Origin of the sequence: Vibrio sp. 10N.286.45.E10, from assembly GCF_002874195.2 — a bacterium.
Classification (GTDB): Bacteria; Pseudomonadota; Gammaproteobacteria; order Enterobacterales; family Vibrionaceae; genus Vibrio; species Vibrio crassostreae.
In genome coordinates this window covers 461183-518437 of the sequence record NZ_MCWD02000003.1, presented here as the reverse complement: position 1 = coordinate 518437, position 57255 = coordinate 461183, and the positions used below count along the sequence as shown (strand labels likewise).

Annotated in this window: 54 protein-coding genes, 1 pseudogene and 1 riboswitch; of the genes and pseudogenes, 17 read left to right on the top strand and 38 right to left on the bottom strand. The window is 44.8% G+C overall.

From position 1 onward, the window contains the following. Window positions 1-367 precede the first annotated feature (367 nt). Window positions 368-820 (top strand): RNA recognition motif domain-containing protein, encoded by a 453-nt coding sequence (locus BCU34_RS23640; protein WP_017061054.1) that lies wholly within the window; start codon window positions 368-370, stop codon window positions 818-820. Here the strand turns inward: BCU34_RS23640 and murI are convergent. From murI to btuB, 3 genes and pseudogenes are all read right to left on the bottom strand, one after another. Next, a complete protein-coding gene (gene murI / locus BCU34_RS23635) occupies window positions 783-1589 on the bottom strand; it encodes a glutamate racemase (protein WP_102478826.1) in 807 nt (268 codons plus the stop codon). The genes BCU34_RS23640 and murI overlap by 38 nt on opposite strands. 63 nt (window positions 1590-1652) lie before the next feature. Continuing rightward, window positions 1653-2315 (bottom strand): annotated as a pseudogene (locus BCU34_RS23630) (ATPase); the annotation flags it as partial. 48 nt (window positions 2316-2363) lie between these two features. Next, the gene (gene btuB, locus BCU34_RS23625) at window positions 2364-4199 is read right to left on the bottom strand and encodes a TonB-dependent vitamin B12 receptor (RefSeq protein WP_102478813.1); all 1836 of its coding nucleotides are present in this window, start codon (window positions 4197-4199) and stop codon (window positions 2364-2366) included. A 38-nt stretch (window positions 4200-4237) separates the two neighbouring features. After that, window positions 4238-4442, bottom strand: a riboswitch (cobalamin riboswitch). A 154-nt stretch (window positions 4443-4596) separates the two neighbouring features. Here btuB and trmA point away from each other — a divergent pair. Beyond that, the gene (trmA, locus tag BCU34_RS23620) at window positions 4597-5706 is read left to right on the top strand and encodes a tRNA (uridine(54)-C5)-methyltransferase TrmA (protein WP_102478814.1); all 1110 of its coding nucleotides are present in this window, start codon (window positions 4597-4599) and stop codon (window positions 5704-5706) included. 80 nt (window positions 5707-5786) lie between these two features. Here the strand turns inward: trmA and BCU34_RS23615 are convergent, their stop codons facing one another. Both BCU34_RS23615 and fabR read right to left on the bottom strand, forming a co-directional pair. Further along, window positions 5787-6158, bottom strand: a complete 372-nt coding sequence (locus BCU34_RS23615) for a YijD family membrane protein (RefSeq protein WP_004736696.1) — start codon at window positions 6156-6158, stop codon at window positions 5787-5789. Beyond that, window positions 6158-6799 (bottom strand): HTH-type transcriptional repressor FabR, encoded by a 642-nt coding sequence (gene fabR, locus BCU34_RS23610; RefSeq protein WP_010438693.1) that lies wholly within the window; start codon window positions 6797-6799, stop codon window positions 6158-6160. Before fabR ends, BCU34_RS23615 begins: the two co-directional genes overlap by 1 nt. 327 nt (window positions 6800-7126) lie before the next feature. Between fabR and sthA the strand changes: the two genes are divergently transcribed. Next, window positions 7127-8527, top strand: a complete 1401-nt coding sequence (sthA, locus tag BCU34_RS23605) for a Si-specific NAD(P)(+) transhydrogenase (RefSeq protein WP_102478815.1) — start codon at window positions 7127-7129, stop codon at window positions 8525-8527. 171 nt (window positions 8528-8698) lie between these two features. Here sthA and dinF read toward each other — a convergent pair whose 3' ends face one another. The 4 genes from dinF to BCU34_RS23585 form a co-directional block, all read right to left on the bottom strand. Next, entirely contained in the window at window positions 8699-10054 is a 1356-nt protein-coding gene (gene dinF, locus BCU34_RS23600) for an MATE family efflux transporter DinF (protein ID WP_170960873.1), read from the bottom strand. 117 nt (window positions 10055-10171) lie between these two features. Continuing rightward, a complete protein-coding gene (locus BCU34_RS23595) occupies window positions 10172-11050 on the bottom strand; it encodes a class I SAM-dependent methyltransferase (RefSeq protein WP_048658872.1) in 879 nt (292 codons plus the stop codon). A 97-nt stretch (window positions 11051-11147) separates the two neighbouring features. Then, window positions 11148-11768 carry a transcriptional repressor LexA gene (lexA, locus tag BCU34_RS23590; protein ID WP_019820514.1) on the bottom strand — a complete coding sequence of 207 codons (621 nt, stop codon included), beginning with the start codon at window positions 11766-11768 and terminating at the stop codon, window positions 11148-11150. A gap of 94 nt (window positions 11769-11862) precedes the next feature. Next, the gene (locus BCU34_RS23585) at window positions 11863-12225 is read right to left on the bottom strand and encodes a diacylglycerol kinase (RefSeq protein WP_102478816.1); all 363 of its coding nucleotides are present in this window, start codon (window positions 12223-12225) and stop codon (window positions 11863-11865) included. Between the two features lie 220 nt (window positions 12226-12445). Here BCU34_RS23585 and plsB point away from each other — a divergent pair, with 220 nt between their 5' ends. Next, the gene (plsB, locus tag BCU34_RS23580; protein WP_102478817.1) at window positions 12446-14869 is read left to right on the top strand and encodes a glycerol-3-phosphate 1-O-acyltransferase PlsB; all 2424 of its coding nucleotides are present in this window, start codon (window positions 12446-12448) and stop codon (window positions 14867-14869) included. A 103-nt stretch (window positions 14870-14972) separates the two neighbouring features. Here the strand turns inward: plsB and ubiA are convergent, their stop codons facing one another. Both ubiA and BCU34_RS23570 read right to left on the bottom strand, forming a co-directional pair. Beyond that, the gene (gene ubiA / locus BCU34_RS23575; protein WP_048658874.1) at window positions 14973-15827 is read right to left on the bottom strand and encodes a 4-hydroxybenzoate octaprenyltransferase; all 855 of its coding nucleotides are present in this window, start codon (window positions 15825-15827) and stop codon (window positions 14973-14975) included. Further along, window positions 15828-16370 carry a chorismate lyase gene (locus tag BCU34_RS23570; protein ID WP_170960874.1) on the bottom strand — a complete coding sequence of 181 codons (543 nt, stop codon included), beginning with the start codon at window positions 16368-16370 and terminating at the stop codon, window positions 15828-15830. It abuts the gene before it with no gap. 162 nt (window positions 16371-16532) lie between these two features. On the opposite strand from BCU34_RS23570, the gene BCU34_RS23565 reads away from it, so the two are divergent. Continuing rightward, window positions 16533-16940 (top strand): flagellar basal body-associated protein FliL, encoded by a 408-nt coding sequence (locus tag BCU34_RS23565; RefSeq protein WP_048662879.1) that lies wholly within the window; start codon window positions 16533-16535, stop codon window positions 16938-16940. 80 nt (window positions 16941-17020) lie between these two features. Here BCU34_RS23565 and glpG read toward each other — a convergent pair whose 3' ends face one another. The 6 genes from glpG to ftsY all read right to left on the bottom strand — a co-directional run bounded on the left by glpG (window position 17021) and on the right by ftsY (window position 22640). Next, on the bottom strand, window positions 17021-17863 hold the full coding sequence (gene glpG / locus BCU34_RS23560; RefSeq protein WP_102478818.1) for a rhomboid family intramembrane serine protease GlpG: 843 nt from the start codon (window positions 17861-17863) through the stop codon (window positions 17021-17023). 49 nt (window positions 17864-17912) lie between these two features. Then, complete coding sequence (gene glpE, locus BCU34_RS23555) at window positions 17913-18233, bottom strand: thiosulfate sulfurtransferase GlpE (protein ID WP_048658877.1); 321 nt, start codon at window positions 18231-18233, stop codon at window positions 17913-17915. A 428-nt stretch (window positions 18234-18661) separates the two neighbouring features. Continuing rightward, window positions 18662-19519: an RNA polymerase sigma factor RpoH gene (rpoH, locus tag BCU34_RS23550; RefSeq protein WP_017055518.1), complete on the bottom strand. Its 858-nt coding sequence runs from the start codon at window positions 19517-19519 to the stop codon at window positions 18662-18664. Window positions 19520-19696: 177 nt separating this feature from the next. Further along, window positions 19697-20665 carry a permease-like cell division protein FtsX gene (ftsX, locus tag BCU34_RS23545; protein WP_017061038.1) on the bottom strand — a complete coding sequence of 323 codons (969 nt, stop codon included), beginning with the start codon at window positions 20663-20665 and terminating at the stop codon, window positions 19697-19699. Continuing rightward, the gene (ftsE, locus tag BCU34_RS23540) at window positions 20652-21329 is read right to left on the bottom strand and encodes a cell division ATP-binding protein FtsE (RefSeq protein WP_004736585.1); all 678 of its coding nucleotides are present in this window, start codon (window positions 21327-21329) and stop codon (window positions 20652-20654) included. The genes ftsX and ftsE overlap by 14 nt, the downstream gene beginning before the upstream one ends. A gap of 78 nt (window positions 21330-21407) precedes the next feature. Beyond that, complete coding sequence (gene ftsY / locus BCU34_RS23535; RefSeq protein WP_102478819.1) at window positions 21408-22640, bottom strand: signal recognition particle-docking protein FtsY; 1233 nt, start codon at window positions 22638-22640, stop codon at window positions 21408-21410. Window positions 22641-22870: 230 nt separating this feature from the next. On the opposite strand from ftsY, the gene rsmD reads away from it, so the two are divergent. Together rsmD and BCU34_RS23525 are read left to right on the top strand one after the other, a co-directional pair. Then, a complete protein-coding gene (gene rsmD, locus BCU34_RS23530) occupies window positions 22871-23473 on the top strand; it encodes a 16S rRNA (guanine(966)-N(2))-methyltransferase RsmD (protein ID WP_048658879.1) in 603 nt (200 codons plus the stop codon). Window positions 23474-23483: 10 nt separating this feature from the next. Continuing rightward, a complete protein-coding gene (locus BCU34_RS23525; protein ID WP_016784000.1) occupies window positions 23484-23750 on the top strand; it encodes a DUF1145 domain-containing protein in 267 nt (88 codons plus the stop codon). 116 nt (window positions 23751-23866) lie between these two features. Here the strand turns inward: BCU34_RS23525 and BCU34_RS23520 are convergent, their stop codons facing one another. The 4 genes from BCU34_RS23520 to BCU34_RS23505 form a co-directional block, all read right to left on the bottom strand. After that, window positions 23867-24451 (bottom strand): YhgN family NAAT transporter, encoded by a 585-nt coding sequence (locus BCU34_RS23520; protein ID WP_048658880.1) that lies wholly within the window; start codon window positions 24449-24451, stop codon window positions 23867-23869. Window positions 24452-24682: 231 nt separating this feature from the next. Further along, window positions 24683-24919, bottom strand: a complete 237-nt coding sequence (locus BCU34_RS23515; protein WP_102432594.1) for a YecH family metal-binding protein — start codon at window positions 24917-24919, stop codon at window positions 24683-24685. A 90-nt stretch (window positions 24920-25009) separates the two neighbouring features. Next, window positions 25010-25630, bottom strand: a complete 621-nt coding sequence (locus BCU34_RS23510) for a lysoplasmalogenase (protein ID WP_048658881.1) — start codon at window positions 25628-25630, stop codon at window positions 25010-25012. Between the two features lie 927 nt (window positions 25631-26557). Then, window positions 26558-26932, bottom strand: coding sequence for a DUF4145 domain-containing protein (locus BCU34_RS23505; RefSeq protein ID WP_102478820.1), 375 nt, complete (start codon window positions 26930-26932; stop codon window positions 26558-26560). Between the two features lie 244 nt (window positions 26933-27176). Between BCU34_RS23505 and BCU34_RS23500 the strand changes: the two genes are divergently transcribed. Further along, window positions 27177-27506: a DUF2500 domain-containing protein gene (locus BCU34_RS23500; protein ID WP_017061032.1), complete on the top strand. Its 330-nt coding sequence runs from the start codon at window positions 27177-27179 to the stop codon at window positions 27504-27506. 72 nt (window positions 27507-27578) lie between these two features. Here BCU34_RS23500 and BCU34_RS23495 read toward each other — a convergent pair whose 3' ends face one another. The 7 genes from BCU34_RS23495 to rhtB all read right to left on the bottom strand — a co-directional run bounded on the left by BCU34_RS23495 (window position 27579) and on the right by rhtB (window position 33914). Continuing rightward, on the bottom strand, window positions 27579-28592 hold the full coding sequence (locus BCU34_RS23495) for an acyltransferase (RefSeq protein WP_102478821.1): 1014 nt from the start codon (window positions 28590-28592) through the stop codon (window positions 27579-27581). 124 nt (window positions 28593-28716) lie between these two features. Beyond that, on the bottom strand, window positions 28717-29937 hold the full coding sequence (arsJ, locus tag BCU34_RS23490; RefSeq protein ID WP_102478822.1) for an organoarsenical effux MFS transporter ArsJ: 1221 nt from the start codon (window positions 29935-29937) through the stop codon (window positions 28717-28719). Between the two features lie 96 nt (window positions 29938-30033). Then, window positions 30034-30525, bottom strand: coding sequence for a cyclin-dependent kinase inhibitor 3 family protein (locus BCU34_RS23485; protein WP_048658884.1), 492 nt, complete (start codon window positions 30523-30525; stop codon window positions 30034-30036). Between the two features lie 18 nt (window positions 30526-30543). After that, window positions 30544-31548 carry an ArsJ-associated glyceraldehyde-3-phosphate dehydrogenase gene (locus tag BCU34_RS23480; RefSeq protein ID WP_102478823.1) on the bottom strand — a complete coding sequence of 335 codons (1005 nt, stop codon included), beginning with the start codon at window positions 31546-31548 and terminating at the stop codon, window positions 30544-30546. A gap of 41 nt (window positions 31549-31589) precedes the next feature. After that, window positions 31590-31931: an ArsR/SmtB family transcription factor gene (locus BCU34_RS23475; RefSeq protein WP_048658886.1), complete on the bottom strand. Its 342-nt coding sequence runs from the start codon at window positions 31929-31931 to the stop codon at window positions 31590-31592. A gap of 99 nt (window positions 31932-32030) precedes the next feature. Further along, on the bottom strand, window positions 32031-33251 hold the full coding sequence (locus tag BCU34_RS23470) for an EAL and HDOD domain-containing protein (protein WP_055318280.1): 1221 nt from the start codon (window positions 33249-33251) through the stop codon (window positions 32031-32033). A 45-nt stretch (window positions 33252-33296) separates the two neighbouring features. Beyond that, window positions 33297-33914 carry a homoserine/homoserine lactone efflux protein gene (rhtB, locus tag BCU34_RS23465; protein WP_048662872.1) on the bottom strand — a complete coding sequence of 206 codons (618 nt, stop codon included), beginning with the start codon at window positions 33912-33914 and terminating at the stop codon, window positions 33297-33299. 81 nt (window positions 33915-33995) lie between these two features. Between rhtB and BCU34_RS23460 the strand changes: the two genes are divergently transcribed. Next, the gene (locus BCU34_RS23460; protein ID WP_048662871.1) at window positions 33996-34976 is read left to right on the top strand and encodes an alpha/beta fold hydrolase; all 981 of its coding nucleotides are present in this window, start codon (window positions 33996-33998) and stop codon (window positions 34974-34976) included. A 190-nt stretch (window positions 34977-35166) separates the two neighbouring features. Further along, window positions 35167-35994: a Cof-type HAD-IIB family hydrolase gene (locus BCU34_RS23455; RefSeq protein WP_102432589.1), complete on the top strand. Its 828-nt coding sequence runs from the start codon at window positions 35167-35169 to the stop codon at window positions 35992-35994. A 74-nt stretch (window positions 35995-36068) separates the two neighbouring features. On the opposite strand, the gene BCU34_RS23450 is transcribed toward BCU34_RS23455, so the two are convergent. Beyond that, entirely contained in the window at window positions 36069-36536 is a 468-nt protein-coding gene (locus tag BCU34_RS23450; RefSeq protein ID WP_017633148.1) for an EVE domain-containing protein, read from the bottom strand. Window positions 36537-36575: 39 nt separating this feature from the next. Here BCU34_RS23450 and BCU34_RS23445 point away from each other — a divergent pair, with 39 nt between their 5' ends. After that, entirely contained in the window at window positions 36576-38120 is a 1545-nt protein-coding gene (locus BCU34_RS23445) for a COG3650 family protein (protein WP_102432588.1), read from the top strand. Between the two features lie 2 nt (window positions 38121-38122). After that, window positions 38123-38719, top strand: a complete 597-nt coding sequence (locus tag BCU34_RS23440) for a tRNA-uridine aminocarboxypropyltransferase (RefSeq protein WP_102432587.1) — start codon at window positions 38123-38125, stop codon at window positions 38717-38719. A gap of 146 nt (window positions 38720-38865) precedes the next feature. Here the strand turns inward: BCU34_RS23440 and BCU34_RS23435 are convergent, their stop codons facing one another. The 8 genes from BCU34_RS23435 to lptM form a co-directional block, all read right to left on the bottom strand. Continuing rightward, entirely contained in the window at window positions 38866-41346 is a 2481-nt protein-coding gene (locus BCU34_RS23435) for an EAL domain-containing protein (protein ID WP_102478824.1), read from the bottom strand. Between the two features lie 193 nt (window positions 41347-41539). Then, the gene (locus BCU34_RS23430; RefSeq protein ID WP_102432585.1) at window positions 41540-44038 is read right to left on the bottom strand and encodes an EAL domain-containing protein; all 2499 of its coding nucleotides are present in this window, start codon (window positions 44036-44038) and stop codon (window positions 41540-41542) included. A gap of 168 nt (window positions 44039-44206) precedes the next feature. Beyond that, window positions 44207-44923 (bottom strand): 5-amino-6-(5-phospho-D-ribitylamino)uracil phosphatase YigB, encoded by a 717-nt coding sequence (yigB, locus tag BCU34_RS23425; RefSeq protein WP_102432584.1) that lies wholly within the window; start codon window positions 44921-44923, stop codon window positions 44207-44209. A 15-nt stretch (window positions 44924-44938) separates the two neighbouring features. Continuing rightward, entirely contained in the window at window positions 44939-45871 is a 933-nt protein-coding gene (gene xerC, locus BCU34_RS23420; RefSeq protein WP_017061015.1) for a tyrosine recombinase XerC, read from the bottom strand. Further along, window positions 45840-46538 carry a DUF484 family protein gene (locus BCU34_RS23415; protein WP_102478825.1) on the bottom strand — a complete coding sequence of 233 codons (699 nt, stop codon included), beginning with the start codon at window positions 46536-46538 and terminating at the stop codon, window positions 45840-45842. The genes xerC and BCU34_RS23415 overlap by 32 nt, the downstream gene beginning before the upstream one ends. Before the next feature lie 44 nt (window positions 46539-46582). Then, a complete protein-coding gene (gene dapF, locus BCU34_RS23410) occupies window positions 46583-47413 on the bottom strand; it encodes a diaminopimelate epimerase (RefSeq protein WP_017061013.1) in 831 nt (276 codons plus the stop codon). 11 nt (window positions 47414-47424) lie between these two features. Beyond that, window positions 47425-48678 (bottom strand): diaminopimelate decarboxylase, encoded by a 1254-nt coding sequence (lysA, locus tag BCU34_RS23405; RefSeq protein ID WP_102432583.1) that lies wholly within the window; start codon window positions 48676-48678, stop codon window positions 47425-47427. A gap of 41 nt (window positions 48679-48719) precedes the next feature. Further along, window positions 48720-48836, bottom strand: a complete 117-nt coding sequence (gene lptM, locus BCU34_RS23400) for an LPS translocon maturation chaperone LptM (protein ID WP_407829960.1) — start codon at window positions 48834-48836, stop codon at window positions 48720-48722. 75 nt (window positions 48837-48911) lie between these two features. Between lptM and cyaY the strand changes: the two genes are divergently transcribed. Then, window positions 48912-49226 (top strand): iron donor protein CyaY, encoded by a 315-nt coding sequence (gene cyaY / locus BCU34_RS23395; RefSeq protein ID WP_048658898.1) that lies wholly within the window; start codon window positions 48912-48914, stop codon window positions 49224-49226. A 71-nt stretch (window positions 49227-49297) separates the two neighbouring features. On the opposite strand, the gene BCU34_RS23390 is transcribed toward cyaY, so the two are convergent. Continuing rightward, window positions 49298-51826 (bottom strand): class I adenylate cyclase, encoded by a 2529-nt coding sequence (locus tag BCU34_RS23390; protein ID WP_048662861.1) that lies wholly within the window; start codon window positions 51824-51826, stop codon window positions 49298-49300. Between the two features lie 344 nt (window positions 51827-52170). Between BCU34_RS23390 and hemC the strand changes: the two genes are divergently transcribed. From hemC to BCU34_RS23370, 4 genes are read left to right on the top strand one after another with little or no spacing between them, the layout of a single operon-like run. Next, window positions 52171-53109: a hydroxymethylbilane synthase gene (gene hemC, locus BCU34_RS23385; protein ID WP_048658900.1), complete on the top strand. Its 939-nt coding sequence runs from the start codon at window positions 52171-52173 to the stop codon at window positions 53107-53109. Between the two features lie 2 nt (window positions 53110-53111). Next, entirely contained in the window at window positions 53112-53840 is a 729-nt protein-coding gene (locus tag BCU34_RS23380) for a uroporphyrinogen-III synthase (RefSeq protein WP_048658901.1), read from the top strand. 18 nt (window positions 53841-53858) lie between these two features. After that, on the top strand, window positions 53859-55085 hold the full coding sequence (locus tag BCU34_RS23375) for a uroporphyrinogen-III C-methyltransferase (RefSeq protein ID WP_048658902.1): 1227 nt from the start codon (window positions 53859-53861) through the stop codon (window positions 55083-55085). After that, window positions 55085-56266: a heme biosynthesis protein HemY gene (locus BCU34_RS23370; protein ID WP_102432581.1), complete on the top strand. Its 1182-nt coding sequence runs from the start codon at window positions 55085-55087 to the stop codon at window positions 56264-56266. Before BCU34_RS23375 ends, BCU34_RS23370 begins: the two co-directional genes overlap by 1 nt. Window positions 56267-57255 lie beyond the last annotated feature (989 nt).

Sequence of the window (57255 nt, the reverse complement as noted above, 5' to 3'; positions counted from 1 at the left end):
AGCGCTAGCGTTTTGTGATTCACATCTCAGTCGCTAGGGGTGCGTACTATACCTGCACCACTTTGAGAGTCAAGGGTTATTTTCAAACTCTTTTTCTCTACCGATTTCGCTGTGTGACTTTCGTCTCACTCCGTGTCGGTGAGGCGGCATTATAGAGAGATTGAAGGGGAGCACAAGGGCTTTTTGAAATAAAAGTTTTGTTCGCCTAAAAAGCCACCAGATCCGCATTTTTCGAATAAAAACTAAACATTTGAGACGTATCACAGCAATACATTGGAAAAATGGAAGCCATGAACGTAAGATTCATGTGTCTATTTTGTTAATGGTAGATGCGTCTATTTCGTTTATTAATATGTAGTATTCCGATATGAACTCAAAAAAATCGATGTTGTTAATTGTCGCACTGGCTGTATTAGGCGGCATTGTTTTCTCTCAGGTAGATATATCGCCTGCAATTACCTTTATCCTTGGTGTCTTGGCTTCCGCTTTTGTTGTTAACTTTTCAAGCACCGACTCAAAATCAGATTCAGAACCTAAGGCTTCAACAAAAACACTTTATGTGGGTAACCTTCCATACAAAGCGAACGAATCACATGTACGTGAATTATTCTCAGAGCATGGTGAAGTATTTGCAGTACGTTTAATGAAAGACAAACGTACTGGTAAAAGAAGAGGCTTTGGATTTGTTGTTATGGCAAGTAATGATGTGAATCATGCAATATCTGCACTTAACGATAAAGATTACATGCAACGAACTTTAAAAGTACGTGTTGCAAATGATCCTAAACATCCTGAAGCGGACGAATCTGAACTGAGCTAAATCCTAACTGCTTTAACATACTATTTAGTGCACTTTCTTTTTTAGGGAGTGCACTACAAAAAACCTCACGCACTCCACCTTCTTTATTAATGCTTTCCAAGCTCAACAAATCTTGAACCCGCTTAGCTATCGCTTTACCAGAATCTATCAGCACTACGCTTTCACCTAATACTTGTTGAATCTCTGATTTGATCAGTGGGAAGTGGGTACATCCTAAAACTGCCACATCAATCATGTTGATCATCGGTTGAAGAATTTGCTGCAACTCTTCAAGGCTAATCTCCTCGCCTCTAAGTTTATCTTCGGCCATATCCACCAGCCGAGTGGAACCTAATAGCTCCACTCTTTTATTACTCGAAAAATTTTTGATTAGATCGTGTGTGTATTCACGAGTAATCGTCGCTGGAGTTGCAATAAGGCCAACGGCTTTATTAGCCAATAATGAAGCTGGTTTGATTGCCGGGACAACACCGACAATAGGGATAAGATTATTAGCGCGAAGTGTAGGCAAGACTATCGTACTGGCCGTATTACAAGCTATCACTACAATATCAATATCGTGACTCACCACAAAACTGGCCACGATACTTTGGACTCGCTGAATGAGAACTTGCTGATCGAGCTCACCATATGGGTAAGCTTCGTTATCGAATACATAGATATAGTTGTGATTGGGTAGTAACTGGCTTATCTCTTTATATACAGACAGACCGCCAACTCCAGAATCAAAGACCAATATGTTTTTTTGTATGCTTTCCGACACAACCATTACCTGTAATAAGTTCCACAGCAATGATACCCCTTCACTTAGTTTTCGCCAATCATCACTCCACATAATGCAAGCTCGGTAGCGTTGATGCACAAAGCGCTCACCCTGCTCTGCATTTTCTAGCTCTATCTTAAGTTTTCCTTTAAAGCATGGCGCTGACGTTACTAAGGTATGAAACTCACCACCTTCACCACATGGGTCGACGTGACTTGGCAGACTGTCTATTAGTTCAGGTGTGTATTCTTTCCCGCAATAGCTCATGTCTAATGCATCGATATCAACTGTGACGAGAAAGGTTTCGATTCCTCTATCTATTATTTCTTGAGCCAGCGCTTGGCTACTCTGTCCCAGTAGAGGAAAAACACACTCCCAACCCGCAGGTTCTATATAACTTCTTCGGTAATCAGCAATACCATTGCAAAACATATCGCCGAATGCCACGGCATCGATAAATAAACCAGATCCTTTAAGTGCCGTAACAATAGTACTTTGATAGATCTCATTACTTGGAAAGACTTCCGGCAGCTCAATCGTTATTAATGGCAAACCAATCAATGTTGCCTGCATTCCGACAACCTCGATTGGCGTTACTTGGAAAGGAACCTCATTTCCCACATACGTAGTATAGAGAGCAACAACTTCATACTCAGTGCTTTCAAGTAGACGTTCTAGGATTAATGTAGAGTCTTTGCCTGATGACCAACTTATGACGACTTTCTTTTTCATTGATATACCCAATAAGAAAAAACCGCCCGAAGGCGGTTTAGGTGTTAATTAGAATTGGTAAGTAGCATTCATGTGATATGTACGCTCTGGTGATGGGTACCCACCAGCAGTCTCATACTCTTCGTCAGTTAAATTATCCACTCGACCATTTAAAGTTAGGTTTTCATTCGCATAGTAGTTCACTGAAACATCAAACAAACTATACGCTGCAAGATCTTCAGAGAAATCCGGTCTCTCACCTACATATTGGTAGCCTAGCGAAACATCAACCTCATCGAAACTAGCCACTGCATTATACTTGTAAATCTTCTTAGCTCTGCGTATCAATTGATCACCAGATTGATCTTCTGGGTCTTGAAAGTTAGCGCTCACTTGATGATTAATAAAGCTAGTATCAAATCCAACGACCATTTCCACACCACGTAGTTGGCTTTCGCCATCGGTATTGTAGTACTTGCTTGTCGCGTAGTTGTAATCAATTAAGTCTTCGACGTTCGTGTCATAGCCAGTAATCGACCAATCAACATCCTTGATTAAGCCACCAAAAGTCAGCTCGAATGAATCTGCCTTTTCAGCTTCTAACTGTGCATTACCGTAGTAGCTGTATAGTTGATATAAGTTAGGTGCCTTGAAGGATGTGCCATAAGCTGCTTTCACGACAAGCCACTCAGCATAACGATAGCCTAACCCTGTGTTGTAAGTGGTTTCGGTACCAAACTGTTCATTGTCATCCACACGGACGCTCAGCTCGCCAAACACTTTATCCGCATCTGCATTTAATGCAGCGAAGTACGCAACATTCGTTCTGTCGTATTCAGTATTCGAAGGCTTAACAATATAAGCCTCATCACGCCAATCTACACCGCCACTAAGAGTCAGTGCCGAAGTTAGTTTGTATGAATTAACCCATTGAACATTTAACTGTTCAAGCTCATCAGATGTTGCTGACGCCGAGTTCTTGCCTAAAGACTGTTCGTAGTTCCAGTTATCTTGATTCTGATAGTTAACTAGGAAATCAGACTTAAGTTCACTGCCACTATATTTAACACCAGTAGCAAAGGTAGAATTTTGAACTTCAGCTTCTTTGTAAGAATGGACTGGGTTACCGGTATTAAAATCAACATACGAACCATCATATTGAGAAATGGTTTCAAACATGCGGAAGTTCGCAAAGCCACTCCACTGTTGGTCGAAGTTATGTACGTACCCAATCAAAGCATTACGTGATTCAAACCCATGACGGTCGCCATCGTTTACTCCGGGCATGGGGTGAACGTTATAGCCTTCATCAGAATCGTAACCAACCGATACATTCAAATGACCATTTTCGCCAACTTTGGTACCACTAACAAAACTTAACTCTTCATAATCACGGCTGCCTAATCCCGCACTCACTACCGTTTCTTCATTGTCAGAACTGGCAACTGTAATGATATTAATCACACCACCAATAGCTTCTGAACCATACATAGCAGCACGAGCGCCTCGTACATACTCGACTCGGTCAACAAATGTGATTGGCAGCTGGCTGAAATCGACACCACCTTTTGCAGCGCGAGCAAAACGAATGCCGTCAATTAACACAAGAACCTGATCAGAGTTAGCACCTCGAACAAAGATCGAAGCTTGCTGGCCTCTACCACCATTCTGTGTAACTTGAATGCCCGTTAATCGTTTGAATACATCAGTTAGTGACTTAGCTTGAATACGAGCTATATCTTGACGTGTCACAACCTCAACTTGAGCGACAACACTTTCGGTGCTTTGCTCAAAACGGTTAGCCGTAACCACCATGGTTTCGTCGGCAGATGCTTGTTGGGCGTGTAAATTGGAGATAGGTGAAAGCAGCGATGCTACAGCAACCGCTAAAAGGGATTTGTTCATGTTGTGGTCCTAAATCGCGTAAAGTCCTACCAAACCACATTTATGGTTTGGCCGCTGGCAGGTATTCGGACTCAAGAGCACAACCTTATGGTTACCTTGTATTCGACTTCCCACAAAAAGCTATTTGCAGTGTCTTATGAATACTTGTTCTCTTTTACCGCTGCGCGTCAGTTCTGGATTCGCACCAGATTCCCTCTTCAGCCATCTATACATCCAAATGGCACCAGCTTGCCGAAGATAGTATTGACCTCTGAATCATTTGTCTAGTCTAAGATAGTTATAAGCTATAGTTTTCATGGCCTATTTACACTGATTGGCTCTCAACACTGGACAAGCGCCTGTGATTGAATAAAATCTGCGCTCTTGATTTAAAAGCACGACAGCAAAAGGCATAACAATGGCGAATTTAGATGTAAACCCGCAACGCTACCAAGAACAACTGGCAGAAAAGACTGAACGTCTTACTGAAATGTTCTCAGAATATAATGTGCCTGAGCTGGAAGTGTATGAATCTCCAGAACAACACTACCGCATGCGTGCTGAGTTCCGCGTGTGGCATGAAGGTGACGATATGTATTACGTCATGTTCAATCAAGAGACTAAAGAAAAATACCGCGTAGACCAGTTCCCTGCAGCTAGCCGTCTTATCAACGACCTAATGCCTCTATTAACAGATGCAATGAAGGACAACCACTCTCTACGCCATAAGCTATTCCAAGTAGATTTCCTTTCTACATTAAGCGGCGAGATTTTGGTGTCACTGCTTTACCATCGCCAATTAGGTGAACAGTGGATTCAAGATGCTAAAGCACTTAAGCAGCAATTAAACGATGAAGGTTTTAACCTAAACCTGATTGGTCGTGCGCGTAAGATGAAAATTGTACTGGATCGCGACTATGTAATTGAAAAGCTAGACGTGAATGGTGATAGCTACATCTACCAACAAGTAGAGAACAGCTTTACTCAACCAAACGGCAAAGTAGCAGAGAAAATGCTGGAATGGGCTGTCGACTGTACTCAGGACAGCAAAGGCGACTTGCTTGAGCTTTACTGTGGTAACGGTAACTTCTCATTAGCGCTAGCACAAAACTTCGAGCGTGTACTGGCAACTGAACTGGCGAAACCGTCAGTAGAATCTGCGCAATACAACATCGCGGCGAACAACATTGAAAATGTTCAGATCATCCGAATGTCTGCAGAAGATTTTACCGTAGCAATGGAAGGCAAGCGTGAATTCCGTCGTCTACAGCAAGCGAACATCGATCTTAAGAGCTACAACTGCAACACTATCTTTGTTGATCCACCACGCTCAGGCATGGATGTTGATACTTGTAAGATGGTTCAAGGCTACGAGCGTATCATGTACATCTCTTGTAACCCTGAAACGTTGAAAGAGAACCTAGAGATCTTAAGCGAAACACACGATATCACTCGTTTTGCTCTGTTTGACCAGTTCCCTTACACCCACCACATGGAAGCGGGTATGTTCTTAGAGCGTAAATCATAAACCTTGCTTTCTCGACCTAAGACAAACAGCAGATACAAAAAAACGAGCCAATTGGCTCGTTTTTTTATTTCTAAATCAGCTTAAGCCGTTTTGCCGATAAAGCCTAGTTTCTTACCTACCCATGCAAGAAGCAACATCGCGACAATAATCGCGAAGAAGTTTGAGCCAGCGTCTGGGTGTTGTGCTTTCACGAAAGCCGAGTGGCCAAATGCACCCACGAAGAAACAAGCTAAACCTACTAGTGGGATATCTTCAGATACTGGGTTAGTTAGGTATTCTTGGTAAAGCGCTTGTACAGCTAAAACTAAAGCGATAAGCGGAAAAATAGAGAAGCCCACTTCGCTCATTGTTACCCAAGATAACAATGCATCACCACACACACCGGCTACAACAGCAAGTACAAGTGTCTTTCTTTCAGAACCACGGTTTACAGTATTATTTTCATTCGACATTATTCAATCCCGCCTTTTAATCGGTTACGTTCACGTTCTTTACGATACCAAAAAGCTCCTTTGGCCATCATTCGCAATTGCATGATCAAGCGTTCAGCCAATTCATCTCGCTGACGTCGATCTAAATCTAATGCTTCTGCCCCTGAGTTGAAAACTAAGATGACCGAGGCTTCAGCTTGAGTAAAAGCTTCGTCCCTTGTCATGCCAGTCGTTATCAAATATTCGGTTAACTCAGCAGAGAAGTGCTGTATCTCACGAGCTACCGCTGCACGAAACTCAAATGAAGTTCCTGAGCGCTCTCGCAATAACAGTCTGAATACGTTAGGGCTGCTTTCAATGAATTCCATAAAGGTTTCAACCGATGTGCGAATCACACTGCCTTCTTTTACTATGCGTTGTCTAGCTTGACGCATTAACTGGCGCAACAGTAAGCCACCTTCATCAACCATGGTTAAGCCAAGCTCATCCATGTCTTTGAAGTGACGATAAAAGGAAGTCGGTGCTATTCCAGCCTCACGAGCGACTTCTCTCAAGCTTAGATTGGAAAAACTACGATCAGCGCTGAGTTGGCTAAATGCCGCATCGATTAAGCTGCGACGAGTTTTTTCTTTTTGCTGTGCGCGAATGCCCATTGGTTTCATACTTTATCAATTTCTTTTTTTACAGCCTAAACAGGCATGTCTAATACTCTGTTCAATATAACGCGAATCACTTATTTATATAAGGCACTCTGGTTATATAAGACACTAAACATACCTCTTTGTGCACGTACCGAAGTAAATACGTTCAAAGAAAAAATTTCAATATCCACACTGTCATTTGGAGACATACGACATACCAAATATTATTTTTTCGATAACACTGCGTGATCCCACCGACTCTCTGATGCCCTTTTCATGTACCAAAGAACAGAATCAGTTAAAATCTCGCTAAAGCAATGTTAATCAAATATAACAAGGAAGATATCTATGCCGCACTCCAACCACTTTGATGTAATCGTAATTGGTAGTGGCCCCGGAGGAGAAGGGGCAGCGATGGGATTAACCAAAGCCGGGTTGAACGTTGCAATCATTGAGAAAGAGAGCAGTGTTGGTGGTGGTTGTACTCACTGGGGAACCATTCCTTCCAAAGCACTGCGTCATGCCGTAAGCCGTATTATCGAATTCAACAACAATCCACTGTTTTGTCAGAACAACAAAAGCATTCACTCAACGTTTTCCAACATTTTGGGTCATGCTAAATCCGTAATCGACAAGCAGACTCGATTACGCCAAGGCTTCTACGACCGTAACCAATGCACACTAGTATTTGGTACGGCGCGCTTCATTGATACCAACACTGTCTCGGTAATGCAAAGCGATGGCACTGAAGAACATTACAGTGCAGACAAGTTTGTTATCGCGACAGGCTCTCGCCCTTACCAACCAGACAACGTGGACTTCTTACACGAGCGTGTTTACGACAGTGACTCAATTCTTTCTCTTAAACACGACCCTCAACACATCATCATTTATGGTGCTGGCGTTATCGGTTGTGAGTACGCGTCTATCTTCCGCGGCTTAGGTGTCAAAACCGATCTCATCAATACTCGAGACCGCCTACTGTCATTCCTAGACAATGAAACCTCTGATGCGCTTTCTTACCACTTCTGGAACAGCGGTGTAGTGATTCGTAACGACGAAACCTTTGAGAAAATCGAAGGCACGGACGATGGCGTGATCATTCACCTAGAATCCGGCAAGAAAATGCGTGCCGATTGCCTACTGTATGCCAATGGCCGAACCGGTAATACCGATAAGTTGAACCTTGGTGCGGTTGGTTTAGAGGCGGATTCTCGTGGACAAGTATCAGTCAACACCAATTACCAAACCAATGTTGACCATGTTTACGCGGTAGGCGATGTGATTGGCTACCCTAGCCTAGCGAGTGCGGCTTATGACCAAGGTCGATTTGTTGCTCAGGCAATTGTGAAAGGTGAAGCTGAACGCCACCTTATTGAAGACATCCCAACCGGTATCTACACCATCCCTGAGATCAGTTCTGTTGGTAAAACCGAGCAAGAACTAACGGCTGCGAAAGTACCGTACGAAGTGGGACGTTCTTCATTCAAACACTTAGCTCGAGCTCAAATCGCTGGTAAAGATATTGGTAGCTTGAAGATCCTGTTCCATCGCGAAACCAAAGAGATTTTGGGTATCCACGTGTTTGGTGAGCGTGCCGCTGAAATCATTCATATCGGCCAAGCGATTATGGAGCAGAAAGGTGAAGCAAATACCATCGAGTACTTTGTAAATACCACCTTTAACTATCCAACGATGGCAGAGGCTTATCGTGTTGCCGCTCTTAACGGCCTTAACCGTTTGTTCTAAATAAAGAACTAACAGGAGTATTTGACCACCCATAGGCTAAATACATAGACAGCAAGCCATGAGCTTGCTGTTTTCATTTAAAACATTGAAAAATATAGTAACTAAAGTAATTAGATCATGATGTTCTAAATGCCATTTAGTCTGTACATCTTCTATTTGTACCCGTTAGAACTAAGCGAGGAATTCGCCCTTCTTCCACTGAGAAACAAATAACACACCAAGACCAATACCACGCATTGCCATAAAGCTCAGCATCGCAAGCCACAGAGCATGATTTTCTAAACTGGACGCTAGGAAGAAAATAGCAAAGAAGCAGCAGGTCGCGACAAACATACTATTGCGCATGTCCTTGCCTTTAGTTGCTCCAACAAAAATACCATCGAGTAAGAAGCACCACATTGAAACCAGTGGCATTGCGATCAACCAAGGCAGGTACACCTCAGCTTGGCTTTTTACATCTGGGATTGTGGTGATCATATTAATTAAGCTAGAGCCAGCGATTGCGAACACTATGGTCAACACCAAACAAATATTAAAGCTCCAGAAGAAAGTACCAATCAATGACTGGTTCAGTTCATCTTTGTCTTTCGCGCCTATCGCTTTACCGACCATCGCTTCCATTGCGTAGGCAAAACCATCCATCCCATAAGAGATGATCATCAAGAAACTCATCAACACTGCATTGGCCGCCACGACATCATCGCCAAAGCTTGCTCCTTGGAAGGTCATGAAAGTGAAAGTCGCTTGTAGACACAATGAACGAAGAAAGATATCGCGATTCAGTTTTACGAAACGACTCAAACCATGGCTGGTTTTCTTAAGCAGATCCCATGGCGATGGTAACTGCTTCTTCGCCCAGATTCGGTAAACACAAATCAAGCCAAATGTTAGACCGGCATAATCAGCCATTACAGATGCAAATGCTGCACCTTCCACTTGCCATCCTAAGCCGATAACAAAAACGATATCCAAAACGATATTGGTGATATTGGTGATGATCACCATCCACATTGGCGCTTTGGCATTTTGAGTCCCGAGCAGCCAACCTAGAATTACAAAGTTAGTTAGCGCAGCAGGTGCACTCCAGGCGCGGATTGAGAAATATTGCTGACCATAGTGCTTAACTTGATCACTGGCGCTACTCAATGAGAAAACTAAATCGGCGACTAGACTGTGTAAAAGCAAAAAGACACCAGCAAACCCTAAGGCCATGGTCACACCTTGCACGAAGACCAAACCAAGTTGCTTGCCATCATTCGCACCATAAGATTGTGCGGCTAGCCCTGTTGTCGACATACGCAGAAAACCAAGCAACCAAAAGGTCACGCTGATCATTGTGCCGCCCAGCGCCACACCACCTAAATACCAAGAGTGCTCTAGGTGACCGATAACCGCCGCATCGACTAAGCCCAGCAGTGGAACAGTAATATTAGAGAGAACCATCGGGATCGCGAGCAACAGCACTTTTTTGTGCATCGCCTGATTGGATAGCGTTTGAAAAATAGTTTGGGGATTAAATAGCTTCACGATCACCTCTTAGATTAGAGGCGATAGTTTAACCTAGTGGGTGGGCTTTCACTATGTTGTGGAATTTTACTTATACCGGCTATGTACTCAGTTACTCGAAATACAGAACCGCTAGGGTTACCACTTAACGAGCACTAACTGTGGCGTTAAACGCTTTTTGACCTGAGAGATCTTACACAATAATCGCTGCCACAATTTCCAACGATTGCATTGCTGGTCTAGGGGAGAAAACGCTTTTACCCATTGTGCCCATGGCAGCCAATTGAGAACACTGTTTATTGGAGAAGACAGGCCATGCGCATACTTTCCAGAACCGAGCTTTTGCCCAAGAGCACTAGAGCTTTTATCTCCAGCTAACACTAAACACGCGTGTGCATGAGTAAAGTAGCGGCTCAAAGACTGAATAAAGTTCGCGGTCTGTTGTTCATTGCAATCGAGCAGAGCATGTTCACACACCACCATCACCGAGGCTTGTTCTGGAATATTAAGTTCATCCAGCCAAGTTAGGTCATCGACAGAACCACACTCCAAACGATAGCGTTCATTTTTGTGGAACAGGCGTTGGCGCCACACTAGGTTTTCCGTGACATCCAACTCAACCCAATGGCAGCGTCCATTATCCAAACGGTAGAAACGGGTGTCGAGCCCTGCCCCAACATTGATGATCCAAGCATCTGGGTTGTGAGATAGAAATTGCTGAACTTGAGAGTCACAAAGTTGAGTCAGTGTTGCGTAGAGAAGTTGTTGCTGGTCTAGCTCGCCAGTAAGACATTCAGGTGCGAGTTGGCAGCGCTTGCAAGCTTGAGCTGCGATAGGGTCATAAACGAGACCGTCATCGGCTAGGCTTTCACGACTACGAAACCAAAGGTGTTGAACAAGGTTGGTCGGAACTTGTAATTCTTGATGTGCAGACCCTTGTTCAGAAGAAGCCTTTTGCACAGAGGAGCGCGGCTTACGAGTAAGCGGCTTCATTTGAGGTTTGGTTGGGTTTGACATCATCATCTTCCTTGTATCTCGACAAAGAAGATGATAATGAATATCAATTACAATAACAAGTTATTGAGAATAAATATCAATAAGCTGTTTGTACTGACTACATCCAGTCGGTGTTGCGAATAATACCAACCGCAAGCCCTTCAATAGACAAGTGTTGAGATTCTAGATCGACATGAATTGGAGAAAACTCTTCATTTTCAGCATGTAACAGAACCGTTGAACCTTTACGTTCTAGGCGTTTTACCGTTACATCATCATCGACACGAGCCACTACAACCTGACCATCGCGGACATCTTGTGTTTTATGAACAGCTAATAAATCACCATCCATAATACCGATGTCTTTCATACTTTCGCCATTTACACGAAGTAAGAAGTCTGCTTGTGGTTTAAACATGCCTGGATCAACTTGGTAATGCATTTCTACATGCTCTTGAGCCAAGATAGGCTCACCAGCGGCAACCTGACCGATTAATGGTAAACCTTGCTCTTCGTTTGCTGCATCTTCAAGCAAAATACGAATACCGCGAGACGCACCCGGGATAATCTCAATCGCTTCTTTACGAGCAAGAGCTTTCAAATGTTCTTCTGCAGCATTGGCAGAACGGAAGCCTAGTTCACGCGCGATTTCTGCACGTGTCGGTGGCATACCGGAATCTTCGATCTTACCTTTGATAAGGTCAAAGACTTGTTGCTGGCGGGGCGTTAACGGCTTCATGATTCACCTGTCTTTTTATACAGTTGACTGTGAGTATATCCAGTAACTGAACAAAAGCAAAGCAATTGGTTGTTTTTAGTTCATTTTTAGCAAATTACAAAAACAAGATCTCTAGCCACACATAACCTGCGAGTGCCAAACAGATGAGAACCGCTGCCGAGCCGACATCTTTCGCCATTCCAGATAACTCATGATGCTCACTGCCGATTCGGTCGACAACCGCTTCAATCGCGGTATTAATTAGCTCGACAACCATCACCAATACCACAGATGAGATCATTAAGATTCGTTCAACCTGGCTTACATCCAGGTAAAATGCCAACGGAATAAGCACGGCCGCCATGAACACTTCTTGTCGAAATGCAGCCTCGTTTTTAAACGAACTCGTAATGCCTTGCCATGAAAAGCCTGCTGCTTTGATGATGCGTTTGAATCCGGTGTTTGATTTTTTGGTCATTTTTAACCCTATACTCAATCAGTCGATGAATGATTTTCCACAAACTTAACGGCAATATGACTATTTCCATTAAAAGGTTAGACCAGTTTCTGGTATTCTTGCATCGATTAAATTTACGCCTAGGCTTATCCCTATTTCACTCATAGGATTTATCCTTTTTATCATAGAAATAGAGATACGCTTCAGCACATTGAAATAACTATTGAGGCAGTGAACCTATATGTCTTCTGGACAATCTTTTTCACGTTCATTAATGAAGCTACCTTTATCCCTATTGGTAAAGGGCACATCAATTCCTTCAAACCCTGTTGAGGATTTGAACATTGATTTGAGCAAACCGATTGTATACGCCTTACCGTTTCGCTCAAGCGTAGACATTCTTACATTGCAAAAACATGCACTTGAATTAGGCCTACCTGATCCGTTGAGCAAGCTTGAAATCAACGGCAAATCACTGCAACGCTACGTTTTCATCTCTTCTCGCAAAACTCTGCTGCAAGACGATGATTATGTACCAAGCTCTTCAATTGAAGTGTTCTCTGAATTGCTTTCACTGCACGCTGACGACTCTGAACTCGATGTTCAAGTTATCCCTGCTACAGTGCTGTGGGGACGTAAGCCTGGTAAAGAGAATAACCAGAAGCCTTACCTACAGGCAATGAACGGCTTAGAGAAATCAAAAGCTGTATTGCTAGCCGGTCGTGACTGTCTGGTTCGTTTCAGCCCAGTGGTTTCTCTACGCTACATGGCTAACTCGCACGGCACCGACAGCACCATCGCGCACAAATTGGCGCGCGTGGCACGTATTCACTTCTCTCGCCAAAAGCTTGCTGCATCAGGTCCTAACCTGCCAAGCCGCCAAGCTCTGTTTGATCGCCTATTAAAATCAGAAGCGATCAAGAAAGCGATTGAAGACGAAGCACAAGCAAAGAACATCTCGATCGAGAAAGCGAGCAAAGAAGCTCAAGACATCATGGACGAGATTGCTGCGAACTTCTCTTATTCGCTGATCAAGCGTGGTGAGAAGATTCTCGGTTGGCTATGGAATAAGCTGTACCAAGGCCTGCATATCAGCAACGCTTCAACGGTTCGTAAGTTGGCTCAAGATGGTCACGAGATTGTTTACGTGCCTTGTCACCGTAGCCACATGGACTACTTGCTGCTTTCTTATGTGCTTTACCACGAAGGCATGGTGCCTCCGCACATCGCTGCGGGTATCAACCTGAACTTCTTCCCTGCCGGTCCTATTTTCCGTCATGGTGGTGCGTTCTTTATTCGTCGTAGCTTCAAAGGCAACAAGCTGTACTCGACGATTTTCCGTGAATACCTAGCGGAATTGTTCGCTAAAGGTTACTCCGTAGAGTACTTCAGTGAAGGTGGTCGTTCTCGTACAGGTCGTCTATTGCAAGCGAAAACGGGCATGCTAGCGATGACAATCCAAGCAATGCTGCGCGGTATGAACCGTCCGGTGACTTTGGTTCCTGTGTACATTGGCTACGAGCACGTTATGGAAGTAGCGACTTACGCGAAAGAGCTTCGAGGTAAGCGTAAAGAGAAAGAAAACGCGAGCTTGGTGATTCGTACCATTCGTAAGCTGCGTAACTTTGGTAAAGGCTACGTGAACTTCGGTGAGCCGATTCAACTGAACCAATACCTGAATGAGCACTCACCAGAGTGGACCAAAGACATCGATCCAATGGGCACCAGCAAGCCACAATGGATGAACCCAGTGGTTAATGACTTAGCGACCAAAATGATGACGCACATTAACGATGCGGCAGCAACCAATGCCCTGACCCTTTGTGCAACGGCACTATTGGCTTCAAGACAGCGCGCATTGTCTCGTGACTCTTTGGTTTCTCAGATCAATTGCTACCTGTCTCTGCTTAAGAACGTTCCATATTCGGCAACGTTCACAGTGCCAAAAGACAGCGCTGAAGAATTGGTAAAACATGCTGAATCACTTAACAAGTTCTTGATTGAATCAGACTCAATGGGCGACATCATTTCACTAAACCGTCACCAGTCAATTCTGATGACCTACTACCGAAACAACATCATTCACTTGTTTGCTCTGCCATCGTTAATTGCACAGATGACCATTCGTCAGCGCGGTTTATCGATTGACGCGATTCAAGAGAACGTTGCTGCTATCTACCCGTTCTTGAAGAAAGAGCTATTCCTAAGCTACGAAGAAGATAAGCTTGAAGGCGTGGTTTCTAACATCATTGAAGAGCTGGTTAACCAAGGTATGCTTGTGATTTCTGATGACGAAGTCACCATCAACCAATCAAACAGCCAAGCACTGATGCTATTAGGTCGTACGATTTCAGAGACGCTACAGCGCTACTCGATTGCTCTAAACCTGTTGGCAGAGAATCCTGACCTGGATAAATCCGATCTTGAACAGAAGAGCCAAGACATTGCACAGCGACTTGGTCGTCTACAAGGCATCAATGCACCAGAGTTCTTCGATAAAGGCGTGTTTGCATCGATGTTTGCAACTCTGAAACAGCAGCAATATCTGGATAACGATGGTAACTGTGATTTAGAAAAGACTCAGCAATTCGCTAAGCTTCTCTACTCAATGCTTTACCCAGAAGTACGTTTGACGATTCAAGAGAGTATCCACCAAGCAGAGTAACAATCCGTTTGGCGTCGCTTTCATAGCAAAGCGAAACACGATCAAAAAAGGCACCCACTGGGTGCCTTTTTCTTTAGCGTTCGTTAACTCGAAAAGCTGATGCTTACCAGAAGGTAATGAATAAGCCTACAGTCACTGCCATTCCAACATAATTATTGTTGAGAAATGCTTGGAAACAAAGGTCTCGATCACGGTGGCGCATCAGGTGTTGTTGATACACAAACAAGCTTCCCGCTACCAACAATGCCCAATAGAAGGTATCACCTAGTTGGTAATGCATGCCTAACGCAATCAGCATCGCTAGGGTGACGAGTTGCAAAGAGCCAACAATCAGTTTATCGAAGCGACCAAATAAAATCGCCGTCGATTTAATACCAATCTTCAGGTCGTCATCTCGATCAACCATCGCATATTGCGTGTCGTAAGCAATCGTCCACAACGCATTAATCACGAATATAAACCACACAATGCTTGGCAGTTCATTGGTTTGTGCCGCCCAAGCCATTGGTATCGCCCAACTAAACGCTAAGCCGAGAAACAACTGTGGAAGATGCGTAAAACGCTTCATGAAAGGGTAAATGAACGCCAGACCAACACCAATAAATGAGAGCTTAATGGTCAGTGGATTCATGGTCAGTACCAGCAAGAAGGAAACCACGGCTAGCACTAAAAAGAGCAGAATCGCTTCCTTACTGGAAACCAAACCTGAAGGTAATGGACGCTGCTTGGTACGTTTAACATGACCATCTACTTTACGGTCAGCAAAGTCATTGATCACACAGCCAGCCGAACGCATCAACACCACACCGAGTACGAAAACAACCAAGACATCAAAATCAGGCATACCTTGTGCGGCGATAATCAGTGACCACAAGGTCGGCCAAAGAAGTAACAGGGTACCAATCGGGCGATTCATTCGCGTTAATTGCCAATACGCCTTCGCTTTGGTGGCAAGCATTTACACACTCTCCTTAGAGTAAATGGGTGATGTTGGTAAAAACAGTTCAGCCACAAGCATCGGTTTATGGTTCATCCATAATCGAGAACGACGTGCGAGTAATTGCTCATCGCCCACGATAACCCAACCGACTTGCAGCGCATCTCGCTCCACGTTCTCAGCACTGAAAACGGTCAATCCAAGCGGGACATTACCTTGTTGAGAAAGGTCAGAGTGCTGATGATCTTCTAGCGTGACTCGGGGAATCAAGGTTCGACCTAACACCCACGGTTCATCATCACCCTTTAAAATCACTTTACGCAGTAAGCAATCAAACGATGATAAAAGATGTTCCTCGTCTTGTTGTAGTCTTGAGCGTTCTACAACTTGATTATGAAGCAACTCAACAGACAGGTGCTGACAGCTCTTACCCAACTTGCGGGAAAGAGAACCTTGCTCCATAAGCCACTCTTTGGTGGTTTCATTAGGAAAATCAAATGTTTCTGTACTTTGCCAATCTACATTCATTAACGAATTAAGATACAGCGATATTGGCTGATTCATACTAGTATTCAATAGGTGACTTTACACGTACAATAAAGCTTCAACTTTCGAACAAAATTAAAGCGCTCTTCGAATTGTAAACGTATTTAGATTTAGACCGCTCATTGTAACAAGACTAATGCGTTTCGAATATCGCGAATAAACTAAAGAAAAGTCACAAATATGCACAAACGTTATGTAGCCCAAATAATTCTTGCGATTACCCTACTCTTTTCAGCATCAAGTTTCGCTGAAGAGGAATTGGCACCCAAACTAGCCTACTTCACGCTAGAGCCAGACCTGACCACCAATTTTTACACTAAAGGTAAAAAACTGGGCTACATTCAGGTTCGCCTCGATATTATGGTTGCGAACAGCAATGACCTAGCTGCCATTGAGCATCACCAACCATTAATCCGCGATGCCGTGATTGAATTACTTGGTAAACAAAACGAAGAAACGATTAAGTCTCTGTCTGGTCGTGAAGATTTGAGAAAGACTTTGGTTGAACACCTCAACAAGATTCTTCTGCCTGAGACGGGCAAAACCCTGATTGCTGACTTACTGTTTACCAAATACCTTTATCAGTAATGATGTAAAAACGAATCCTAATAAAAAAGCGGCTCATCTGGCCGCTTTTTTGTATCTATCGATTCTCGGTAACTAACGCGCTAGCTTGTTGCCGATTTCGGCGCTTTCATTGAATCTATAAAGCCGATAATCACACCTGCGACTAAACCTGCCAAATGAGCGGTATTAGCGATGGCCATAAATGGCTGCATGTACCCAAGAACTAACCACACCAACATAAAGCCAACGATCTGCCTTGGGATACCTAAACCGAGTTGCGGCGCCTTTGCTCCGACAACCCATAAGTAACCAACCAAGGCATACACTACTCCAGATAAACCACCGAAGTTCGCCCCTTCGACCCAGTATTGTCCGGCACCAGAAAGCGCTGAAGATACGGCAAAGATCTGAAGTAACTTAAGACCACCTAACTTTTTCTCAATATCTCCGCCCAGTTGCCACCACCACAAGATGTTGAATGCGATGTGCATAACCGAGAAATGCAAAACAGCATGACTGAGCCAGCGCCATAATTGCCATTGCTGCCCATCAACCGCAGGGAAATGTAAGGCGTTAAAAATCGCCTGCCCGAAACCTATCTGCTGCAGAGCAAAAATCACCACACATACCAGCATGATACTGAGTGTCACAGGGCCTGCTTTGGCTTTTATCATGCCCATGAAGCTTGGTATGTGATAATGAAAGTTGCTCTTCCTGGTCTCTGCCATGTCCCAAGACGCCGCTTGATAGCGCTTATGATTGGGTTCCGACAAGAAGCGATTGAGCTCAGCTTCGGTTTCAACTTGAAATTGACCATCAATAAGCCAAAGCGCAAAACGCCCTTCCCCCTCAGGAGACATCTGAATAGGGATCTGACGAGACGCCATATAATCAATAAATGCTTGAGCAAGACGTGGGTTGTCTAACACCATCAATCTAATCATTGGTACTTCCTATTCATACTATGAGAGATGCTTGGAGCGATAAAGGTAATTAACCAGCAATCACAGGAAGCTCAGCACGGTGCCAAGCTTCGAAACCGCCATCTACACTATATACCTCTTCAAAGCCTTGGTTCACTAAATATTGTGCTGCACCTTGGCTGCTAATACCGTGGTAACACATCACCAAGATAGGTTGTTCGAACTCAACCTCATCCATGAACGACACCATCGTATCGTTAGTCAGGTGGTAGGCTGTTTGTGAGTGGGCAACCGCAAAAGACTGCGGGTCACGTATATCGACAAGTCGAGCGTTGCCTTGTTCAATGAGGGCTTGAGCGCCTTTAACATCGATATGTTTAAACTGGTCCATGACTTTCTCTTTTATACTGATTTACTTTGCTGCCATTGTAACCTATCCCAAGGCTAACATTCACATCCACTTAATAAGGTTATCCACCAGCGATCACTTTTACACCATTTGTGGATAAATCTGTGAATTGCGTGAATAAAGTGCCTTTTTAAAAATAGATCCACAACATGTAGTAAGGATCCTGATCTAACTGTGGGTTAACTGAAAAATATCCCCACTCGAAAAACCCCGTCAAAGCCTTACTACACCCTGCTTTTAGACAGCTGACGAATAAACTTCTCACAGAGTTATCCACAAAATCATTTTGCAAATTTCGATCGCAAAAGTTGAGAAATCGATCCAAAATAAAAAGGCCGAGATCTCTCGATCTCGGCCTTTTCAAAATTCAGTTATTTGCTAGCTCTGAAGCTAATAGAAACTAGATGCTATTAGAAATCGCCAACGGCTTGCTTCAATTTCTTCATCGCATTCTTTTCTAACTGGCGAACACGCTCTGCAGAAATGCTGTAGGTATCCGCTAAGTCTTGCAGGGTTGCTTTGTTGTCGTCTAACCAACGTGAGCGAACAATGTGTTGGCTACGCTCGTCTAAGCTTGCTAGTGCGAGTCCTAGGCGATTATTGGTGTGTGACTCCCAGTTAGCCGCTTCTACCGTTTCAGCAACGTCTGATGCTTTGTCTTCTAGGTAGTAAACTGGAGCTGTGTAAGCAGAACCGCCGTCGTCATCGTCCATGGGCGCTTCAAACGTCGCGTCTTGTGCCGCTAAGCGAGATTCCATTTCACGAACTTCAGAAGGCTCAACGCCCAGTTCACGAGCAACTGTCTCAACTTCACCGTTATTAAACCAACCTAAACGCTTTTTAGACTTACGAAGATTAAAGAACAGTTTACGCTGTGCCTTAGTTGTCGCAATTTTAACGATGCGCCAGTTACGCAGAACGTATTCATGAATTTCAGCTTTGATCCAGTGAACTGCGAAAGAAACCAATCGAACACCAACTTCTGGATTGAAGCGCTTAACAGCCTTCATCAAGCCGATGTTACCTTCTTGGACGAGATCAGCCATTGGCAGCCCGTAGCCAGAGTAGCCTCTTGCGACGTGCACCACGAATCGTAGGTGGGAAAGGATCAAGCCTTTCGCAGCATCGATCTCACCTTTGTAATGTAATCGCTCTGCAAGTCCACGTTCCTCTTCAGGTGTCAGCATTGGGTAGCTGTTCGCTGAGCGGATATAGCTATCTAAACTATCTTGTGTGACTAAAGCCATTTGATACGCTTGGTTTGCCATTCGGTTCCTCATCAATCTCTGATCTGGAGTAATACATCTATTAAAACCCGACAATCTTGAACCTAAAATGAACAGGTTTCAAGGAGGGGGAAGTAATTATGCATAATCAATTCGTCTATACAAGGCAAAAACTGGTTAAGAAGTGCCTATTTTTCGTCTAAATATGACTCTATTCACCTAAACTGGTTCAATTTCTTTTAGGTGACGCTGTGCAGAAAGCTTCGCAGCCACACTACCAAGCAGAGTTCCGACGATCAAAAGCAGTAAAGATTCATCCCAGCTCAGGCCAATTAAGCGGAAGTGGCTGTCATACAACTGAGCCAAGTCATCCACTGCACTGTTCAGTAATACGGTAATTAATGCCGTCATTACCCAAGCGCTAATCGAACCTAATACGCCAAACCACATCCCAGCATAAAGGTATGGTCGAAGAATGTAGCTGTCGGTCGCACCAATCAGCTTCATGGTTTGAATCTCTTCTTTATGCGCCAACACATTAAATCGTAGTGTATTGCCGATAATCAGAAATACCGCGCCCAACATCAATACCGTTAAGGTAATCACGATGACAGCCGCGAGTGCTTTGATCGCATCTAATCGAGCTAACCAATCTTCGTCTAGGCGAACATCGGTTACTAATTCTTGTTGTTTAACTGTGCCTGCCAGTTCTTTAATTAAGGTATCGCTGTGTACGCTTGGCGTAATCACCAGCACACCTGGCAGTGAATAATCATCTAGGATAGTTAGGGCGTCTTCAAAACCAGAATACTGGCTGAGGTCTGCAAGCCCTTGCTGCGGAGATATGTACTCCACCAGCTCAACTTGATCCCAACTTTCGATTTCATCCTTGAGCACCATTACTCGTGGCTCAGGAATACCATCCTCTACATAAGCACTTATTTGTGACGGGCTAGTGACATCTTGCGCTACTTCACCCACATTTTTACCCAACAGGTACAAACAAGCTGGCATCGCCAACGCCATAGAGATCACCGCAAGGGTCAGCAAGTTGCCTAACGGGCGCTGCCACATTTGCGAGAACGATGACTTGGCTTGTTTCCAGTGAACAACAAAGAAGCCGTCGCTTGAAGCGCGGTTTGCTGCTCGATTAGATTGAGGTTTTTTGATGCGCTTATTCGCGGCCATAGTCTTCAACCTCACTCAAAAATCCTTGGTTTAATTCAAGATGGCGGTACTGAGGGCGAGTGTTCACTAACCCGATATCGTGCGTCGCTAGGATGATCGTCACACCTGCGCGGTTGAACTCTTCAAATAATCGCAACACACGGTTAGATAATTCAGGGTCTAGGTTACCCGTCGGCTCATCCGCAAGCAGTAGGGTTGGACGGTTCACCACAGCCCGAGCAATGCCCACACGTTGCTGTTCACCACCAGAAAGCTGGCTTGGCAAACAACGGGCTTTATCTAATAAGCCTGTCTTATCCAACGCAGCACTGACTCGGCGTTTTATTTCGTTTTCAGAAATAGATTCAATACGCATAGGCAGAGCGACGTTATCGAAAATCGAACGGTCCATCAGCAGGCGATGGTCTTGAAAAACAATCCCAATATTACGGCGTAAGAAAGGGATGTCTTTGGCTGGGATACGAGTGATATCGTGATCGTTGAACCAGACACGTCCATCGGTTGGACGCTCTATCGCGCAGATCAACTTCAGCAAGGTACTTTTACCAGCCCCAGAGTGCCCACCCAAAAAAGCCATCTCTCCACGTTTCAGGTGAAAGTCCACTTTTTGGAGCGCTTGTCTTCCACCTCGGTAGGCTTTACTCACTTGCTGAAATTTGATCACCGAAAATTCCTCTTACGATCACTAATATCAAATTTAAAAACGGTAGCAGATTAAGGATAAACCACTTTGCTACTCGCGTTACTCTTCGCGGCTAAATAGTGCTTCAATGAAGTCTTTAGATTCAAATGGGCGCAGGTCATCAATACCTTCACCCACACCAATGTAGCGGATTGGAATCTGGAACTGGTCAGCAATTGAGAAAATTACGCCACCTTTCGCCGTACCATCTAACTTAGTCAGTGTAATACCGGTTACTGGAGCCACTTCACTGAATAGTTTCGCTTGGCTGATAGCATTCTGACCCGTACCGGCATCGAGCGTTAGCATGATTTCGTGTGGTGCAGAGTCATCAATCTTCTTCATTACACGAACAATCTTACGCAGCTCTTCCATCAAGTTGCTCTTGTTCTGCAAACGACCCGCTGTATCGGCAATCACAACATCAACGCCACGTGCTTTCGCTGCTTCAATCGCATCGTAGATAACAGACGCACTATCCGCACCTGTGTGCTGAGCGATAACCGGCACATCATTACGCTGACCCCAAACCTGAAGCTGTTCAACGGCTGCAGCACGGAAGGTATCACCCGCCGCTAGCATCACTTTCTTGCCTTCATTTTGGAATTGTTTTGCCAGTTTACCGATCGTAGTTGTCTTACCTACACCGTTCACACCAACCATTAAGATAACGTAAGGTGTTTTAGTGGTATCAACAACCAGTGGCTGTTCTACTTGGCTTAAGATGTCTGCCATCTCTTCTTTGAGCAGACCATAAAGCGCTTCACCGTCTTTTAGGTCATTGCGAGATGCTTTTTCTGTCAGGTTTTCAATGATCTTAACCGTGGTATTCATACCCACATCAGCGATCAGAAGTTGCTCTTCTAGCTCTTCAAACAGATCTTCATCGATTTGCTTGCCTTTGAACAGACCGAAGAAACCGGCGCCGATGTTTGCTTTAGTGCGGCTTAGGCTGCGCTTAAGGCGAGCAAAGAAGCTTTCTGTTGGCTTCTCTTGTACTTCTTCAACCTTAGCTTGAGGAACAACCACTTCTTCCTGTTCTGCTTCTGCTTCTGCTTCTGCTTCTGCTGCGACAGGTTGCTGTTCTTGTTGAGCTTCTTCAAGCGCTTGCTCAGATGCAGTTGGCTTAGCGACTTCAGCTTCAGGCGCGACCTGTTCAGCCTCAACTTGTGATTCAACTTCAGTTTGATCTTCAACGCTTTCTACGTTCGCTTCATTCTGAGTTTTTGGGCTTTGTTCTTCTTCACCAAAACCAAGCCACGATAATAATCCGCGCTTCTTTTTTTCCGTCATCAGAGGAGTTTCCTAGATCTACTAATTAGCTGTATTGACTTAATACACGTCGACTCTTTGCTATTGTTATACAATACAAGCTTGTACAAACGAATAGTAAAGAAAAATGACAAAGCAGTGATAAGTTTGCTTTTAGCTTGATACACTTTGTCATTGCAAATTTATTTAATACACGAACCCACTTAAATTGGGCTCGGTATAGTATCACTTTATTAGCGGTCAAAAAATCTATGGTAAGACGTCGCCAGCAAAACACATCACAAAAAAAGCCATCCGGAGGCTTTGTTCGAATTATTAGTGGCTCATGGAGAGGTAGAAAACTGCCCGTCCATGATTTAGAAGGATTACGCCCAACCATTGACCGAGTAAAAGAGACACTCTTTAACTGGGTGGCTCAAGATATCCCACATTCAACTTGCTTGGATGTATTTGCCGGTTCTGGCGGTTTAGGTTTTGAAGCAGCTTCTCGCCAAGCAAAAATGGTGACGCTGCTCGAAATGAACCAAAAGGCTGCTAAACAACTTTCTGATAACGCGAAAGAGCTCAAAGCAGACAACATCAATGTTGTAAATACTGACGCTATCTCTTTCCTTAAGAAGCCAGGCACCCCTTACGATATGGTTTTCCTTGATCCACCATTTCGTAAAGGCTTATTGGCAGAAACAGTACAACTGCTTGAGAGTAACGGTTGGCTTGCAGACGATGCCATCATTTACGTCGAGACAGAGAAAGAGCTGAAACTCGAAGCTATGCCAGAGAACTGGGAGTTGCATCGCGATAAGACTACCGGACAGTCAAGTTACCGACTGTTCAATCGAATCACTGAAGAATAGGAGTTATTGAATGAAGTTCTTGCTTCCACTAGCAAAAGCAGCCATCGCCTTTGTTTGGTTTATCTTAATCGTAAATATTTTCTACCCGTTCCCGGGTAATGCGGCGATTGCGCTTTATATCATGACAGCGTTCTTGTTCTTCATGCACGGCCTGCAGATGCTGATTTTTATCGGTGCTTTCGGCGACAAGATCGAAATGTCACGTTGGGAGAAGTGGTCAATATTGATTTTCGGTGTCTTTGCCCTACTCGATATCCGACGCAAGCACATGATGTAATCAAGCTTAAGCTCAGATATAAAACGCTTAGCTACAGAAAACATCATGACAGAAACAGTAGAGACAAAAACGCCGCTCATTTGAGCGGCGTTTTTTATTCAGCGATGATACTGATGTTAACCCATGTAGCCTTTCACACCATCTAGGAACATTTGCGTCGACAGCATAACCAGCAACAAGCCCATCAAGCGTTCGATGGCTTTAAGGCCTCTCTCACCCAACACTCGCAGGAAGAAGCCATTAAACATCAGAATGAAGAAGGTAGCGCCCCAAGCCAACATCACCGCGGCTGAAAGCTCTAACATGTTGTCAGGGTGCTGTGTCGACAACAGAATTAATGCCGCAATCACTGAAGGGCCAGCAATCATTGGGATCGCCATCGGCACAATAAACGGTTCTTCACCCGCCGCGAGGCCAGTAATACTACCCGCACTTGGGAAAATCATCTTAATCGCGATGATGAACAGAATAATACCGCCAGAGATACTCAAGGTTTCAGGCTGCACATGCAGGAAGTTCATAATGCTTTGACCAGCAAACAAGAACAACAGCAGGATAATCAGCGCAAACATCAGTTCACGAACAAGAACAATACGACGACGCTTCGGATCAATATGCTTAAGGATAGAGAGCACGATTGGTAGATTGCCAAGCGGGTCCATAATAAGAAACAGCATGGTTGCTGCAGATAAAATTTCCATAAGTTTGTCTCGAAAAGCGTAAGTGCGCGGAGTATAGCAGCCTCAACATTGATTTTCGAACGCAGTAATAAAAGGATTAACTTATCTAATTAGAAGGGAATTTTGCGAGAGCAAATAGAAAAGTAGAAAGGAGAAAAGTAAAAAGAGAATTTAAAGAGTGAAGCCGAAACATAGCATCCACTCTTCTTAATCTATAAAAGCCAAAAGGCTCTGAAACCAAGTCACTGGGAGTTAGTGGTTACACACACGTTCGCGATTAGTGCAAAGCTTGTCATCAATAACTACGACCTTTTCCATCTTCAGGAAAAACTTCAGCAATCCATCTAAATCCAGGCCGTTCAGCTTACAGGTATGGAAACGAGCTTCTGCGCCATAAGTTTGAGCAAGCTCTTGCGTCAACTCTTCACAAGTCAGTGGCTTTTCACTCAGTAGGTTTAAAACGTTGTGTGCATGAATTTCGGTAGTCATAACTCTATCTCATGTTTAATGAAGTAGACGTAGATTACCTACTTTCATCTTAGCTGCCTTGATGTAGCTCAGAGTTAAGCTAGCTCTACCCTAAATGGTAAGGGAAGCAACAATGAGAGCGTGAGCCAGAAAGTAACTGCCCGTCACCCAAAAGTAGGCACCCTTAATGGGGCTACGATAGAAGTTTAGCGCGTATGCTAATGCAGAAAGCAGCAACACGGCACAACCAGCAAAACCCACCGCATGCGACAGTTGAGGATCAAGCAACCAGAGCTCACCAGAAGCCCATGCAAGCTGAATAAGCACGATACCCATGATAACCACAGGAAAGACGAGTTTGTCTAAGCGAGGCAGAAGTAAGAAGAAAGCAACGACACAAGCCGCTAACAGGAGTGCGAACAACCACCAGACCATTTCTCCTGATAGCTGTAACCAAAATGCTTTGCTGTAACAGAGCTGAGCCAGCAAGAAGCAAACAAAATGCAGAGGACGTTTTTGAGTAACAGTATGTAAGACATCTGCGATCGCAGAAACCGCCAACCCAGCAACGACCCAATAGGTAAAATCAGCAACGACAGATTGAGTTAAAGCAATGGTCGCTAATAATACAAAGGTAAAAACCTTATACGATAAGGCCTGACCGATATGTCCATGCTTCGTTCCTGCTATTGCTCCGATACCAGACAAGGAAACCGCCAACCAACTCCACATACCATTTGCCCTATTGCTTTAAATCGTCGCCAGTCTAGGCACACGAGTGTTGATGTAAAGCCTCAGCCCCTCAAAATTGGATCTTGATTACGCTTCCACTAAAAAGAGTCTCTTTAGATTGAAGTCGTAACAATTACCACAGTGACAATGACTATTCGTTTAAAACTAGAGCAAATCATCATAAAACCTATTCAAACTGGCATTAGAGTCGCCATACTTGAATTTTGGTCAATTCTAACCTATTGGCTCCATAAAAACTGGCCAAATTCCGGCAAATACCACACTTAAAAAATTAAAATCAATACATTTAAAGCAAACAATAACAATAACTTAAACAAACAAACTCAAGCTTAATAGGGAAATAAAAACTCCGACCAACCCTAGACTTGTAAAGTAGCCAGTTTTCTTTTTTAGAACCCAGTTTTGTCAGGTTATTTCAAGCCCCCGGTAAAAACCGCCACAAAAACCAAGTCGAAAACTTAAAAAATCAACCAAAACAAACCTAGCCACCGCCAACCCTTATTAATACAGTTTAACAACCTTTAACAATATAAATTACACAAAACAACCATTGAAAAACAACAGGTTAAACCAAATTAGAACAAACATAAATCACAACGAACAAAATAAGAACACACCATAAAACACAGTTAAATACACTCAAACAAGCAAAAAACTCATAGTTTTCTACTACTTTTAAAGCTTTCGAAAGTAATTATTGATCTAAAGCCATAAGTAGTGCTATTCTTTAAAACATAGCGAGAGACAACCAAATTTAGGAGTAGTGTTATGATTTCATCTTCGCAAAGACAAGGACTTGTAATGATCGCGGTAGTTGTAGGTCTAATGACACTACCGATGATGTACTAAGCAAGTTACAGATAAAAAAAGGGACGCCATGAGCGTCCCTTTTTTTGTTCAATTTTTTCATTTCGAAAACAGATGCAGTGTTAGCACATCCCAGTTCGCATAATAGAAACCTGCGGCAACCAAAGTCATTGCCATCATTAGTAAGATCGCAACTCGCCAAATAAAACGACCACTACGTGGAGTCAGCTCCTTCTCACAGTCGTTACACATCATGATGAACTTATGTTGGTCTTCCAACTTAGCCTCATGTTCATTGACTACCTTGTTACGACACGTTGCGATATAACGCAGCTTGCTCACCATATCGTGCGGTAGCCTTTCTTCACAGCTTGTTACAAGCTCATGCAATCCTTCGCCTTCGGCATGATATTGAAGCCTCAATAATTTCTCTATATTGCGAGTTCTTGTCACCACTTTTTCAATATCGGTCATCTTGGCCCTCCCACTCCACACTATAATTCTAGTCGAGCATTTCCCTATTCTTATACAAAATCACTGTTATTTACGAGAGAAAGAGACAATAAATAACAATGCTTTATCCCAAACTGGCCATTAAATGTGATGTCCGCCGAAAAATAATCAGCTTGGCTTACAACAGTTCACGAATAACGGCTTTAAACACATATCCCTATTGCCTGAAAGACTAGAATAACCATCACGACTACATGGAGGTTATATGCCTAATTCACTCTTTTTTGCCATTTTTGCACTCGCTGCTCTAGCGGCTTGGGTATTTATTGGTTTCTATCGAAAACACTCGCAAGGTGAAAATGCGCCAGAGAAGAAAGTGAATGTCACGGTGTTAGACAAACAATCCATCGACCTTCCTGACGCAGAACCTGGCCAAGAAGATCAAGAGTACTGGATTTACGTTCAACGTGGTGTGGTTGGTCCGAAACGCGAATTCCAAGTCGGAATCCACTATTTCCACGCCCTTAACCCCGGCGACAAAGGAACCTTAACCTACCAAGGCGATAAGTTCTTACACTTTGCGTTGAAACGCTAATCGTAAGCCGCTTCAACGATTCATCAAAAACCGACCATCAGCGATAATAACTAATGGCTTTAGTATTAACGACTAAGGCAATAACCAACGCGTTTTCTCAGACTTAGATACCATCCAGCTCATCCAAAGCGCACCTGCGCCACTGATCACAATCCATAATGGGATAACCCACGCAGGGTGTCCCTGGTACCAACCAAACTCTTTCATTGGCCACAAGAAGATAGGATGCAGCAGGTAGATACCTAAACTGTGCTTACTGATAAAGCCAACCACTTGGTTACTTTTCTCAGATAATCCTTCTCCGTAATAACGACACAGCATAAACACCATGCTCGCTGCTAATACCGTATTCAACGTCTTGTAAGATAACCAGCGCCCCACCGTGTACTCTTCTGCTACCAAGCTTGCATCAACTACCATGTAAACCGTGGTTAGTAACGCTAACCCACCCAGTAACACACTCACGCCGACTGTCACCTTGTTAAGTGGCACAATCTTATACAGCAAGTATCCCAATGGTAAGTAACCGGTGTACAGCCACAATTCGTGGCTCCAAGGACCGTCGATTCTCAGTAAGAACAGTAATGTTGTGAGCAGCCATACCGCCGTAAAGGCATAGACCGATCTATCACCGTACTTTCTGACCATGATCTGCAAGAACGGAATCACAAAGTAGAGCGGGATAAAGTAATAGAAGAAACCGAGGTGGTAATAGGTGTAATGATGATAGCTATTGAGCAACACGTCCCAACTGACGTCGGCATCAAAGCCCATCGCAGACCAACCAGATAGGTAGGTATAGAAAAGCGACCAAACGATGAAAGGTATCAATACTTTGCCTAGGCGTCGCTTGAGGTAGTACTTAGCGTCAAACGGGCGCTGATCGCTTAACATCAAAGCACCCGTTATCAATATAAAGACAGGTACAGCCCAGCGGCTGAAGCCATTGACGCTGATTGCTGTTAACCATTCGCCGAAAGGAACGGTTCCTAACTCATTGCGATAAGGCGCCAAAACATGAATCGCGATAACCGCTACGGCCGCGACACATCGTGCTAAATCAAAAAAGAGAATTCGCTGCTTCATGTAAATGCCTGATTAATATTCAATCATTCTACTATAGCAATAAAAAAGCTGACCGGAATAAATACCAAGTCAGCTTAGTGTTAAAGGAGATGCTTATCGCGAATTTAGCTCATGCGGCTGAAGCTTATGCTGCTGAGATTTGCGGTATCCTAGGTAAACGCAGAGAGATCACCGTCGTTATCGCTAAGAATGCGAAGGAAACCCACAAACACGCAGACAAACCTGCCATTTGGAATACCAAGCCCGACAATATCGTGCCAATCAAACGGCCCATCGCATTTGCCATGTAGTAGAAACCGACATCAAGAGAAACGCCATCGCCTTTCGCATAACTCACAATCAAATATGAGTGAAGTGATGAGTTCACCGCAAAGATAGCACCAAACACCATCAAACCACCCACGATAACTAGCTCTGGTTGCCAACCAATCTGTACCGCATAAGCAATGGCAGCGGTCACGATAGCCAACGCACCAGCCCATAACAGCGCGGCATGCCCATCTGGCACCTTACCCTGAGCTTTACCCGTAATCTTCGGCGCTATGCCTTGTACAAAGCCATAAGCGATAGTCCAAGCCGCTAAGAAACCGCCAACCCATGAGTGATCCCAACCAAACACGCTGCCGAGATAAATTGGCAAAGCAATCACAAACCACACATCACGAGCACCAAACAAGAACATGCGAGCTGCAGATAGGATGTTGATGGATTCAGATTTAGAGAAGATCTGTTTGAACTTAGGCTTGGCTTTCGCTTTACCCATGTCCGCTTCTAAGCTCAGCACACTGCCAATGAAGACCAAAGTCAGCACAGCTGCCATCGCAAGCACTGCATATTGGAAGCCAATCGTTGAAAGCAGTAAACCGCCAATAAAGAAGCCTGCACCTTTCAGGGCATTCTTAGAGCCTGTCAGAATTGCAATCCACTTATACAGCGCGCCTTGCTGCTCATCCGGCACTAAGGTCTTAATTGAGCTCTTGGCGCTCATCTTATTGAGGTCTTTAGCGATACCAGACAAGGCCTGCGCCGCCATTACCCAAGGAATAGTCAACATCGCCGTTGGCACCGCGAGCATACCCAAGGCGACAACTTGCATCCCCAAACCAATGTTCATGGTCTTATTGAGGCCAAGACGTGCGCCCAACCAACCACCGATTAGGTTCGTCACCACACCAAAGAATTCATAGAAAAGGAACAGCGAGGCGATCTCTAACGAACTGTAGCCAAGGTCGTAAAAATACAAAACCACCAGCATACGAAGTGCACCATCAGTAATGGTGAAGTTCCAGTAGTTGAAGGTCACCAACATGTATTGGCGAACGCTCTTACTTAGATTTGAAAACATAATGCTATCTCTGCAACCAAAACAAAAAGAGCTTTTGGATCATGATAAGTTCAACACTCCAGATACCAAAAGCTCCCTGTCTAACACTGATGACTATTAGCTATTCGCTACGCCATTAATGTACTCAACCTGGATAGATTTAGTGAAGGCACCTGGACGCAGTGCCTGAACTTCTTGAACGATCTTATCGAGGTCCCAGCCTTTTTCTAAAAGCAGATGAGCTGCGAATAAACCTGTACGGCCAGAACCGCCCATGCAGTGCATCGCTACCTTACCGCCATTATCCACAACTTGATGTAGCTCTGGGCTTGCTGCTTGCCACTTCTGCGCAAAGTCAGCACCCGGTGCACAATCATCTTCGATTTCAATTTGGAACCATTGCATGCCTAGTGCTTGTGCTTTCTCGCCTAGCTCAGAAACATTCTTGCTTGCCAGTTCTTCACTGTCTAAAGCCGTCACAATTGCTTCTGCGCCTTGCGCTTTAAGTTGAGCTAGAGATGCATCTAGGTCTGCGTCTTTAGTGCCTGGGCATGGAGTCAGGATAAGTGCACCTTTCTCAAGGTCTAGTTGCCACGTTGGATGTGTCATTGTGTCTTCCCCAGATTCTTATTTAGAAAGGCCGACAGTACGAACTAACTCAGCCGTACGTGTCGCGTAACCCATTTCGTTATCGTACCAAGCGTAGATCTTAACCATGCGCTTACCCACTAACATAGTTGATAGTGCATCTACGGTGGTTGAGCGTTGGTCGCCTTTGTAATCGATAGAAACCAGCGGACGCTCTTCAAAGCCAAGAATGCCTTTCAGTTCGTTCTCAGACGCTTCTTTCAGCATCGCGTTAACTTCTTCTGCTGTTGTATCCTGCTTCACTTCGAAGATGATATCTGTCAGAGACGCGTTCGCTAGTGGTACACGAACCGCGTGGCCGTTAATACGATTTTCAAGCTCAGGGAAGATCTCAACAATCGCTTTAGCGCTGCCCGTTGTTGTCGGGATAAGGCTCATGCCACATGCACGTGCACGACGTAAGTCCTTGTGGGGTCCATCTAGAATAGTTTGCGTGTTGGTTAGATCGTGAATCGTTGTGAATGACGCATTCTCGATACCAAGCTTCTCGTTGATCACTTTAACCACTGGCGCGATACAGTTTGTTGTACAAGACGCTGCGGTTACGATTTTGTGTACTGCTGGGTCGAAGATATTGTCGTTCACACCAACAACAATGTTTGCGATGCCTTCTTCTTTCACTGGCGCCGATACCACAACACGCTTCACGCCCTGCTCTAGGTATTTGTTTAGGAAAGATGTCTTACGGTGAACACCTGTCGCTTCGATAACCACATCACAGCCAGACCAATCGATCGCATCGATGTCGCGCTCTTGTGTGGTCTTGATGCGCTGGCCATTAATGATCATCTCATCGCCTTCTGTAGTTACTTCGTGGTGAAAGCGACCTTGAACTGAATCGAACTCTAGAAGATGTGCTAACGTTGCGGTATCGCCCGCTACATCATTAATTTGTACAAACTCTAGCTCTGCCCAGTCGAATGCTGCGCGAAGTGCTAGACGGCCAATACGACCAAAACCATTAATACCTACTTTAACTGTCATCGTATGCTCTCTCAGCTAGTGGTGAATCTAAAAATATTCAATTAAACGCAACATTGAGGGCGTGAAGTCATTGCTTCTAAGCGCTCAATGTCTTGTTGGTATTCAGTTTTCAAACAGTTCGATGCGATAAGGTCATCAATTAACTTTAGCATCCAACCCGGTAAATCTTGTGACAGGCGGTAAAACACCCACTGCCCTTGGCGAACGTCAGTCAAAATACCGTTTGAGCGCAACTGCGCAAGGTGGCGTGAAACCTTTGGCTGACTTTCTTGTAATGCCTGTGTCAACTCACCAACAGAGAGGCACTCTTGGCGCACAATCATCATTAAGCAACGCACTCGCGTTTCATCAGACAGTAATTTAAAAAATTGGTGAGGAAGCATAACTACATACTCATATATGGATATGCGTATATATTAGTTATAAAAAAACGCACGTCAAGGCGTGCGTTTCAATTGTCATAAAAGTTTAACGAATAAACATCAGAGCTTGTTGGTCACGGTATGACTCCAGCGGCGAGCTTCAGTAAGCTCCGTTTTGACCTGATCCACGCTTAACCCTAAATCAGCGCAGTGCTCATCAATCTGTTGCCAATCGGCATGTTCAAAGCTCTCTTCAAGCGCAAGTAAGGTACCGTATGGCCCTTCTCTACGAAGCAGAGCCACCTTGATGCTTTTACACAAAGGCAGTTGCTCAACTAAATTCTCTAACGATAGGTCGAGCAATGCATCCAGCAACGAGAACAAACCGATCATAAAGGCTTGCTCAGTGTGCCCTTCAAACGCTTGGTAACGAGACATACGCTGACAAAATTGCGCTCGCTGTAAAGACAAGCCATACAACTCTTTCGGCTTTTTATCAGAAACATAAGACGCTACCGCCAGCGAAACAAACATTTTCAGCTTCTCTTGCCCCAAGTAAACCAAGGCCTGACGGAATGACGAAATAGTTACCTCAAGACGAGGCGACATGGTGTTTACAAAGCGCAGTAGCTTATAAGACAAAGCGACATCCTTTGCGACGATGCTCTCGACACGCTGAAAGTCGACATCCGGCTTGCACACTTCTTGGAACAGCTCCATGGCAATCACTTGTTCAGGGCTGATGTACTTGGTCTTGATGATTTCCGGTTTGCTAAAGAAGTAGCCTTGGAAGAACTTAAAACCCGCCTCTTTCGCTTGCTGGAATTCTTGTTCGTTTTCGACTCGTTCAGCAAGAAAGCTAAATTTCTTCCCTTGATGCGCCCTAACCAAATCACACGCCTCGTCTAAGCCCATCTGCATGATGTCGAGCTTAACAATATGCGTATATCTGAGGAAACGTTCCCATTCTGGCGTCGAAGTAAAATCATCTAGGGCGATCATGTAGCCCGCTTGGTAGAGCTCTTTAACGGCTTCTAATAACTCGTCGGTCGGTTGGCAGGTTTCAAGGATCTCAACCACCACCTTGTCTTTCGGCAAGCTCAGTGGCAGCCGACGAATCAAGCTTTGATACGGGAAGTTAATAAAACAACGTGAAGATGGGATCGACGGATTAAGCCCAACCGACAAGAAATTCTCAACAATCAGACGATACGTTGCTCGATTAGACTCTATATGCGCTGGATAGGCATTCCTTTCTCCGTCACGAAACAGCAGCTCATAACCAAGCGTGTTCTTGTTTCGGTTTAAGATAGGTTGTCGAGCAACGTAGGTAGCGGTCATTTCTTGATAACTCTAATTGGTTTAACTATAACTCTATTGCTTTCACTAGGCTTTAGCGGCAGCCAGCAATGCGCCGCAGCCCATGAACATACCACCAAAGATTTTATTTATCTTACCCATTATGCGATCTGAACGAATAAAACGTCCCATTTGTGACGCTAATGAGGTGTAACCCAACATAACAACGCTATCAATGAATACCGTCGTCACACCTAGCACTAATAACTGTGGTGCTTGCGGTTGTGTTGGATCGATAAATTGAGGGAACAGAGCCACCAAAAACACGATAGATTTAGGGTTGGTAAGGTTAATCAGCACCGCATTTCTTAGCAGCTTGCCACTCGATAACGTTGAGCTTTCTTCAGAAGCCATTAAGCTAGAGTTGTCGCGCCACTTTTGGATACCCAACCAAAGAAGATACACCACCCCCACCCATTTGATGATGGTGAACGCCAATGCAGATTGAGCGACTAATGCACCAATACCCGCTCCCACCAGCATGATGTGAAATGCAAGGCCAAGCTGTAAGCCTGCGATCGACGCGAGTGACTTCTTAGTGCCATAACTTAGCCCATTACTGATTGAGTTAACGGTACCTGAGCCCGGAGCCAAACTGAACAAAATCGCCGTGACGACATAAGCAAGCCAAACATGAGTATCCATTTGCATTTCCTTACTAGTTCTTTAATCTAACAACATTAGTAGCGATAAAGCTCTCACATGCACCAGTTCAGGTAATTTCCCATGGAAAACCACAGCGCCGCCCCGTTTTCGTACACGCAAGAACCTCAATTCGAGCAAGCGATTAAACACCCGATCCCCACCCTTTGGCAACAACGAAAAGATGGGTATGTAACATCATCCGGTAAAAAGAGGCTGTACTGGTGTAGCCTTACTTCAGAGGCGCATACCAAGGCGATTGTTATTTCAAATGGCCGTATCGAGTGCTGCCAAAAATACCAAGAACTCTTTTATGATTTCTATCAACAAGGCTATGACGTTTATTCATTTGACCACCAAGGTCAAGGCCAGTCTGAACGTATGGTAACAGACTCTGACATCGGTCACATTCATGAGTTTGATGATTATGCATCTGACATGTCTGACGTCATTGCCAGTTTTGATCTCAGTAAGTATTCCAATCGCTATCTGCTCGCGCATTCAATGGGCAGTACCATCGCGACTCGCTACCTACAAACTCATCCAGACCATCCGTTTGATAAGGTCACTCTGTGTGCGCCGATGTTTGGCATCAACACTGAATGGTACCTAAAACCTATCGCGATGATTGTTGGACAAGTGCTTACCGCATATCACGCCAAGCCAGTTTACGCGCCGGGGCAGCAAGCGTATTACTCGAAGCCTTTCGAAAACAACTTACTGAGCCACAGCAAGGTTCGCTATCAGTGGTTCCGTCGCTTATATGACGAGTCACCCTCTTTGCAGGTGGGTGGGCCAAGTACGCGCTGGGTATGGCAAGGATTAATGGCAGCCAAGCAAGCGATTCAACAAACTCGCCAAATCAAAATCCCTCTACTATTGATTCAAGCTGGGGAAGAGAAGATTGTCAGTAACGATGCTCAAGTGAAGTTCATCAATAAGCTGAAGAAAACCAACTCGGATTGCCAATTTAAGGTCATCGAAGGTTCTAGACATGAGGTGTTGTTTGAGAAAGATGAGTATCGTAATCCAACATTGGGGGCTATTACTCAGTTTTTTGCTTAGCGTTAGCGTGACAACAAGAAAAGTAACGGACAGCAGAGAGAGTCGCTAAAGAGGAAGAGAAGTAAGTGAGCTTTGCCCTCTTTTCTTGCATGAATTTGGCATACAATTTCTACCTAGAGATATTGTAGTTAAAACGATTCTAGCGTTGGCTAGCGTCAATATTGATTCAGCATTTTGCAATGAGGGTTAAATGAGTATTCCTGCACTTAAAGATTCCGTGAAAATTGTCGCTTCTGATTTAGATGGTACGCTTTTGGCTCCCAACCATCAGCTAAGCGACTTTACCAAGTTGACGCTAAAGAAATTACACGACCAAGGTTATACCTTCATCTTCGCTACGGGTCGTCACCACGTCGATGTGGCGGGTATTCGTCAGATTGCAGGCATTCCGGCGTACATGATCACATCAAACGGTGCACGTGTGCATGACCAGAACGATCAATTGATGTATAGCCAGAACGTACCTCAGGAACTCGTTCAGCCTGTTATTGATATCGTTCGCCAAGATCCAAACCTCTTTATTCACATGTACCAGAATGAAGATTGGCTACTAGACCGTGAAGATGAAATGCTGGCTAAGTTCCACAGTGAATCTGGCTTTAGTTACAAACGCTTTGAAGCTGACAACGCACCAAGCGAAGGCATCGCGAAAGTCTTCTTCACACACCCAGATCAGGATCACGAATATCTCGTCACGTTTGAACAAAAGCTAAGAGATGCTTTTGGCGACAAACTGAACATCGCCTTCTCTACACCTTGGTGCTTAGAAGTGATGGCTGCTGAAGTATCTAAAGGCCACGCCTTAGACGCTGTTGCGAAATCATTGAACCTGACACTGGATAACTGTGTTGCCTTTGGTGATGGTATGAACGACGCTGAAATGCTGGCGATGGCGGGTAAAGGCCTAATCATGGGCACATCACATGAAAAAGTGATGAAAGCTCTGCCAGACAATGAAGTGATTGGCAGCAACGCAGATGATGCCGTTGCTCACTACTTAGAAAAGAACCTACTCTAAGCAGTCCCAATAAAACATAAAGGCAGCCAACTGGCTGCCTTTTTTGAACCTTACGTAAAAAGCTCTCTCTAACGCTATCGAGAACCTAGCACTTCTTTGCTTAAGATGGCCTGCCACTCTTGTTCGGTAACCGGCATGATAGATAAGCGATTACCGCGCTTCACCAATGGCATCTCTGATAATTCAGGCATAGCTTTAAGCGTTGCCAAGGGAATCAAGCGCTCAGTCACTCGCACAAACTCGACATCAACCATTATCCAACGTGGATTATCGGGTGAAGACTTAGGATCGTAGTAATCACTCTCAGGATCGAATTGAAAGTGGTCTGGGTAGGCTTCTCTGGTTACTTTAGCGATCCCCGCTACGCCAACTTTTTTACATGATGAGTGGTATATCATCACCAGATCGCCAAGCTTGACGTCATCACGCATCATGTTTCGAGCCTGATAGTTGCGTACACCCTCCCAACAAGAGGTTTTTTGTACTCTCAGAGTCTGAATAGAAAAGGTGTCGGGTTCTGTTTTAAATAACCAATATGCCATAATAAATCCAATTAACGGTTGCTTCGAGGAAGATATAACATGAAGGTAATGAAAAACCCAGTGACATGGTTAGTCGCATTCGCGCTACAAGGTTGTGTAACGGCGCCAGATACGCCGCAACAACCTGAAGTTCCACCAGCAACCTTGGACGAGCCACTGAGCATTCAACCGCAAACCTTCATCATGCGTGGTCAGGTTGTGGTTGGCCATGAGAGCCGAACCTTTACCCCTTGCGGTAGCCAGCAACAATACTGGTTAGACTTATCGCCTGAGCTAGCACTCGAGGCTCAAGACTTAGCGACCAGACCTTATCAAGCCTTGTATGGTGAGCTCATCGGTCACCTAACGGTACCAAGCCAAACTGGATACAATGCCGACTTCACCGCACGCTTCGTGGTTGACCAAGTCAATATCCTCACTGCAGAGAACCCTGATCGTTGTGACCAACCTTTGCGCTCTACTCGTGTGTTCGGCAATGAACCATTCTGGTCAGCGACTTTTGATAAAGATCAGCTGAAATACACCAAGATGGGCGAACAGCCACAGATCCTCAGCATTGAATCCAGCCGCACCACTCCAAGCACTCGTGACTACCAACTAGAAGGTCAATCAGCGCAAGGCGAACTCAACCTGATCAAAGAAAGCTGTAGCGACGGCATGAGCGACTCTATCTATGGCTGGGAAGCCAAGCTCAACTTCAACGACAGCAGCTACAATGGCTGTGCGACGCTCTCTAACCAAGATCCAACGCTGGACTGGAGCGGACTCTACTTCGCTAGCTCAACGCAAAACTCAGGGTTCTCTATCAACCTTGAACTCAACGATGACCACAGTGCTATCACGACTTATTCATACAGCAATGGAGACCCTTCTATTGTTGAGCAAGGCTTCTGGCAACAACTGAACCAAAATCAGGTACAAGTGGTGATGACTCGCCATCAGCAACAGTATTTGATCTCCGAGCGTATCTTCACACTCGATAATGGCAAGCTGGTCGCTGAAAAAGAGAAAGTGGGCAACGTGGTCTATCCGATTGCCAATGGCGGTCTGGTGCTATTCGAAGCTAAGAGTGCGCAAGCGCAAGTAAACACCATCACTAACGTTGATCTAAACGCAAAGCAGGTGAACTCCAGCGATCAACTTGATCCAAAAATTGACCAAGCGATCCGCGAATATTTTAAGATCAACAACAGCTCACCTGATGATACTAAGTATCGCTGGCTCACCTACGACCTCAATGGTGACGGCAAAGAAGAGTTGTTTGCCCAACTCGATTGGTGTGGTTCTGGTGGCTGTACACTGCTGATTTTCGAAAACCATCAAGATAACTGGCGCTTCAATAGCCGAGTGACACTGGTTAAGGGCGACATACGCTTAGGTAAATCGCAAAACCACGGCTGGCAGGATCTGATCTTCAACGTCAGTGGCGGCGGTGCAACAGCTGCGAAACACACACTTTCATACTCTGGTGTCAGCTATCCGCTAAACCCAAGTGTCGCTCCAGTTGCAGATGATGCTGATATCAGCGACGTGGTGTTGTTTGCTGATGGTATCTCACCCGCACAAAGTGGAGTGAAGCTGTAAACATGAGTAACCAACAAGCTTGCCCTGGTTGTGGCTTCACTCACCAATGTATTTGTCACCTTATACCTAGTGTCGAAAGCCAAATCGATCTGGTACTGCTCACTCATGAGAATGAACTATCGCGCGATACCAATACCGGAAAGCTGCTTCAGCAATCCCTTGATCAGTGTCGGTCCCTTGTATGGCAAAGGAAAACACCACCAGCTGAGCTAATCGCACTGCTTGAAGATAAAACTCGACAACCGTTTCTGTTATTCCCAAATGATCAAAGTATCGAGTGTCAGCAAGCCGTAGTGACCCAAGCCCAGAGTCATAAGCCGTTATTCATCATCTTGGATGGCACATGGCAAGAAGCGAAGAAGATGCTTAACAAGAGCTCGTGGTTACAAGCTGTTCCGCAAGTTCACCTCGACATTACCAGCGAATCTTCATACACCTTGCGCCGCAATCAAGACAGCGGCCACTTGTGTACTTGTGAAGTGGGTATTGAGTTACTCAAATCTTTAGGTGAAAGTGAACCTGCCAAGCTCATTGATGACTACTACCAACATTATCTAAAAGTCTTCCACGCCGACAAGTGTGGCCACGCCCTCAAATAGACTAAGTAGGCGCGTAGGAAGGCAATAAACACATTTCAGGACGGGACAGGTACTGAAAACAAAAAGGGGGAGCCATAAGCTCACCCTTTTTACATCGTACTTTAGTTATTGAGCCAACCAGTGTTTCACGTGAAACGCTCGCTCCATCAAAACAAACGCTGAGGTTGACCAAAGTAATAGCCTTGCAGGTAATCGACCCCCATGTCTTCGGCAATACGACACACCTGCTCATTATGAACGAACTCAGCCACCGTCTTAGCATTCAGAATCTGACATAAGCTCACTAACTGCTGAGCGATCTTGCGTTGCTTTTTATCTTTATCAATATTGCGAATCAAACTGCCATCAAGCTTGATCACCTGTGGTTCTAGCTTCAATATCTCATCAATGTTCGAATAGCCCGAACCAAAGTCATCAACAATAATATTCACACCAAGATCGCGGAAGTGGTTACACACCTCGATCAAGCGACCGTAATCCTGAATTTGTTCCGTTTCTAGCACCTCCAAGCCAATACGCTGTGGGTGACTGATTTTCTTGATCGCTTGCTCAAGGTGAAGAATGGTTTTCTCATTGCTGAAATCTTGTGGTGCTAAATTAATTGAGAACGAATCGGTTCGCTGACTCATAAAATCAAAGGTGCGCGTTATCATCTGCCGACTGAGGCGTGTGTAGAGGTGGGTTCCTTCAATGATTGGCAAGAACTTACCCGGCGCAATCAACTGACCGTCCTCTTCAATTCGAACCAAACACTCGTAGCTCTCTACTTGATGACTGTGTGCCGATAATATGGGCTGAGAACACGCCACAATATTCTGATTGAGCACTGCACGACTCACGCACGACAACCAACCAAGTTGTTCTTGGCGATGCTTCTCCAATTGAATGAGCGTCTTGGCGCTCACTAAGTGTTTGTTCTGGCTGACTGCGCTGCGCCTCGCATCAATTGCCTTCAACAATAAGTCATCAATAGAGGTAGTAGGAAAATCTCGACGGCTGGCTATACCCGCACAGATAGACACCGACAAGTAATCAATGTCGGGTAAACCGGTCGGCTCGAAATTTACATGCTCGGTTTGATCGGCAAATTCCGAAAATCGCTGATGAATATGTTCTTGGCTCGCCCAGCTATCAAACACCACCGCCCACTCACCAATACCGATACTGTAAAGCTGACAACCCTCATCAAAGAACTGCCACAGCGCCTTTTGAAAGTACTCACTCAAATCATGCAGAAGCTTGTCACCCACTCGATAGCCGTACTTCTCATTGATCTGACCAAAGGTCGTGACCTTCAAAGCTAACAAATGGCTGTCACTGCTCATCTTCGACAGCTTCTCACGCAACACACTTCGATTGGGCAAGCCAGTACGGTGATCAATTCGGTAGCTCGCCGTCAATGCAGTAGCTTGCTGCTGAATCTTACTCGCCATGCTGTTGTTCATGTCATCGACATCAAGCAGTGCATTTCGAATCAATGAAAACAGAGGGGATATATTGGTCGCGGGTTGTGTCTCTAATGGCAATACCACCTTACCCTCGCCTTCTCTAAGCGCAAGGTAAGTGAGGCTATGGTGCAAGATTCGCTGTTGGCTATTCTCTTGATAAAGTTCTCCCATGCAGTAAACGCCATAGCTGTCGGCCAATTTTTGGAAAACCTCTACCTCTTGGTTGCCATCGATAAAGTCGATGCGAGATGTGCAGTTGTAAATGAAGAACTGTTCTGGCCTATGAGAGGCGATCTGCTGCACGCCAAGTCGTATTTGCTCTAGGGTCAATGATGGATGGTCATAACAAAACCGGACCTCATCGCCCACTTGGAACTGGCCGCTGAATTCTATCTCTCCACTTTCCGCTACCTTGAGCGGTAAGTGAATGTTTTGCTCTTTCGGCTCACCGACCATCAACGGAAAGTTATGCAGTTGCTCAAAAGGCACTTCGAAGCCATCAGCGAGGTAACGATTGTAGAGTTCGCGAACAGGCATGCCATCCAATTCCAGCAACCGGTTATCTTGAGCACCTGTTACTCGGAAAGTCCGGCCAATAGGGTTCCACTCAGTGAAGTAACCCTTTGTGATTGCGAGCTCAACACTGTGCAGCGCAAGCATCACATAGGCATTTTCATAGCAAATGCCGTCTAACATCACCCATCGCCCATTATCTGTGATGGTCGATGCACCGCCACAGATAGGTAATGAATACCTCGACTGCTCAAATGCTGAAAATAGATCTCGGTTATTTATCTGCAAGCGGTCTGCGAAACAAATGATGCTTTGAGTATTATCATTGCACTCAAGCTGTTGCCACATAGCGTGGCTATCAGACAATGGTTGTTCGCTATATTCGACAACACCACAGGAGTAAGACGTCGTGTCAAAGCGGGTAACAATCAGATAAAGACCTTGGTGTAGGATGACACCTTGGCTAATGTAATGGTTAGCGCTGCAACCAATCAGTTTGGCATTGGGGAATGTCGATTGAATCACTTGGCAGGCAGCCAAAACAGAACCTTTCTCGAAAGACGAAAACACCTGAATCAGTAGGCTTTCATGTTGATGAAAATCTATCTTTTCCAATTCAAGTTGGGTTTGCTCAATGTCTTGTATCAGGAGAGAAGTCGACTGCATATTCACATTAATCGTTACGTTAATGATCTGTTATTGTGCTTATTATAGATAAGGCTTGCACGGAATACTTACGATCGTGCTATGAATAATGTGACCTTAGTAAGACATCATTCATTCCGCCAAAAAGCAGTCATTAATGGCGGCGCAGTACTTTTATCGTCAGTAGTTATACTGATACTGGAAGCTTTAACAGCTAAAACAGTCGCTTAGGCTCACCGAAGTAGTAACCCTGCAGATAATCGACACCCATTTGTTCTGCTATCTCACAAACTTGTTGGTTGTGGACAAATTCAGCGACCGTTTTGGCATTGAACACTTGGCATAAGCGAACCAACTGAGAGGCGATATTTCTTTGTTTTTGGTCTTTATCGATATTACGAATCAAGCTCCCGTCGAGCTTAATGATCTGCGGCTCAAGCTTAATGATTTCATCGATATTGGAATAACCAGAACCAAAATCATCAACAATGATTCTCGCCCCGAGTGCACGGAAGTGATCACACACTTCAATCATGCGACCATAATCTTTAATCTGTTCTGACTCGAGAACCTCTAAACCGAGTCGAGTGGGATCGTTCATGCCACTGATCGCAGCCTCGAGCACCTCAAGCGTCTTGTCGCTCAACAAATCTTGTGGGGATAGATTGATAGAAAATGAGCTCTGCTTATCCGCCATGTAGCCGATAGTACTCTTAATCATGTGTCGACTAAGGCGCGTATATAGGTGCGTATCAGCAATGATAGGTAAGAACTTTCCTGGTGGTACAATGGTACCGTCCGACTCCATGATTCTGACCAAACACTCTTGGCCAATCATTTCGTGCGTACCCGATTCCACAATCGGCTGTGAGTAGGTGATGATGTTCTGATCTAAAATCGCACGACTTACACAGCTCAGCCAACCGAGTTGCTCTTTGCGGTCTTCTTCGCTCACCTGGATGTCTTTGGCATTGGTGATGTGGGTATTGTTCCGCACCCCATAACGTCGAGCTTCGATCGCTTTCAATAAGATTTCGTCACCGCTGTCGGTTAAGAAATCACAACGACTGGCAAAACCGCCACACAAAGAAACTGACAGGTAATCAATATCAGCCAAACCATACGGCTCAAAGTTGATGTGTTCGATGTCATCCGCGAACTCAACGAAACCTTCTTTTATTCTCGCACTACCAACACTGGCATTAAAGATAATCGCCCACTCTCCGACACCAATACTGAACAGCTCAACCTTCACGCGAGGCTCTTTCACGACACGAAGCTGCAATCGTTCGATAAAGTGATTAGACAGATCAAGCAGTAACTGGTCACCCACTTGGTAGCCGTATTTTTCATTAACTTGATGGAAGTTCGTTAGCTTTAACGTGAGTAAGTGTTCACTAAATAGAATCGTATTGAGGCGTTCTTTTAATACGATACGATTCGGCAAGCCAGTGCGTGAGTCAATGCGATAGCTCTCGGTTAAACGACGCGCTTGTTGATGGAGCTTCTTTTCCATCTGAGTATTCATACTGTCGAGATCAGCGACTGCATTTCTGACCAGGTTAAGTAATGGCGACACTGTTGAGCCACACTGAAAGTCTTCACAATGAAACTCTTTGATCTCGTCAGACTCGCGCATAGCAATATAAGTCAGGCTGTGATGCAGTATTTCTTGACGGTCTTCATTACGGTATAGCTCCCCCATACAGTAGGCACCACACGTGTTCACTATCCCTTCAAATGGCTTGAGCTCAAGTTTACTGTCGATAAACTCAAGTCGAGATACACAGTTATAGATGATCACCGATTCAGGCTGATGCATCGCAAGCATCTCGGCACCATGACGTACCTTTTCAGCGGTCAAAGAGGGGTGGTTATAACAAAACTGCGCCTCTTCACCAACATGCCAAGGGCTATCAAACTCGATACTGCCATCATCATTAATACGCAGAGGCGTCGAGATACCCTTCTTTCTGCCAAGCTCTCGATAAAGCGGAAAGCTCATCAGTTGACTAAAAGGAAGGTCTTTGCCATCCGCAAGGTAATGTTTGAATACCTCAATAGCCGGCTTGTCATTCAACGCGTATAAGCGATTTCCAACTGCGTGTGTGACTCGTAGCTTCATCCCAATCGGGTTCCACTCAGAGTACGCGTCCGACCAAACCTTCAATCTTGGGTTAGTCAGAGCCACCGCAACACAGGCGTGCTGGTAGGTTTGCTCGTTATACATAACCCAACGGCCAAATTCATTCTCATGACACAGTCCACCAGCGATCGGCAAGGCGTAAGGCAAATTCTCAAAAGCGCTATAGATAGGGTAATCACGCCCTTCTACCTGATCACATAGGCTGATAACGGTTTTGGTGTCTTTGGTTAGGCCTAGCTGAGAAGCAAGCGCTTGGCTGTCTTGAGTTGGATTGCCAGTAAACGGCTGAACCGCAGAGGTTAGATGGGTTTCGTTAAACTCACTGATGATGACTAAAGTACATGTACTCTCAAGACAGTTGTCACAGATAACATGACGAGCACTCTGACCGATTAGCGTCGCATTGTTTAAGCGATTGAGGGCAACACTCGCGATTTGACGAGCCAGATCTGAAGATTGAGCTGAGAAGATTTGAATAAGGTACTGTTTGCTGTCACACCATTCTCGCTGATCAAATTGAGCTCTAAATAACGCCTCAGTATTTGCGAGAAATGTAAATGTTTGCATGCCAACCCTTGTTCAAAATCGAGTGAAGTAACAACCCGCAACCACTGCTATGACTGAAATGAATCGCTAAAAAGTAGTCGCCAATTATCCTAACCTAATCAGGCTTTTATAGGCGACTAATGTAACAATTCACTATCATAAATGCGACACAATAAGCCTACCTAGCCATTAAATTAGTCGCATAAGATCGCTAAGTTGGTCTATTTCAACATCAGGAAGCAGGCTCGCCTTCGGGGAGTGGTATAAATTGGAACCAGTGTCATTAAACCAGCATGCTTGGAAGCCATTTTGCTTGGCTCCGTAGACATCCGTTTTGAGGTGATCACCAACATGAAGAATATTCTCAGCATTACAATCTAGGTGCTGCTGAGCTTTTTCAAACATATCTGGGTAAGGTTTAGCTCTGCCATCAGGGCCGGCTTTAAGGATTAACTGAAAATACAGCCCTAAGCCAATTTTGTGCGGGTCGACATTGCCATTAGTAATTGCAACTAGAGGAATACGTTGGCTAAGCTCAGTCATCACTCGATGTGTTTCGTCAGGCACATCGACTTGATTACGCAACCACAAGGCATGCTCAATGCCTTCTCGAGCCGCTTGCTCTGCTTGCTGCTGAGAATAACCCAATTGCAGCAAACCACTCTTAATCTGAGTTTCACGCCACACGGTGACATCATGTTTCAAAGCTGGGTTTTCAGATGCGACTTGCTGCTTAATGCCCTGCCACTCTTCGAGCGATAAAGAAGCCGACACTGGGTGCTTTTGATAAAGCCACTGTGCCATCTCCTTCTCAACCTTCATGATCACAGGCCAGTTGTCATACAGGGTGTCATCCAAGTCAAAGGTCATGGCTTTGATGGGCTTTAACCCTCGATAAATTCGCATAATAAACCCTTAAATCTAGTCTTTGTTCTTCTTACGCGCTCTCGGGTGAGCCTGATCATAAGCTTGTGCTAAGTGTTGGAAATCTAAGTGGGTATACACTTGGGTCGTCGAGATGTTTTCATGGCCAAGCAATTCTTGAACAGCACGAAGGTTTTGGCTCGATTCCAGCACATGCGTTGCAAAGGAGTGACGCAGTTTATGCGGGCTGATGTGGCTCGCGACAGATTGCTTCTTGCCCCATTCTTCCATACGTTTTTGCACGCTTCGATGAGAAATACGAGTCCCGAGCTTAGAGACAAACAGTGCGGTTTCACCCGGTGAAGCCAACTCACCACGGACTTTGAGCCATTTATCGACCCACTCTTTAGCTAAACCAGAAAAAGGCGCTTTGCGTTCTTTGTCGCCTTTACCAATCACTCGAATTTCGCCTTGTCGACCCAACACATCTTTCAGGTTGATACCGACCAGTTCTGCCAATCGTAACCCCGCACCATACATCACCTCCATCATCGCCCGGTCACGAATAGACAATGGATCGTCCTCATTAACATCAAGCAGTTGACCGACTTCATCGACATCGAGGTTTTTAGGCAAAGGGCGTTGCTTGCGAGGTGCAGAGACACCTTTGGCTGGATTGGCGGTCATTTCGCCACGCAACACAAGGAAATCAAAGAAGCTGCGTAGTGACGACAAGCGAGTTGCGATGCTGCTCGCTTTCATTCCCTCACGCATACCTTTACTGGCAAGTTGTCTTACCCACGCCGCATCGACCTGGCCCCAATCCTTTAGCCCTAGAGTAACTAAATGACCGGCCATGGTTTCAAGTTGTTGTTTGTAATTACGTTGGGTGTGTAAGCTGAGTCCCTTCTCGCTTCTGAGATATTCATAGAAGCGAGAAAGTGGCTTTTGAAGGCTGTTAGGAAGAGGTATTTTGGGCTCTAGGCTCATTATTTATCTGCCAAGGTAAGGTGTCCGCCAAATGAGCGACAACAAGTGCTAAATGGCGTAAAAAGAGCGTATCCATATGGGGTTGGAAATGTCCGCCATCTTCACTAGAAAAGGCGAGCAAGCCCAATGGAGACTGCTTAGCAAGCGGTAGTACTACATAAGAGCCTAGCTCTGGAACTGGATAATCACCAAACAAATCGTGTCTATCGGCTTTTCTCAGGCGTCCTAGATAAGCATCTTTGCCATTAAAATGGTTAAGCGAAAACTTCGAGTAACCCTCGGCACTAAGTTGATAAAAACCCGGTTGCGAAAGAATTCGAACATGCGCTTTAAGCCCAAGATCTAACGCTTTTTGTTCAACGGCTTGTATCACCTGCATGAAGTCACTGCATTTCAGCACTTGCGCTTGCAGATCCATAAATTCATAGAAGGTTTTATCATTATTTGCAGCCAGAGACATCAAGCCAGTGATCTCTTCTTCAAGCTCTTCGATTCGATGACGTTGGCGTTTAAGCTGAATCTCAACCAGAGAAACAGCACCCTGTTCAACGTTATTGATAGCAAGGCGATCAACCAAATCTTTTCGGTCTTGGAAAAAATCTGGGTTATCACGTAAATATTCCGCGACCACTTCTGCGGTGAGTGCGTCGGCTTCAACGTAAGACAAAACCTATCCTTTATTTTTATGAATCTATTTGTTTTTGGTCGTTACTAGCAAGAAAGTTGACCATCAAATACATGCGTTGCTGGGCCAGTCATAAACAGAGGTTTTCCCGGGCCTTGCCAGCTAATGTGTAAGTCACCGCCAGGTAGACGAACTTTTACATTCTCAGCCAATAAGCCTTGAGTAATGCCTACCGCAACCGCGCCACATGCACCGCTGCCACATGCTTGAGTTTCACCAGCACCACGTTCATAAACACGTAAGCGAACCTCTTCACGATTAACCACTTGCATAAAGCCAGCATTAACACGTTCAGGGAAACGTTCATGTGATTCAAGAAGCGGGCCTAAGGTATCCACATCAGCCGTGTCGACGTCATCAACAACAGTCACCACATGCGGGTTACCCATGCTTACTGCACCACAGAATAAAGTGTGTACATCCGTTCTTAGGATATACGTCTTCTCTGGCTGCTTCGCCTTAAATGGAATCTTGCCAGGTTCGAACTCAGGAATGCCCATGTTCACCGTGATCAGGTCATTCTCTTCAATCTTGAGAACCATTTTACCTTTCTTGGTACTCACGTTGATGCTGTACTTATTCGTTAAGCCTTTCATGCGAACGAATCGTGCAAAACAACGAGCGCCATTACCACACTGCTCCACTTCACTGCCATCCGCATTAAATATGCGGTAATGGAAATCAGTTTCTGGATCATAGGGAGCCTCAACCACAAGTAGCTGGTCAAAGCCCACACCAGTGTGACGATCCGCCAAACGACGGATCAAATCTGGAGAAAAGAAAATATTTTGAGTAATGCAGTCCACGACCATGAAATCATTGCCCAAACCATGCATTTTAGAAAAGTGGAAGTGCATAACGCTTAAAATTACTCCGGAAGAATGTTTTCAAGTTCCCACAGACTCGTAAGCTCTTCACGCTGACGAACCAAATGAGTTTTATCGCCATCCACCATCACTTCAGCCGCACGCGAACGAGTGTTGTAGTTAGATGACATCGCGAAGCCATAAGCACCCGCAGAACGAACCGCTAGCAGATCACCTTCTTCAAGAACAAGGTCACGATCTTTACCTAGGAAATCGCCTGTCTCGCAAATTGGGCCAACCAAATCGTAAGTCACCGCTTCACCCTGACGCGGGCTCACAGGAACAATATCCTGCCAAGCTTGGTAAAGTGCTGGGCGCATTAGGTCGTTCATTGCTGCATCTATGATGGCAAAGTTCTTGTGCTCTGTTGGCTTGAGGAACTCAACTTTCGTTAATAGTACACCAGCGTTAGCAGCAATCGCTCTTCCTGGCTCGAAAATCAGCTCTAGATCAGAATGATTGTCTAAACGAGCCAATAGTGCTTTTGCGTAATCTGAAGGTTGTGGTGGTAATTCATCACGATATACCACACCCAAACCACCACCAACATCAAGGTGCTTAATGTTAATACCATCAGCACGTAGTTGGTCGATCAGAGCAAGCAAACGGTCAGTCGCATCAATGAAAGGTTCGATATCCGTTAACTGAGAACCGATGTGGCAATCAATACCATGGATAGACAAGTTATCGAGTGTTTGTGCAAACGCATAGACAGCAGGAGCACGGTCGAAAGCAATACCAAACTTGTTATCACGCAGACCTGTAGAAATATAAGGGTGAGTGTTGGCATCAACATCTGGGTTGATACGCAGTGAAATCGGTGCTTTAACACCAAGCTCACCAGCCACTTTATTCAGTCGCTCAAGTTCTGGCTCAGACTCAACGTTGAAACACTTAATGTTCAACTCAAGCGCACGCTTCATTTCAGCAGCTGTTTTACCGACACCAGAGAATACAACTTTAGCTGGATCGCCACCGGCAGCAACCACACGCTCTAGCTCACCGCCTGAAACGATATCGAAACCTGAACCCAAACGAGCCAAAGTGTTTAATACGCCAAGGTTTGAGTTAGCTTTAACGGCATAACACACCAAGTGTGGATGCTCACCAACCGATGAATCAAACGCATTCCAGTGGCGTTCTAATGTTGCACGAGAATATATATACAGCGGTGTACCATATTGCTCTGCTAATTGTGAAAGTGCGACGTCCTCAGCCCAAAGCTGGCCATCTTCCTGATAGTTGAAGTAATCCAAAGTTCTTATCCCTTATAAATAACGATTTCTGCGTGCTTCACTTATTGTGATTGTTCAGTCTGCTGAACTTCATCAGGATCGTATAACGGACCCGTTTGACCACAACCAGAAAGTCCAATAACGGACACCATAAACAGAGCGGTAATTAATTTTTTCATTTTGCATATCGTGATTATTAACTCAATGCCCCCTATAATCGCACCACACTCAGGAAAAGCAATAGGATAGAAAGGATGAACGAGACTGAATTTCATCAACTGGTCGATATACAGATGCAAAACATCGAAGAAGCTATCGATGAATCAGAGGCAGATATTGATTACGAAGTGACTGGTAACGTAATGACACTCGAGTTTGAGAACCGCAGCCAAATCATTATCAACCGCCAAGAACCAATGAAAGAAATCTGGTTAGCGTCTAAATCTGGTGGCTTTCACTTCAAGCTAGTTGACGACAAGTGGACATGTTCAAAGACGGGCATGGAGCTGTTTGAGATGGTGAAAGAAGAATGCGTGAAGCATGCAGGTGAAGAGATCGATTGGGTCTAATCATTTGTAAGCAAAACTAAAAAGGAGTGAATCAATCACTCCTTTTTTAATATCAATCAGTCTTAATAAGCCTAGATGTTGACTATCTTTGAACTCCGAGAAGCTAACGTCGCATCGTTACGGTAAGGCACAACGTAGGAGCTACCCTCTTCAGGGTGAACAATCTGGTAGTACTGAGGTAAATTAAAGTTAATCAACTTAGACGACATCTTCGACTCATCTTTTACCGACGTATAGAAAGAGTTCACACTCGCGATCATCTCATCTTTTTCGCCGCTGTACTGGTGATACACCTCTACCTGATTCGACTCATCCAATACATAAATATTGAAACCTTTATCGGTATCTTCAAAGAAGAACTGAATTAAGCCCTCACTCGCAAAACCATCCACCACTTCTGGCAGTTGATACTCTTGCTCTTTATCGAGCATCAGTAAAGGCGACCCCTTCAGCTTGTTGGTTGAGATACTACGGTAGAAGTCGACCGAGTTTTCCAACATCTGAACCGACACACCACGGCGCTCAAAAAACAGGCCAAACATCTTGTTCGCTAAGCGAATGGCTTTAAAGCGACGGCGCTTCTCTGGTTCAATCGGTTTCAATCTTAGGTCGATACACTCGGCAAGCAGTTGATACACCATGTTACGCATCACACCGCGCAGGTTTTTGCTGTAACAGAACACATCGACCGACTCTGGCGGCAACGCATCTTGGTGCATTTTGCCAAGTACCGTCTTAAGCGCATCCAGCATCGCCGTATCACCTTGGAAATGCAGCGTACGTACTTCATGCCAAGAGTTACGATAAACCAAATCAACACTACCGACTAAACTCTTACCTTCTTCACCAAAGCTGAAGATATCCGCATTCTTGAGATCCACTTTTAATGCACGACCACTTAATTCAGAAGTCGGGTCATTTTCAAAGTTGATGAACATCGCCAACTGGCTAATCTCACATGGGCTAGCCAGGGCCTGCATACTTGGGCGACGCTTACGTAAAGAGAAGGTATTACGCAGATCACTCACCATTTGATAGAACTTATCGATATCAATATGGGCATCACGCACCACAGAGTGCAGACGTGTCGACTCAGTAATCAAGCCATTAAAGAATGACCAAGCAACCAACTTACTCAAGTACTCATGGTGTTCCAGAGAAGGCTGACCAAGAATACGATGCGCTACCAGTGGCTGTTTATACAAGTACCAACCGGCTTTATTCGACTGACCCTGACGAACTTCGATGAAGCTCAAGTCGGGTTCATGCAGATCAGGAGAGATTTGTGGGTTCAGTAGCGTCACTTTACCAGGCAAGACCTCAAACGCAGCGTAAAGTTTACGTGCCAAGATACTGATATCTTGTGGGCTGATGGCTGAAGTGATGTCATTACGACGCGCAAATTGAATCAGGTTACGGTAGCTCAGCATCAAGGCATCAAGTAGTGCATGGTGCACCACTTTAACCTGTTCAACCTTCCAGTTACGGCGGTTATCGAGCTCAGCAATGATTTCCTGTCCCCAATCCCAAGACTTAGTCATCTCAGTTAAGGCTTCACGACGCCATGCAACAGAACCAATGCCAGCTTCGCGTGACAACTTCTCGTGAGTCTTTAGGTAGAAACAACGTCTTACCAAATCCAATCGAGTGTGGTCATTGATACGCTCTAGGTAACGCGTCACCTTCTCTAGCATCAGATAGTAGCTATCCATACCATACAGATCAGGTTCATCCGCAAAGAAACGGCGCTTGGTATCAATACTCAACAATTGAGTATTTGGGTATTCCCATGAATAAGCTTCTAACAAGATCGCCTTTAACACCGATTTATACGGTGAGTCGATACTCTTGTAGAGCTGCCACAGGTTAGAACCAAAGTACTCTTCAGCGGGAATACGATTCAGCTTACCGAAATCGATCCACTGTGAGCAGTCAAGATAGCCATCCTGACATAAGCCTTGAACATACTCGTCGTAACACTCTTCCATTTCTGGAGGAATGATTTGCCACAACAAGCGCTGGCCAGCCAAACGAACCGCAGAACGATAGAACTCATCAAGCAATAACAAGTGCTGCGAAGAGCCACAGTTATCACCGGTCATCTCTTCTGAATGGTTCGAACGAAAACGCTCTTCATCCATCAAGAAGAAGTTAGCTTCAACCCCTAAGGTTTCAGCCCAATCGGTAATCAGCAGACATTTGTTGGTTAGGCTGTCGCGAGATGCGCCATCCATATCTGGAGACACACATACCCAGATATCAAGATCACTTGAAGTACTTTGACCAATAGAAGAAGTACTGCCCATGGTGTACAAGCCAAGGATGGCAGGTTCAGCAGCCTCGGTAAGTTTACCACCCAGCGTTAATTCGGTATCAGAGACAAATTGCTTTTGGAATTCATTAAGCGTGAAGCTACGAATTCCAAAAGGAACTTGTTGGTCGTAATAACCAGGCATCATCGGGTGATTAAAGTGAAGCAGTGCGGGAATAAGGTTGAAAACTCGCTGGCCTTGCACATTCATCAACGCCAACGCACGATCAATGCGCTGCTGATTTAGATTGTCTAATCGTTGAATCAAAGTTTGAGTGTAAGCCTGCAAGGTAAGTCCTTGGTTTGAGGTTAAGTGCAGTTCTGTTTAGTTACTGAACGAAAGCAGCAACAAAACGTGATCAATTTAACACTTTTAGCCTTAATGGTAAAGCAAAGGAACCTGTCATACTGGTCAATTCCTTGATGACAGAAAGTTAAACTCACGGCGCCGTAGTGTCCTCTTTATTGACTATTTCTAATAATAGCCCATGTTTCAAATGAGATACCAATCACACTATTTTGGTGAACTAATGAAAATCTCTGAGCTATCAAAGTATCAAATGATCAAACAGTAAGAATTCTCGCCTCATAATGGTAGGATTAGGCTATTACAGAACCTATATCGGAACCACCATGACAAATTCAGCACCAATCCGTATCGCGACCAGAAAAAGCCCTCTTGCCCTTTGGCAGGCATACTTTGTAAGGGATGCACTGCAAGCTGCTCACCCTGGTTTAGAGGTTGAGTTGGTAACTATGGTGACCAAAGGTGACATCATCCTCGACACTCCTCTTGCTAAAGTGGGCGGTAAAGGACTGTTCGTTAAAGAACTTGAAGTAGCAATGCTAGAAGGTCGTGCTGACCTAGCCGTTCACTCAATGAAAGATGTACCTGTCGACTTTCCTGAAGGTCTAGGTCTGGTAACGATTTGTGAGCGTGAAGACCCACGTGACGCATTCGTATCAAACACTTACAACAATATTGATGAGCTACCACAAGGTGCTGTCGTTGGTACATGCAGCCTGCGTCGTCAGTGTCAATTACTTGAGTCTCGCCCCGACTTAATCATCAAGGAGCTACGCGGCAACGTTGGTACTCGCCTAGGTAAACTCGATGATGGCCAATACGATGCTATCGTCCTAGCGGCAGCTGGCCTTAAGCGCCTAGAACTTGAAGAGCGTATCCGTAGCTTTATCGAACCAGAGCAGTCTCTACCGGCTGTCGGTCAAGGTGCTGTTGGCATTGAATGTCGTCTTGATGATGAGCGTCTGATTAAACTTCTTGAACCACTAAACCACCAAGACACAGCCGATCGCGTGCTTTGCGAACGAGCAATGAACCTTACTCTAGAAGGTGGTTGTCAGGTGCCTATCGGTAGCTATTCACTATTAGACGGCGACAATATCTGGCTACGTGCATTAGTTGGTGAACCGGATGGTTCTAAGATGGTTCGTGGTGAGATCTCTGGTTCTCGTAAGGATGCAGAAGCGCTTGGCGTGACTCTAGCAAATCAATTGCTGGATGATGGTGCAAGAGAAATCCTAACCAAGCTCTACGCTGACCAAGAATAATCATGACAGTGTTGGTGACCCGCCCCGGTTCAGAGGGGCAATCGCTTTGCCAACAACTAGCGGATGAAGGGATTCAAGCAATCCATCATCCGCTGATTCGTATCGTTGATAATCCAAACTCTGCGGATTTAAGCACCAAGCTCAGTAACAGCGATATCATCATCGCCGTCAGTCACCACGCCGTGACCGCTGCCCAAAACATCCTTTCGAAAACCTCATCCATTTGGCCTACTTCGCCGCTTTATCTTGGCGTTGGTCAAAAAACTGCGCACGTTTTAAGCAAAGTCTGTAAACAAAAAGTAAACTACCCTCAAGTTAGTGATAGTGAACACCTTCTTAAACTTACTGAACTTAATGGCGTAGAAAATAAGTCCATTTTGATACTACGTGGTAATGGTGGGCGTGAGCTCATTAGAGATTCTCTACTCAACCGAGGTGCACAAGTCTCTTATTGTGAGACCTACCGTAGAGAATATATTCCCATTAGCGACCACAATACCTATCAAACATGGATAAACAAAAAAGCGTCCAAAGTTGTCATCACTAGTCAGGAACAATTGGAGTATCTCTGCTCAATTACCCCTGATGAGTATTTGACTTGGCTTTCAACAAGACACCTATTTGTCCCAAGTCAGCGCATAGTAGAACGAGCACAACAACTCGGCTTCTCGAACGTGACCAATACTCACAGTGCTACGAACCAAATATTACTGGCTGCTCTCCGGCCCTAGCTAGAACAGGAAATAAGCATGACAAGCAAAAAAAATAACGAGCATATTGAACCTGAAAAGAAACAAGACACTCAGCCAGTAGTTGTTGAAAACGAAAAAGCTGACTCTACAGAGACAAAACAGCCCGAACAGAAGCTTGACGCCTCTGCGTCAAAGACCGCTAAAAATGAACAGCCTCAAACTGAGCATAAAGAGCAAGTAGAGAAAGCAGAAAAGCAAGGTAAGCGCGGTGTCAAACTAGGCGCTATTGCGATCGCTATTTCGATTATTTTCAGTGGCGGTATCGCATTTCAAATGCAGCAAAAGAGCGCTGAGTATTCAGCTCAAATCGCCGCTCTTCAAGCACAGCTTCAAAATACCCAATCTGCAGTAAATAAAGACCTACAAACCATCAAGCAAGAGACTATCCAAGAAGCGTCACACGCGGTGGAGAAAACTCAGGTCGTACAGTCTCAACAGCAGAAGAGTATTCAAAGCCTACAGTTAGCAGTGGCTGACGTTAAAGGTCGCCGCCCGAATGACTGGTTACTTGCCGAAGCCGATTACCTTGTGAAACTAGCGGGACGTAAACTGTTCCTAGAGCATGATGCCGTTAGCGCAACCAAGTTAATGGAAAGTGCCGATCAACGTATCGCAGCACTGAACGACCCTAGCTTAGTGTCACTGCGTCAATCAATGACCAATGATATTACTAAACTTCGCACAATTCCTCTGATCGACCGTGACGGTTTAGTTCTCCGCATCACAAGTCTGCAACAGCAAGTCGATACGCTTCCGCTTGCCAATGCGATTCTTCCTGAAGCCGCAGTTGTTGAGAAAAAAGCTGTATCGCAAGATATTAATGATTGGCAGAACAACCTGATGACTTCGATGAAAGACTTCTCAGAAAACTTCATCACATTCCGCAGTCGTGATGGCGAAGTTATCCCTCTACTATCACCAGAACAGCACTTCTACCTGCGTGAAAACATCAAAGGTAAATTAGAAACCGCGATTCGCGCCGTCTACAAAGAACAAGGTGAACTCTATAGCGCAGCTCTTAATACCGCTAGCGAATGGTCTAAAGCGTATCTAAACCAAGATAACAACTCAGTGATTGAATTTGAGAAAGCAATTAAACAGTTAAGTGAACAGAACATCTCTGTGAAATACCCTGTAAAGCTTGAATCTCAAAATGAGTTGTCAGATGTCATTCGTGAACGTCTACGCCGTGAGGTAACGGTAATGACCTCGGAGGAGAAATAATGATTCGTTTGATTTTTCTTTTCCTTGTACTCGGTGCGGGTCTGTTTGTCGGTACTCAGTTCTCGGGTCAACAAGGTTATGTGCTGATCTCAATTGCCAATAAGACGATTGAGATGAGTGTGACAACAATGGCTATCTTTGTGATTGCCCTTTTGGCCGCACTGTTTGGCTTAGAGTACCTATTTAAGAAGCTTATGTACGCGAGCTCAACAACTTGGAACTGGTTCAGCGTTCGTAAACTAAAACGCTCGCGTCGTTATACCAATGAAGGCATCATCAAGCTTCTTGAGGGTGATTGGAAAGGCGCAGAGAAAAAGGTAACTCGCTGGGCGAATCACCACGACATGCCTCTACTTTGTTATTTAGTCGCTTCTCAAGCGGCTCACGAACAGGGTAATACGAAAGAGCGTGATAAGTACATCGAGCTTGCTAGCCAGCAGGACGACTCTCTACTGGCTGTTGAGCTAACTAAAGCAAAACAACAGATCAGTGAGTCGAACTACGAAGCCGCATTCGATACACTTTCGACCTTAAAAGGTACATACCCTAATAACACCGCTGTACTTGGCCTATTAAAAGCCACCTACATGCAGCTTAAACTCTGGCAGCCATTACTAGAGTTAACGCCTAAGCTAGCTAAAAACAAGCTTCTTACGGCTGATGAGCAAGTTGAGTTAGAACAAAAAGCACAATGCGGCTTGCTTCACGATGTGGCACAGCAGCAAGGTAGCGAAGGTTTAATCAGCCATTGGAACAAGCTTTCAAGAAAGCAGAAACAAAGCTCTCACCTTGTTTCCTGCTTTGTGAAGCAACTGATCGCTCGTAAAGCTGACTCAGAAGCCTTCACTGTGATCAAAGAGAACATTGCGAAGAGTGGTTCAAATGAGCTCTACATGTTGCTTCCAGAGCTTAACCTTGCCGATCACCACCCAGTCGTTGTGATGCTAGAGCGCGCCATCAGTAAAGATGGTGGCAATGCCGAAGCACACAGCGCATTGGCTCAGTTCTACCTAAGAGAACAGAAGTGGTCAGAAGCACAAACCCACTTCGAGAAAGCACTAGCACTTCGCTCAAACGTATCAGATTACGGATACTTATCTGATGCACTAGAAAAGCAAAACTTAACGAAGGCTGCTCACGAAGTTTCTCGCAAGGCACTCGCTCTCGTTCAACCAGCTTAAACTGTTACAACTATCATGAAGCCGATGCCAAGCATCGGCTTTTTTGTATCTACTGTTTACCTTGGATAACTTCCTCAGTACCAATAAGCAAACACTAGAGATGGTAGTAAAGGTCTTCCATCCAGATCCCTTCTCCACACCCAGCTTATTGCTGACCGAAGCACCGTCCATTTTTAATAAGGCCTGCCTAGCTCGGAACAATCCATAAGTCACACATCTTGATCATTGGATTTCAAATGCTATTAATGCTTTATAAGTACTGATTTTAAGTCATGAGGTTAAATCCTCATGAAATCACCCGCAAGGTTTCCTAAAAAACACTGAGGGATACTTTAGAGCTATCCGTATGTAGTTTTAGCCAATTATAAAACAAGCTGTTTAGAATCCATTTGAGCTGACTGACAATCTTTATATAGATTTTTGAAGGAATAATGATCAGATAACTTGGTTGGATTTGTACCGAGAGAAAGTAAAGACGTTTCGCAGTAGTTGTCATTTGATAGAGATTAGCTCTAGATTACAGTGGGCTTAGCAACTGGAATCATTAGATGAAAATTACATTTAAGTAATGTACCTCTAAGTATTGGATCTCGTAAATCTGGCCTACCTCCGTAACCAACCTATTGGTTTAAGATTGAAGAAGTGAATGTATAGCAGCGGAGTTTCAGACTCTAGACGAAATCAATTCTGAGACACAGCAAAACTCCGAAGTTTAAAGCGCGGCTTAATCATCACTCAACAGAAGTAATTAAGAAGCCACCGCTACTTAGAAAACCCCTGCTAACTTATTGATTAAAAATAATTTGTCATGTTAGAGCCCATAAGCGTGAAGCCCGGCTATTGCTAACACAGCTTTCTAATCAATCGTCGATTCAACGATTACTAACCAAAACAACCTTTTACGGAAATCAAAACCAAGAGTTAAAACTCATAACCCAGAAACGACGAAAGCCTAGTCGTCAGACTAGGCTTTCTAATAAGTAACGGAA

Coding starts and splice junctions, on each gene's coding strand:
- BCU34_RS23640 (WP_017061054.1), top strand. CDS start 368: ATGAACTCAAAAAAATCGATGTTGTTAATTGTCGCACTGGCTGTATTA.
- murI (WP_102478826.1), bottom strand. CDS start 1,589: ATGGTTGTGTCGGAAAGCATACAAAAAAACATATTGGTCTTTGATTCT.
- btuB (WP_102478813.1), bottom strand. CDS start 4,199: ATGAACAAATCCCTTTTAGCGGTTGCTGTAGCATCGCTGCTTTCACCT.
- trmA (WP_102478814.1), top strand. CDS start 4,597: ATGGCGAATTTAGATGTAAACCCGCAACGCTACCAAGAACAACTGGCA.
- BCU34_RS23615 (WP_004736696.1), bottom strand. CDS start 6,158: ATGTCGAATGAAAATAATACTGTAAACCGTGGTTCTGAAAGAAAGACA.
- fabR (WP_010438693.1), bottom strand. CDS start 6,799: ATGAAACCAATGGGCATTCGCGCACAGCAAAAAGAAAAAACTCGTCGC.
- sthA (WP_102478815.1), top strand. CDS start 7,127: ATGCCGCACTCCAACCACTTTGATGTAATCGTAATTGGTAGTGGCCCC.
- BCU34_RS23595 (WP_048658872.1), bottom strand. CDS start 11,050: ATGTCAAACCCAACCAAACCTCAAATGAAGCCGCTTACTCGTAAGCCG.
- lexA (WP_019820514.1), bottom strand. CDS start 11,768: ATGAAGCCGTTAACGCCCCGCCAGCAACAAGTCTTTGACCTTATCAAA.
- BCU34_RS23585 (WP_102478816.1), bottom strand. CDS start 12,225: ATGACCAAAAAATCAAACACCGGATTCAAACGCATCATCAAAGCAGCA.
- plsB (WP_102478817.1), top strand. CDS start 12,446: ATGTCTTCTGGACAATCTTTTTCACGTTCATTAATGAAGCTACCTTTA.
- ubiA (WP_048658874.1), bottom strand. CDS start 15,827: ATGCTTGCCACCAAAGCGAAGGCGTATTGGCAATTAACGCGAATGAAT.
- BCU34_RS23570 (WP_170960874.1), bottom strand. CDS start 16,370: ATGAATCAGCCAATATCGCTGTATCTTAATTCGTTAATGAATGTAGAT.
- BCU34_RS23565 (WP_048662879.1), top strand. CDS start 16,533: ATGCACAAACGTTATGTAGCCCAAATAATTCTTGCGATTACCCTACTC.
- glpG (WP_102478818.1), bottom strand. CDS start 17,863: ATGATTAGATTGATGGTGTTAGACAACCCACGTCTTGCTCAAGCATTT.
- glpE (WP_048658877.1), bottom strand. CDS start 18,233: ATGGACCAGTTTAAACATATCGATGTTAAAGGCGCTCAAGCCCTCATT.
- rpoH (WP_017055518.1), bottom strand. CDS start 19,519: ATGGCAAACCAAGCGTATCAAATGGCTTTAGTCACACAAGATAGTTTA.
- ftsX (WP_017061038.1), bottom strand. CDS start 20,665: ATGGCCGCGAATAAGCGCATCAAAAAACCTCAATCTAATCGAGCAGCA.
- ftsY (WP_102478819.1), bottom strand. CDS start 22,640: ATGACGGAAAAAAAGAAGCGCGGATTATTATCGTGGCTTGGTTTTGGT.
- rsmD (WP_048658879.1), top strand. CDS start 22,871: ATGGTAAGACGTCGCCAGCAAAACACATCACAAAAAAAGCCATCCGGA.
- BCU34_RS23525 (WP_016784000.1), top strand. CDS start 23,484: ATGAAGTTCTTGCTTCCACTAGCAAAAGCAGCCATCGCCTTTGTTTGG.
- BCU34_RS23520 (WP_048658880.1), bottom strand. CDS start 24,451: ATGGAAATTTTATCTGCAGCAACCATGCTGTTTCTTATTATGGACCCG.
- BCU34_RS23515 (WP_102432594.1), bottom strand. CDS start 24,919: ATGACTACCGAAATTCATGCACACAACGTTTTAAACCTACTGAGTGAA.
- BCU34_RS23510 (WP_048658881.1), bottom strand. CDS start 25,630: ATGTGGAGTTGGTTGGCGGTTTCCTTGTCTGGTATCGGAGCAATAGCA.
- BCU34_RS23505 (WP_102478820.1), bottom strand. CDS start 26,932: ATGACCGATATTGAAAAAGTGGTGACAAGAACTCGCAATATAGAGAAA.
- BCU34_RS23500 (WP_017061032.1), top strand. CDS start 27,177: ATGCCTAATTCACTCTTTTTTGCCATTTTTGCACTCGCTGCTCTAGCG.
- BCU34_RS23495 (WP_102478821.1), bottom strand. CDS start 28,592: ATGAAGCAGCGAATTCTCTTTTTTGATTTAGCACGATGTGTCGCGGCC.
- arsJ (WP_102478822.1), bottom strand. CDS start 29,937: ATGTTTTCAAATCTAAGTAAGAGCGTTCGCCAATACATGTTGGTGACC.
- BCU34_RS23485 (WP_048658884.1), bottom strand. CDS start 30,525: ATGACACATCCAACGTGGCAACTAGACCTTGAGAAAGGTGCACTTATC.
- BCU34_RS23480 (WP_102478823.1), bottom strand. CDS start 31,548: ATGACAGTTAAAGTAGGTATTAATGGTTTTGGTCGTATTGGCCGTCTA.
- BCU34_RS23475 (WP_048658886.1), bottom strand. CDS start 31,931: ATGCTTCCTCACCAATTTTTTAAATTACTGTCTGATGAAACGCGAGTG.
- BCU34_RS23470 (WP_055318280.1), bottom strand. CDS start 33,251: ATGACCGCTACCTACGTTGCTCGACAACCTATCTTAAACCGAAACAAG.
- rhtB (WP_048662872.1), bottom strand. CDS start 33,914: ATGGATACTCATGTTTGGCTTGCTTATGTCGTCACGGCGATTTTGTTC.
- BCU34_RS23460 (WP_048662871.1), top strand. CDS start 33,996: ATGGAAAACCACAGCGCCGCCCCGTTTTCGTACACGCAAGAACCTCAA.
- BCU34_RS23455 (WP_102432589.1), top strand. CDS start 35,167: ATGAGTATTCCTGCACTTAAAGATTCCGTGAAAATTGTCGCTTCTGAT.
- BCU34_RS23450 (WP_017633148.1), bottom strand. CDS start 36,536: ATGGCATATTGGTTATTTAAAACAGAACCCGACACCTTTTCTATTCAG.
- BCU34_RS23445 (WP_102432588.1), top strand. CDS start 36,576: ATGAAGGTAATGAAAAACCCAGTGACATGGTTAGTCGCATTCGCGCTA.
- BCU34_RS23440 (WP_102432587.1), top strand. CDS start 38,123: ATGAGTAACCAACAAGCTTGCCCTGGTTGTGGCTTCACTCACCAATGT.
- BCU34_RS23435 (WP_102478824.1), bottom strand. CDS start 41,346: ATGCAGTCGACTTCTCTCCTGATACAAGACATTGAGCAAACCCAACTT.
- BCU34_RS23430 (WP_102432585.1), bottom strand. CDS start 44,038: ATGCAAACATTTACATTTCTCGCAAATACTGAGGCGTTATTTAGAGCT.
- yigB (WP_102432584.1), bottom strand. CDS start 44,923: ATGCGAATTTATCGAGGGTTAAAGCCCATCAAAGCCATGACCTTTGAC.
- xerC (WP_017061015.1), bottom strand. CDS start 45,871: ATGAGCCTAGAGCCCAAAATACCTCTTCCTAACAGCCTTCAAAAGCCA.
- dapF (WP_017061013.1), bottom strand. CDS start 47,413: ATGCACTTCCACTTTTCTAAAATGCATGGTTTGGGCAATGATTTCATG.
- lptM (WP_407829960.1), bottom strand. CDS start 48,836: ATGAAAAAATTAATTACCGCTCTGTTTATGGTGTCCGTTATTGGACTT.
- cyaY (WP_048658898.1), top strand. CDS start 48,912: ATGAACGAGACTGAATTTCATCAACTGGTCGATATACAGATGCAAAAC.
- hemC (WP_048658900.1), top strand. CDS start 52,171: ATGACAAATTCAGCACCAATCCGTATCGCGACCAGAAAAAGCCCTCTT.
- BCU34_RS23380 (WP_048658901.1), top strand. CDS start 53,112: ATGACAGTGTTGGTGACCCGCCCCGGTTCAGAGGGGCAATCGCTTTGC.
- BCU34_RS23375 (WP_048658902.1), top strand. CDS start 53,859: ATGACAAGCAAAAAAAATAACGAGCATATTGAACCTGAAAAGAAACAA.
- BCU34_RS23370 (WP_102432581.1), top strand. CDS start 55,085: ATGATTCGTTTGATTTTTCTTTTCCTTGTACTCGGTGCGGGTCTGTTT.